The sequence below is a fragment of the Streptomyces griseus genome (assembly GCF_900460065.1).
In the GTDB taxonomy this organism is placed as follows: Bacteria; Actinomycetota; Actinomycetes; order Streptomycetales; family Streptomycetaceae; genus Streptomyces; species Streptomyces griseus.
The window spans coordinates 1-55,621 of record NZ_UAVD01000033.1 but is presented as its reverse complement, the minus strand read 5'-3'; the positions used below and the strand labels follow the sequence as shown (position 1 = coordinate 55,621).

The 55,621-nt window shown below is 72.5% G+C and carries 51 protein-coding genes, 3 pseudogenes and 1 riboswitch (1 of these 55 cut by a window edge); of the genes and pseudogenes, 19 read left to right on the top strand and 35 right to left on the bottom strand.

From position 1 onward, the window contains the following. The 6 genes and pseudogenes from DTB53_RS24665 to DTB53_RS24645 form a co-directional block, all read right to left on the bottom strand. On the bottom strand, positions 1-529 hold the 5' portion of the coding sequence (locus DTB53_RS24665; RefSeq protein WP_012382114.1) for a TIGR03557 family F420-dependent LLM class oxidoreductase. The gene continues 452 nt to the left of window position 1, outside the view; 529 of the gene's 981 nt are visible here — the first part of the coding sequence; its start codon is at positions 527-529; its stop codon lies off the left edge, out of view. A 359-nt stretch (positions 530-888) separates the two neighbouring features. Further along, positions 889-1,560, bottom strand: a complete 672-nt coding sequence (locus tag DTB53_RS24660; protein WP_012382113.1) for an HAD family hydrolase — start codon at positions 1,558-1,560, stop codon at positions 889-891. 48 nt (positions 1,561-1,608) lie between these two features. Further along, positions 1,609-1,734: pseudogene (locus DTB53_RS37545) on the bottom strand (DUF5709 domain-containing protein); the annotation flags it as partial. A gap of 414 nt (positions 1,735-2,148) precedes the next feature. Beyond that, positions 2,149-2,339: pseudogene (locus tag DTB53_RS38025) on the bottom strand (NAD(P)-dependent dehydrogenase); the annotation flags it as partial. Positions 2,340-2,394: 55 nt separating this feature from the next. After that, positions 2,395-3,441 (bottom strand): SDR family oxidoreductase, encoded by a 1,047-nt coding sequence (locus DTB53_RS24650; RefSeq protein WP_012382111.1) that lies wholly within the window; start codon positions 3,439-3,441, stop codon positions 2,395-2,397. A 50-nt stretch (positions 3,442-3,491) separates the two neighbouring features. Beyond that, a complete protein-coding gene (locus DTB53_RS24645) occupies positions 3,492-4,676 on the bottom strand; it encodes an alcohol dehydrogenase catalytic domain-containing protein (RefSeq protein WP_003970989.1) in 1,185 nt (394 codons plus the stop codon). Between the two features lie 113 nt (positions 4,677-4,789). On the opposite strand from DTB53_RS24645, the gene DTB53_RS24640 reads away from it, so the two are divergent. Both DTB53_RS24640 and DTB53_RS24635 read left to right on the top strand, forming a co-directional pair. After that, complete coding sequence (locus tag DTB53_RS24640) at positions 4,790-5,107, top strand: cysteine hydrolase family protein (protein ID WP_012382110.1); 318 nt, start codon at positions 4,790-4,792, stop codon at positions 5,105-5,107. 99 nt (positions 5,108-5,206) lie between these two features. Continuing rightward, positions 5,207-5,362, top strand: coding sequence for an IS5 family transposase (locus DTB53_RS24635; protein WP_012382109.1), 156 nt, complete (start codon positions 5,207-5,209; stop codon positions 5,360-5,362). Between the two features lie 283 nt (positions 5,363-5,645). On the opposite strand, the gene DTB53_RS24630 is transcribed toward DTB53_RS24635, so the two are convergent. Both DTB53_RS24630 and DTB53_RS24615 read right to left on the bottom strand, forming a co-directional pair. Then, positions 5,646-6,032 carry a hypothetical protein gene (locus DTB53_RS24630; protein ID WP_236586347.1) on the bottom strand — a complete coding sequence of 129 codons (387 nt, stop codon included), beginning with the start codon at positions 6,030-6,032 and terminating at the stop codon, positions 5,646-5,648. A 1,861-nt stretch (positions 6,033-7,893) separates the two neighbouring features. Then, on the bottom strand, positions 7,894-8,694 hold the full coding sequence (locus DTB53_RS24615; RefSeq protein WP_012382107.1) for an NADPH-dependent F420 reductase: 801 nt from the start codon (positions 8,692-8,694) through the stop codon (positions 7,894-7,896). A 178-nt stretch (positions 8,695-8,872) separates the two neighbouring features. Between DTB53_RS24615 and DTB53_RS24610 the strand changes: the two genes are divergently transcribed. After that, positions 8,873-9,724, top strand: coding sequence for a helix-turn-helix transcriptional regulator (locus DTB53_RS24610; RefSeq protein ID WP_003970982.1), 852 nt, complete (start codon positions 8,873-8,875; stop codon positions 9,722-9,724). Between the two features lie 473 nt (positions 9,725-10,197). Here the strand turns inward: DTB53_RS24610 and DTB53_RS24605 are convergent, their stop codons facing one another. Next, a complete protein-coding gene (locus DTB53_RS24605) occupies positions 10,198-10,641 on the bottom strand; it encodes a DUF2267 domain-containing protein (protein WP_012382106.1) in 444 nt (147 codons plus the stop codon). Between the two features lie 80 nt (positions 10,642-10,721). Further along, a pseudogene (locus tag DTB53_RS37540) lies at positions 10,722-10,871 on the bottom strand (RNA polymerase sigma factor SigF); the annotation flags it as partial. Between the two features lie 1,274 nt (positions 10,872-12,145). On the opposite strand from DTB53_RS37540, the gene dhaK reads away from it, so the two are divergent. The 4 genes from dhaK to DTB53_RS24585 all read left to right on the top strand — a co-directional run bounded on the left by dhaK (position 12,146) and on the right by DTB53_RS24585 (position 14,835). After that, positions 12,146-13,138 carry a dihydroxyacetone kinase subunit DhaK gene (dhaK, locus tag DTB53_RS24600; RefSeq protein ID WP_003970979.1) on the top strand — a complete coding sequence of 331 codons (993 nt, stop codon included), beginning with the start codon at positions 12,146-12,148 and terminating at the stop codon, positions 13,136-13,138. A gap of 111 nt (positions 13,139-13,249) precedes the next feature. After that, positions 13,250-13,858: a dihydroxyacetone kinase subunit DhaL gene (gene dhaL / locus DTB53_RS24595; protein WP_003970978.1), complete on the top strand. Its 609-nt coding sequence runs from the start codon at positions 13,250-13,252 to the stop codon at positions 13,856-13,858. Next, a complete protein-coding gene (locus tag DTB53_RS24590; RefSeq protein WP_003970977.1) occupies positions 13,855-14,265 on the top strand; it encodes a PTS-dependent dihydroxyacetone kinase phosphotransferase subunit DhaM in 411 nt (136 codons plus the stop codon). Before dhaL ends, DTB53_RS24590 begins: the two co-directional genes overlap by 4 nt. Positions 14,266-14,331: 66 nt before the next feature. After that, complete coding sequence (locus tag DTB53_RS24585; RefSeq protein ID WP_003970976.1) at positions 14,332-14,835, top strand: NUDIX hydrolase; 504 nt, start codon at positions 14,332-14,334, stop codon at positions 14,833-14,835. On the opposite strand, the gene DTB53_RS24580 is transcribed toward DTB53_RS24585, so the two are convergent. The 6 genes from DTB53_RS24580 to DTB53_RS24555 all read right to left on the bottom strand — a co-directional run bounded on the left by DTB53_RS24580 (position 14,799) and on the right by DTB53_RS24555 (position 22,151). Next, positions 14,799-16,601: an ABC-F family ATP-binding cassette domain-containing protein gene (locus DTB53_RS24580; RefSeq protein WP_012382104.1), complete on the bottom strand. Its 1,803-nt coding sequence runs from the start codon at positions 16,599-16,601 to the stop codon at positions 14,799-14,801. The two genes, DTB53_RS24585 and DTB53_RS24580, sit on opposite strands and share 37 nt — an antisense overlap. A gap of 434 nt (positions 16,602-17,035) precedes the next feature. Then, on the bottom strand, positions 17,036-18,076 hold the full coding sequence (locus tag DTB53_RS24575; protein WP_003970974.1) for an NAD(P)-dependent alcohol dehydrogenase: 1,041 nt from the start codon (positions 18,074-18,076) through the stop codon (positions 17,036-17,038). Positions 18,077-18,164: 88 nt separating this feature from the next. Continuing rightward, a complete protein-coding gene (locus DTB53_RS24570; RefSeq protein WP_012382103.1) occupies positions 18,165-18,965 on the bottom strand; it encodes an SDR family NAD(P)-dependent oxidoreductase in 801 nt (266 codons plus the stop codon). Then, complete coding sequence (locus DTB53_RS24565; protein ID WP_012382102.1) at positions 18,962-19,705, bottom strand: TetR family transcriptional regulator; 744 nt, start codon at positions 19,703-19,705, stop codon at positions 18,962-18,964. The genes DTB53_RS24570 and DTB53_RS24565 overlap by 4 nt, the downstream gene beginning before the upstream one ends. Before the next feature lie 122 nt (positions 19,706-19,827). After that, entirely contained in the window at positions 19,828-21,087 is a 1,260-nt protein-coding gene (locus tag DTB53_RS24560) for a PP2C family protein-serine/threonine phosphatase (RefSeq protein WP_012382101.1), read from the bottom strand. A 302-nt stretch (positions 21,088-21,389) separates the two neighbouring features. Next, the gene (locus tag DTB53_RS24555; RefSeq protein ID WP_042497767.1) at positions 21,390-22,151 is read right to left on the bottom strand and encodes a GNAT family N-acetyltransferase; all 762 of its coding nucleotides are present in this window, start codon (positions 22,149-22,151) and stop codon (positions 21,390-21,392) included. A 658-nt stretch (positions 22,152-22,809) separates the two neighbouring features. Here DTB53_RS24555 and DTB53_RS24550 point away from each other — a divergent pair. The 8 genes from DTB53_RS24550 to DTB53_RS24515 all read left to right on the top strand — a co-directional run bounded on the left by DTB53_RS24550 (position 22,810) and on the right by DTB53_RS24515 (position 31,532). Further along, a complete protein-coding gene (locus DTB53_RS24550) occupies positions 22,810-23,691 on the top strand; it encodes an RNA polymerase sigma factor SigF (protein ID WP_003970969.1) in 882 nt (293 codons plus the stop codon). Between the two features lie 142 nt (positions 23,692-23,833). Beyond that, positions 23,834-24,706: a TetR/AcrR family transcriptional regulator gene (locus DTB53_RS24545; RefSeq protein ID WP_012382099.1), complete on the top strand. Its 873-nt coding sequence runs from the start codon at positions 23,834-23,836 to the stop codon at positions 24,704-24,706. Positions 24,707-24,904: 198 nt separating this feature from the next. Beyond that, complete coding sequence (locus DTB53_RS24540; RefSeq protein WP_003970967.1) at positions 24,905-25,798, top strand: beta-keto acid cleavage family enzyme; 894 nt, start codon at positions 24,905-24,907, stop codon at positions 25,796-25,798. A 90-nt stretch (positions 25,799-25,888) separates the two neighbouring features. Then, a complete protein-coding gene (locus DTB53_RS24535) occupies positions 25,889-26,896 on the top strand; it encodes a 3-hydroxyacyl-CoA dehydrogenase NAD-binding domain-containing protein (protein ID WP_012382098.1) in 1,008 nt (335 codons plus the stop codon). Next, positions 26,893-27,426 (top strand): thioesterase family protein, encoded by a 534-nt coding sequence (locus DTB53_RS24530; protein ID WP_003970965.1) that lies wholly within the window; start codon positions 26,893-26,895, stop codon positions 27,424-27,426. The genes DTB53_RS24535 and DTB53_RS24530 overlap by 4 nt, the downstream gene beginning before the upstream one ends. Before the next feature lie 239 nt (positions 27,427-27,665). After that, positions 27,666-29,027 (top strand): bifunctional o-acetylhomoserine/o-acetylserine sulfhydrylase, encoded by a 1,362-nt coding sequence (locus DTB53_RS24525; RefSeq protein ID WP_003970964.1) that lies wholly within the window; start codon positions 27,666-27,668, stop codon positions 29,025-29,027. Continuing rightward, positions 29,024-30,262 (top strand): homoserine O-acetyltransferase MetX, encoded by a 1,239-nt coding sequence (gene metX, locus DTB53_RS24520; protein WP_012382097.1) that lies wholly within the window; start codon positions 29,024-29,026, stop codon positions 30,260-30,262. Before DTB53_RS24525 ends, metX begins: the two co-directional genes overlap by 4 nt. Before the next feature lie 16 nt (positions 30,263-30,278). Then, entirely contained in the window at positions 30,279-31,532 is a 1,254-nt protein-coding gene (locus DTB53_RS24515; protein ID WP_042497763.1) for a sulfite oxidase, read from the top strand. A 15-nt stretch (positions 31,533-31,547) separates the two neighbouring features. On the opposite strand, the gene DTB53_RS24510 is transcribed toward DTB53_RS24515, so the two are convergent. Further along, on the bottom strand, positions 31,548-32,318 hold the full coding sequence (locus DTB53_RS24510) for an adenosylcobinamide amidohydrolase (protein ID WP_012382095.1): 771 nt from the start codon (positions 32,316-32,318) through the stop codon (positions 31,548-31,550). Positions 32,319-32,531: 213 nt separating this feature from the next. Between DTB53_RS24510 and DTB53_RS24505 the strand changes: the two genes are divergently transcribed. Then, a complete protein-coding gene (locus tag DTB53_RS24505) occupies positions 32,532-33,587 on the top strand; it encodes a PRC and DUF2382 domain-containing protein (protein ID WP_012382094.1) in 1,056 nt (351 codons plus the stop codon). A gap of 103 nt (positions 33,588-33,690) precedes the next feature. Here the strand turns inward: DTB53_RS24505 and DTB53_RS24500 are convergent, their stop codons facing one another. The 12 genes from DTB53_RS24500 to DTB53_RS24445 all read right to left on the bottom strand — a co-directional run bounded on the left by DTB53_RS24500 (position 33,691) and on the right by DTB53_RS24445 (position 46,930). Next, positions 33,691-34,482 carry an ABC transporter ATP-binding protein gene (locus tag DTB53_RS24500; RefSeq protein ID WP_012382093.1) on the bottom strand — a complete coding sequence of 264 codons (792 nt, stop codon included), beginning with the start codon at positions 34,480-34,482 and terminating at the stop codon, positions 33,691-33,693. After that, positions 34,479-35,588, bottom strand: a complete 1,110-nt coding sequence (locus DTB53_RS24495) for a FecCD family ABC transporter permease (protein WP_012382092.1) — start codon at positions 35,586-35,588, stop codon at positions 34,479-34,481. Before DTB53_RS24495 ends, DTB53_RS24500 begins: the two co-directional genes overlap by 4 nt. Continuing rightward, positions 35,585-36,634, bottom strand: coding sequence for an ABC transporter substrate-binding protein (locus DTB53_RS24490; protein ID WP_012382091.1), 1,050 nt, complete (start codon positions 36,632-36,634; stop codon positions 35,585-35,587). The genes DTB53_RS24495 and DTB53_RS24490 overlap by 4 nt, the downstream gene beginning before the upstream one ends. Positions 36,635-36,694: 60 nt before the next feature. Beyond that, positions 36,695-36,880: riboswitch (cobalamin riboswitch) on the bottom strand. 175 nt (positions 36,881-37,055) lie between these two features. After that, on the bottom strand, positions 37,056-38,279 hold the full coding sequence (locus tag DTB53_RS24485) for a beta-ketoacyl-[acyl-carrier-protein] synthase family protein (RefSeq protein ID WP_012382090.1): 1,224 nt from the start codon (positions 38,277-38,279) through the stop codon (positions 37,056-37,058). Then, positions 38,276-38,551 carry an acyl carrier protein gene (locus DTB53_RS24480; RefSeq protein WP_003970955.1) on the bottom strand — a complete coding sequence of 92 codons (276 nt, stop codon included), beginning with the start codon at positions 38,549-38,551 and terminating at the stop codon, positions 38,276-38,278. The genes DTB53_RS24485 and DTB53_RS24480 overlap by 4 nt, the downstream gene beginning before the upstream one ends. Before the next feature lie 106 nt (positions 38,552-38,657). Then, entirely contained in the window at positions 38,658-40,670 is a 2,013-nt protein-coding gene (locus DTB53_RS24475) for an acyl-CoA dehydrogenase family protein (protein ID WP_012382089.1), read from the bottom strand. Positions 40,671-40,743: 73 nt separating this feature from the next. Beyond that, complete coding sequence (locus DTB53_RS24470) at positions 40,744-42,000, bottom strand: beta-ketoacyl-[acyl-carrier-protein] synthase family protein (RefSeq protein WP_003970953.1); 1,257 nt, start codon at positions 41,998-42,000, stop codon at positions 40,744-40,746. After that, complete coding sequence (locus DTB53_RS24465) at positions 41,984-43,084, bottom strand: beta-ketoacyl-ACP synthase 3 (RefSeq protein ID WP_032773912.1); 1,101 nt, start codon at positions 43,082-43,084, stop codon at positions 41,984-41,986. The genes DTB53_RS24470 and DTB53_RS24465 overlap by 17 nt, the downstream gene beginning before the upstream one ends. Positions 43,085-43,199: 115 nt before the next feature. Next, positions 43,200-44,132 (bottom strand): carbohydrate kinase family protein, encoded by a 933-nt coding sequence (locus tag DTB53_RS24460; RefSeq protein WP_012382087.1) that lies wholly within the window; start codon positions 44,130-44,132, stop codon positions 43,200-43,202. Continuing rightward, positions 44,116-45,600, bottom strand: a complete 1,485-nt coding sequence (locus DTB53_RS24455) for an MFS transporter (RefSeq protein WP_012382086.1) — start codon at positions 45,598-45,600, stop codon at positions 44,116-44,118. Before DTB53_RS24455 ends, DTB53_RS24460 begins: the two co-directional genes overlap by 17 nt. Next, positions 45,597-46,268, bottom strand: a complete 672-nt coding sequence (locus tag DTB53_RS24450; RefSeq protein ID WP_012382085.1) for a winged helix-turn-helix domain-containing protein — start codon at positions 46,266-46,268, stop codon at positions 45,597-45,599. The genes DTB53_RS24455 and DTB53_RS24450 overlap by 4 nt, the downstream gene beginning before the upstream one ends. A gap of 92 nt (positions 46,269-46,360) precedes the next feature. Next, positions 46,361-46,930 carry a PadR family transcriptional regulator gene (locus DTB53_RS24445; protein WP_012382084.1) on the bottom strand — a complete coding sequence of 190 codons (570 nt, stop codon included), beginning with the start codon at positions 46,928-46,930 and terminating at the stop codon, positions 46,361-46,363. A gap of 148 nt (positions 46,931-47,078) precedes the next feature. Here DTB53_RS24445 and DTB53_RS24440 point away from each other — a divergent pair, with 148 nt between their 5' ends. Then, complete coding sequence (locus tag DTB53_RS24440) at positions 47,079-47,504, top strand: nuclear transport factor 2 family protein (RefSeq protein WP_012382083.1); 426 nt, start codon at positions 47,079-47,081, stop codon at positions 47,502-47,504. A 45-nt stretch (positions 47,505-47,549) separates the two neighbouring features. On the opposite strand, the gene DTB53_RS24435 is transcribed toward DTB53_RS24440, so the two are convergent. Beyond that, on the bottom strand, positions 47,550-48,422 hold the full coding sequence (locus DTB53_RS24435; RefSeq protein WP_030703126.1) for an ABC transporter substrate-binding protein: 873 nt from the start codon (positions 48,420-48,422) through the stop codon (positions 47,550-47,552). Between the two features lie 227 nt (positions 48,423-48,649). On the opposite strand from DTB53_RS24435, the gene DTB53_RS24430 reads away from it, so the two are divergent. Continuing rightward, a complete protein-coding gene (locus DTB53_RS24430; RefSeq protein WP_003970945.1) occupies positions 48,650-49,501 on the top strand; it encodes a M12 family metallo-peptidase in 852 nt (283 codons plus the stop codon). Positions 49,502-49,571: 70 nt separating this feature from the next. Here the strand turns inward: DTB53_RS24430 and DTB53_RS24425 are convergent, their stop codons facing one another. Further along, positions 49,572-50,177, bottom strand: a complete 606-nt coding sequence (locus DTB53_RS24425) for a TetR-like C-terminal domain-containing protein (RefSeq protein ID WP_012382081.1) — start codon at positions 50,175-50,177, stop codon at positions 49,572-49,574. Between the two features lie 106 nt (positions 50,178-50,283). Between DTB53_RS24425 and DTB53_RS24420 the strand changes: the two genes are divergently transcribed. Beyond that, complete coding sequence (locus DTB53_RS24420; protein ID WP_012382080.1) at positions 50,284-51,294, top strand: zinc-binding dehydrogenase; 1,011 nt, start codon at positions 50,284-50,286, stop codon at positions 51,292-51,294. Here DTB53_RS24420 and DTB53_RS24415 read toward each other — a convergent pair. The 4 genes from DTB53_RS24415 to DTB53_RS24400 all read right to left on the bottom strand — a co-directional run. Further along, positions 51,272-52,201, bottom strand: a complete 930-nt coding sequence (locus tag DTB53_RS24415) for a YihY/virulence factor BrkB family protein (protein ID WP_003970942.1) — start codon at positions 52,199-52,201, stop codon at positions 51,272-51,274. The two genes, DTB53_RS24420 and DTB53_RS24415, sit on opposite strands and share 23 nt — an antisense overlap. 146 nt (positions 52,202-52,347) lie before the next feature. Further along, entirely contained in the window at positions 52,348-52,665 is a 318-nt protein-coding gene (locus DTB53_RS24410; RefSeq protein ID WP_003970941.1) for a cupin domain-containing protein, read from the bottom strand. Positions 52,666-52,709: 44 nt separating this feature from the next. After that, on the bottom strand, positions 52,710-53,717 hold the full coding sequence (locus DTB53_RS24405; RefSeq protein ID WP_003970940.1) for a LacI family DNA-binding transcriptional regulator: 1,008 nt from the start codon (positions 53,715-53,717) through the stop codon (positions 52,710-52,712). Between the two features lie 125 nt (positions 53,718-53,842). Next, positions 53,843-55,621, bottom strand: a 1,779-nt coding sequence (locus DTB53_RS24400) for a right-handed parallel beta-helix repeat-containing protein (RefSeq protein WP_370454221.1), incomplete at its 5' end; no start/stop codon positions are given.

Here is a 55,621-nt window from a genome sequence, read left to right as displayed (position 1 = left end):
ACTCCCGGCCACTGGCCGCCACGGCGATCAGGGGCAGCTCGTCGGGAAGGTCGAAGACCCGTGCGTCCCGCAGCCGCAGGTGCTTCCCCTCATAGGACCGGTAGCCCCCGCTCCACAGCAGCCGGATGATCTCCAGGGCTTCCGTGAGCATTTCGTGCCGGGTGCTGACGGCGTCGGGAAATCCGGGACCGACGACGTGCTCGTTGAGCCGCTCCCCGGAACCGACGCCCAGGACGAAACGGCCCTCCGAGAGCAGGGCGAGCGTCGCCGCCGCCTGAGCGATGACGGCGGGGTGGTAGCGCACGGTCGGGCACGTCACCCCGGTCGCCAGACCGATCCGCGACGTCTTCGCCGCGATGCTGCCCAGGACCGTCCAGGCGAACGGCGAATGGCCCTGATTGTCGAGCCAGGGGTGGTAATGGTCGCTGATCTCCACGAAATCGAAGCCCGCCTCCTCAGCGAGCACGGCCTGCCTCACCAGCTCCGCCGGACCGAATGCCTCCGCCGCCAGCTTGTATCCCACCTGCATGTCGTCTCCTCGTTCCGCACATGACGTAGGCCGCTTCTTCCGCACAGAGGTACCCCCCGATCTATGGACATAACAGTCATGGGCGTCGGGATGCGGTCCACCCCCGCTTCTGGGTGATGGTCGATGGCAGTGACGGCTCGTTGCGGCGACAGGAACTGCTGATGCCTCGCAGGAGATGGGCCTGCGGCACCACCGCCGGAGCAGCGGGGTGGACAGAGCGCCGCAGGAGACCACTGGTTCGGTGATCAGTCGCGGCTGGTCGCTGAAGTCGAGCGCGACAGGGGGGATCTTCCTGCGGCCGATCATCCACGTGTCCGACCGGTGTCGTGCTGGGATCAGCGAAGGCCGAGGGCCGCGTGTCAGTCGAGGGGAGGCGACCCGAACGGGCCTGCGTCGAGCTGGTCGAGCAGGTCGGCGACGTCCCGGTAGACCGCGACCGCCCCCGCCCGCTCCAGGTCGGCGCGCGGGATGCCGCCTGACAGGAGCGCCACGGCACGCACCCCGGCCCGGGCCGCCGCCTCCATGTCCCACACGGTGTCGCCGACGAACACCGCCTGCTCCGGAGCGACGCCGGCCAGTCGGCAGGCCAGCTCCACCGGCTCCGCGGCAGGCTTGCCCCGGTCGACGTCGTCCGAACTCGCCGTGTCCTGGATCGCCTCGTCCGCGTCCACCGCCCGCCGCAGCGCCGCCAGCTCCGCCCCGCTCGCCGAGGTGGCCAGCACGACCCGCCAGCCCCGTCCGGCCAGCGTGCGCAGCAGATCGCCCGCACACCGGAAGGCGGGGAGCCGGTCGAAGTACGTTCCGTAGAGCACCGTGTGCGCGGAGCTGATGGCGTCGTCCTGCTCACGGTCCCGGTCGGCCCCGAGCAGCCGCTCGATCAGGTCATCGGACCCGAGGCCGACCGCCCGGTGGATGTCCGGCATCGGCACCGTGTGCCCGGCCTGCCGGAACGCCTCCCACCACGCCACCACGTGCAGATGGTTGGTGTCCGTGAGTGTGCCGTCCACATCAAAGATCGCCGCGCCCGCCATGCTCTCCCGTTCCTCTCGCTGCTCACCCGCCGACCTGCGCCGTCAGGCTTCGCGCTGGTCGTCCAGATCCCGTCCGCCGAGCGTGTTCTCCAGGTCGAGCTCATCGTTCGGGGGCATCGGGCCGTCGTCGTCCTGCGACCGGTACACGTCGTCGTCGCGTGCGTCTGCGGGCATGTCCTGCTCCTCCGCTTCACCCTGGACGCGCCGGGCCCGTCAACTGTCACCTCCGCGGGGACGCACATCGCGTTTCCCGTGTGGATTCCACTAAACAACGCACCACGCGACGGCGCCCCCGGAGGCAGATTCAGGAGTGCCACCCGGACAGGCCGGGTGGCCTACGTGCAGCGGAATCGTCTCCTCGTAGCGGCGCCGGTGCTGGCCTTCAGACTCGGTCTTCACGATCCGCACGTACTCTGCGAACGCGGTGACTGGGCGGAGTCGGGCGTCGGTCGCGGTGGAGCAGGCGCAGAAGGCCGCAGGCGCAGGTTCACACGGTTGCCGGCCAGGACCCTGACGGCCGGCCGTACGGGCCGGTCTCGACGCCGAGCATGGTGCCCGTCAGACCCGCTGATCGTCCAGACGCTGGGGTCAGGGCAGGGGCGTGCCGCCGGTGGCGTTCATGATCTCGCCGGTGAATGAAGGAGGCGTTCTGGAGGCGAGGAACACGTAGGCGGGCGCCATTTCCGCGGGCTGGGCGGGTCGGCCGAGCGGTGTCTGCTTACCGAATTCGGTGGTGTCGGGCAGGGTCGCCGGGATGAGGGGGTCCAGACGGGGCCTCCGCAGGCGGGGTCACCCGATTCGCCGGAGCTCCGCCGGCGGCGCGGCCGGGGTGGCTCAGCCGACCTTCCGGCCTGCCAGCGGTGCAGTGTCCTCGCCCCGCCCTGTGCGAACACCGCGCAGAAAGGCGTTCAGTGCGTCTTCCGCCGTACGCGTGGGCTGCCAGCCGAGCACCTCGCGGGCCCGGCCGGAATCCAGTACGGGCAGTCGGAGCACCGCGTCGAACAGGTGCGGGGAAGCCGGCACGGCGTGGGCCCGCCAGGCGGCCGAGAGTGCGGTGCGAACCAGGACCCTGGGGATCCGCACGATCCTGGCGTCGAGGAGGCCCGCCAGCCTGCGGGCGTCGATGACCGGGTCTGCCACCAGGTTGAAGGGGCCCCGTACATCGCGGAGCACGGCCAGTCGGTAGGCGTCAGCGGCATCAGCGGTGTGGAGCACCTGGAAACGCAGCCCGCTCAGGTCGGGCACGAAGGGCAGCAGGTCGGGCCGCAGCAGGGGGCCGGGGGCGTAGCGGCCGGCGAAGATCCGCCGCTGCTCGGGTGCGGCCGTCTCCTTGAAGAGGAATCCGGGCCGCATCCGGACCACCCGGATCTGCGGGTGGCGCAGTTCGAACGTGTCCAGGACCCGTTCCAGGTAGGCCTTCTCCCGGCAGTAGGCCGCGTCCGGCCAGCCGTCGGTGGGCCATTCCTCATCGACGCCGGGTTCGTCCTTCGGGCCTGAGGAGTATGCGCCGACGGACGAGGCGTGGACCAGAGCGGGAACCCCGCTGCGCGCCACGGCCTCGAAGACGCGCCGGGAGCCCAGCACGTTGCTCTGCCAGGTCACGACCGGGTCGTGGGTGGGCTGGAAGCGCCAGGCCAGGTGGATTACGGCGTCGGCGCCCCGCACGAGGCGAGTGAGCCGGTCCTCGCTGTCGGTCCGGGACAGGTCGACGGTGTCCCATTCCACCTTCGGGATCTGAAGCCCTGGCCGCCTGCGGGCCAGCCCCAGGACCGAGCCGATGTCCGGGTCGGCGGAGAGCGCGCGCACCACGCTCGTTCCCACGTTGCCGGTGGCTCCCGTGACGACGACTCGCTTGCCGGGATGAGGGCCGTTGTTCTTCATGCCGAGGATTCCTTCCTCCGTGCGGGGGGGGACCGTTCCCCGTCCTCCGGTCAGGGGACGAGCAGGGTCTTGATCATCCCGTCGGCCTTCTTCTGGAACGTCTCGTAGGCCTTCGGGCCCTCCTCCAGGGGCAGGTGGTGGGTGGCGAAGGAGTCCACGCCCAGCGGGTCGTCGTCGGTGAGCAGGGGCAACAGGTCATCCACCCACCGCTTGACGTTGGCCTGCCCCATGCGCAGCTGGATCTGCTTGTCGAACATGGTGAGCAGGGGCATGGGGTCAGCACTGCCGCCGTACACGCCGGAGAGGGAGACCGTGCCGCCGCGGCGGACCAGGTCGATCGCCGCGTGCAGCGCGGCGAGGCGGTCGATGCCCGCTGTTTCCATCATGCGCTGGGCGAGGGCGTCGGGCAGGTGTCCGACCGCCGTGTGGGCCGCCTTGGCCACGGGTGAGCCGTGGGCCTCCATACCGACCGCGTCGATCACCGCGTCCGTGCCACGCCCGTCGGTGAGGTCGCGGACGGCGTCCCCGAGGTTCTTGCCGTAGCGGCGCAGGTCAAGGCAGGTGGCGCCATGGGTGCTTGCTCGTTCGAGACGTTCGGGGACCAGGTCGACGCCGATGACGAGGCCGGCACCCCGGTGGCGGGCGATCCGGGCGGCCATGGCGCCGATCGGGCCGAGGCCCAGGACGGTGACGCTGCCGCCGGGTGGGATGTCGGCGTACTGCACGGCCTGCCAGGCGGTGGGCAGGACGTCGGAGAGATACACGAACCGGTCGTCCGAAGGGCCGTGGGGGACCTTGATGGGAAGGTCGTTGCCGAAGGGGACTCGCAGGTACTCGGCCTGGCCTCCGGGCACTTGCCCGTAGAGCTTGGTGTATCCGAACAGGGAGGCGCCGGTTCCTCGTTCGCGCACCTGGGTCGTCTCGCACTGCGAATGCAGTCCCTGTCCGCACATGTAGCAGTGTCCGCAGGAGACGTTGAAGGGGATCACGACCCGGTCGCCCGGAGCGACGGCAGTCACCTCGCGGCCGACTTCCTCGACGATTCCCATGGGTTCGTGGCCCAGAATGTCGCCCGGGTCGAGGTAGGGGCCGAGGACCTCGTAGAGATGGAGGTCGGAGCCGCAGATGCCGGTGGACGTGATTTTCACGATGATGTCTGTCGGATCCTGGATCCGTGGGTCCGGGACCGTCTCCACTCGGACGTCCCGCCTTCCCTGATAGGTCAGTGCGCGCATGGCCTCGCTCCCTCCATTGCCGATATTCGCGGACGAGTGTGCCGGGTTCCCATCGGCCGGCTCATGAAACACGCAGGCAGGTCGGAGGGCGAAGCACGAGCGGCCCATTCGCGATGCTCGTTCCGTCCGTCCGGACAGCGCTGCCGCACATCGCCCGGCTTATCGCCCGCGCCCGCTCGGAGAATATTCTGGTCGTCTACGCGGACGAAAACTTAGGGGAGTGGCGATCCCGCCGCAAAGAGATCATGGAAAAAACACTCACAGGGAAGAACGCAGAGCTGGTGGAGCCCGTTCTGCCGCACGGCGATTCCCTTTTCGTGGCCAGAGCGCGGCACTCCATTTTCTACAGAACGCCGATGAGCTACCTGCTGTCCCAGTCGGGTGCTGAACATGTAGTGCTGCGCGGGCAGGTCACCGAACAGGCGGGCTGAATTCAGCACTCGATTCAGCAGACGATGTCACCTTCTGAGACCGCGTTTGAGATCTGCCGTGTCCGGGACTGCAGCGGTCGTTGAGGCCTGTGTGAGTGGTTGCTACCGCCCGCGCGGGTTTGTCCGAAGGGCGGACGGCGGGTGAGGCACCCGTGCCGGCGGATCGTGGACGAGGTCTTCTACGTAGTGCGGACCGGGTGCGCCTGGCGCCAACTACCGAAGGACTTCGCACCGTGGCCCACCGTGTACTGGTAGTTCACGTGGTGGCACGACGACGGCACGGTCGAGCGGATCCACGACGCACTCAGGAACCAGGTCCGTCAAGCCGATGGCCGCAACGCCGAGCCCAGCTCTGGCGACAGACTACGAGGCCGGCCCGGCTCACTCGGAGACCATGATCCGTTGGGTGATGAGCGGCATCATGCTTCGGCGGCTCACACGCGAAGGACCGGCGTCACGGCCTGGTCCCCGGCCGCTTACCCGTACCTCTGCGAGCTGAACAGACGCGCGGCTCGCGGCGGACGTTTCAGTCCGCGGCTTACCCGAAAAGCTTGACCTCCATCGCGAGAAGGTCAGCGTTGCTCACAAGCGGAGCAGTCCAGTGGTTACCGCGGGCGTGCGCGACAAACCGCGGGTCGAGCGCCACATGATGGCGCTCGACATAGTGGGCCAGGTCCGAGTACCAGAGCCAGTGCCCGTCGGTCAGCAGGTGCAACCCGCCGATCACTGCGCTGCGTGGGCTCAGCACGTCATGCACGAGCGTGGTCGTGGCGGCCAGGATCGTACCGGCACGCAGGTACTCGACCAACTCGCGAGCGTTCGCCGGCTCCTGGGCGCGAACGGCGGACCGGAGCGACGGGCCGTCCGGCCTACCGTGCCCGAGCTCCTTGAACTCTCCGACGAAAGGAAACGTCTCATCGATCACCCACAGAAGGTAGAGCACGTGGGCGCCACGATCGACTGAGATCTCAAACGCGGTCCGAGACCAGTACAGGTGCCATCAGGTTCCCCACCGTGTCGGCGATCCCCCTGAGGGTCGTGGTCTGGTATCAGGCTGATGCCGCAACCCCAGCGGGAACACTCTCCCTCGGAGCCCGGCGCCTGGGGGCCGGGCGTGGTCCGGGTGTGTCCAGGAGATCCGCGGTTTCTTCCCGGCGGTTCTGGATCTCAGCAGGAGTCTTCCGAACCCCGCTGTGCCCACGGGGCGCCACACGGCATCAGGTAGGGGGCCCGCACAGACTCTGGCCACCTACCGGATGCCCGTACATTCCGACCCGCCGGCCGCCCACTGCCTGCCGTACTCCATCGCGCGTGGTGGGCTCACTTCTGACGCGCGGACGGGAGAAGCTGCAAAATTTGAGGCACCGAGCACAACGCACACAGCGAATGCCGCCGTCCCGGGCCGATTTACCTCTCCACGTACGGGTACCCGACGAAGCCAGTCACCACTGGAGAGGGACGACCATGACAGAGATATCAGAAGCAGACGGAAAGCAGCGGTACTGCAAAGCATGTGGTACCCCCGCCGGTGCAGCGAAGCTGTGCGAGCGCTGCGGTGCCGTGTTCCCCGGGGACAACGACGGACTTACCGACGACGAAGGTGCTTCCGCACGCCGTGTCTTCGAAGGCCGGGAAGAGACCTTCCCGGACAGCTAGGTCCTGTCGTCGAACTGCCGTCGTCGCCCGGAGGGCGGCCTTGCGGGGTCGGGTGCGTGCTCTCGGTGTGCCGGGTGCGGGTCCTCGTACCGGACGTACTCGGGCCGGTGCCCGGTGCGGCGAGAGCGCGTGCACGGCCCCGCGGGGCAGGCGGCAGTTCGACGACAGGGCCTAAGCCACCCAATCCGCGGCTGGGCTGAAGCGGGGCCTGCCTGCTCACCGGCGGCTGCGCAGGATTTTCCGCCAGGCACAGCGGGAACCCGACCCGGAACACGTTGGCCATGCCGGCCACGCCGAAAGGGAATAGGTAATCGCCATGACAACACCGCTCCAACCGGCCGCCGATCAGGGGCAGCATCTCGCTGCCCCGGTGTGGGCCGACGGAACCGTTCCGTTCATCGTGGGCATCTTCGTAGTGGCACTGCTGATCGGCACCGTTGCCTGGCGGACCCGCAAAGGGTAGGAGTCGGCCGCCGCACCCGGACGAACAACGGCACCGCCCAGCAGCCCCCTCCCACGCACCGGGCGAGCCCCGCACCGCCGACGACTTCGGAGGACAGGGCGAGCGGCTATCACCCCACCAGATGAAGGGGTACGGCAACTTGAGTGGCCCCACTCGCTCCGAGGTCGACGATCAAAGCGGCGGACGCGGCAGTGGCCGGCACGGAGCATGACTCCCCTACCGGACGGCTTCGATGGCGGCCCGCCCGGTCGGCAACGAGACTGAAGATGTACGCGACGACGATCTGCGCTTCACCGGCGGGCAGACGAGCTGCTGCGAACGCGTGGTGGGCGGGGGCGGTGCAGGTCGTAGAAGGTTGGTGAGCGCGGCGGGCGGGATAGCCAGGGCCATTCCACGTGGTGGCCATGCGCAAGCCTCCGCACGGCCGAGTGGGCACCGCGCCTGTGCAGGCGCGACTCCACATGGGGCAGATAGGTCGGCATCCGGCTCAAGCCGCAACCCGGTAAACAGAGGTGTGAAGTCGTTCAATCGACGACCCACGTATCCCTTGAGGGTGAGGGCCTACTTGTCGGGCAGGCCCTCACCGTATGCCGACCCGCGGTCGCGCGATGGGCTGAGGGGTTGGCGCGGGAGTACCGCAGGGCGGCGCGTGGCGTGCCCGGCTTTGTTACTGGTTCACCGTGCTGGCGCTCGCCTGGTCCATGAAGATGGCGACGTGAGCGGGAGGCATCCCGGCCAGCGTGCCACCGACGGGTGACGGTCGCTCCGCACTGTCGATCATCGCGCGGGCGGCCTTTGGCGAGATGGGCGGAACCGGGTGTTCGAGGTAGAAGCGCTTTTCCTCATCACCGGTGATCCCGTCAGGGAGGGCAGGGGCGTACGGCCAGAAGTAGACGGGCGTTTCGGGCTCGATCCGCCAGCTCTCCGCGAGCGAGCCGGCGTCGACCACGTCGTAGCCGACCGCCTCCAAGAACTGCCTCACCGCCTTCTTGGCAGCGGGATCGTCGCCCGCGATCGGCAGGGTCGTCCGTTCGGCGTCGCCCTTCGGCCGGGCGTTGGAGTACATGTGGTTCCAGTCCAGATTGTGCAGCCCCTTCACGACAAGGGAGTCCTTGAGGTGCCGCTGCACGAGCTCACTTGAGGTGATCTCCCCCGCATCGAGCTCGGCGTTGCGCCAGAACTCCGGGTAGTAGTTCGTCTGGTCCAGGACGACCTTCCCTGCCAGCTTGTCAGCCGGCAGGGCCTCGAAACTCGCGAGCGGCACGGGGAGGGCGATGATGTCGCCGGCTTCGACGGCCTCATCGACCGTCGCGGCGCGCGCCGGCGGGCCGAGCTCCGATACAAGTTCCGCGATCGATTCCGGACCCCGCGAATTGCTGAGCACAACACTGTATCCGGCATCGACAGCCAGCCGGGCAACGGAGCCGCCGACCAGACCGGAGCCGATGATTCCAATGGTGGGTGCCATCCTGGGTATCTCCTCGCACAAAAGGCGCCGCGAGCGGGCGGCAGACTTCGCCGCGCCCCTGACGCACTGGGGACTGACACGTCGATACTCGGCTTGGCCAGAGGGGTACACCAGGCGCTGTCGTCCCTGGTAGCGCCAGTACCACCCCATCTCTCGCCAACAGACCCATACTGGATTCATGACCACCCACACCGCACTCGGCCCGGCACTGCGGGCGTGGAGAGAGCGCATCGGCCCGGCCGCGGTCGGTCTGCCGACTGCGGGAAACCGACGGGTTCCGGGCCTGCGCCGTGAGGAACTCGCAGTCTTGGCCGGCATATCCGTCGACTACCTCGTACAGCTCGAACAGGGCCGCGCGAAGAACCCCTCCCCCCAGGTACTCGCAGCCTTCGCACAGACTCTCCGGCTCAACGCCGTGGACCGCGAACTGCTCTACCGGCTGGCAGGCGCGGTCGTTCCGCCGTCCGGGACGGTGCCGCGCGATGTGCCGCCCGGCGTGCAGCGCATGATCGACCGGATGAGCGACACCCCGCTGGCTGTCTTCACCGCCTCCTGGGACCTCGTGCAGAGCAACCGTCTCTGGGCCGAGCTGTTCGGCAGCCCCGTAGATGCCGGTACCCGGTCAAGCAACCTGATCTGGGGGCACTTCGCCGCGCCGCCCGCACCAGGCGCTTCCCGCATCGAGCGCGGCGCCGCACACGCCGACGCCTTCGAGCGCATGATGGTGTCCGACCTGCGCCGGGCCGCCGACCGGTACCCCGACGACCGAGCCGTCACCGAGTTGATCAACGGGCTGCGGGAGTCCGACCGACGTTTCGCCGAGCTCTGGACCCGGTACGAAACCCTGCCGATCGGGCGTTCGAACAAAACAGTCGTCCACCCCGATCTCGGCGAGATCGTCCTCGACTGCGACATCATGACCATCGAACGCGCCGACCTGCACATCGTGCTGAACTGGGCTGCGCCGAGCACCGGCGCAGCCGAGAAGCTGGCCCTGCTCCGCGGCCGCGTTGCCACAGCAGCACACTGAGCGTCTGCACCACGTCGGGTACGGCCATGGAACTCAACACGCAAGACCTGACAGAGAACGGTGCCGCCGATCTGCCGGGACCCGTGAGGCCCTCACCCGGGCAGCGAGCACGGCGCGCCGGCCTCGCCGTCGCACTCAACTCAACTCCGCGCCGCCGGAAAGCCGAGCGAAGCGGAGCTGAGGCAACAGCCGGACGAGCTGCTGGCTCGCCGCACATGACACCCGCCCTGAGCGGTCGGCGACAGCGTTGTTCCTACCGGCATCCCTACTGCTGACGACCTCGTGCACGACTGAAGCCGTTGCTGTGTCCGTACAGCTCAGCGGCTCATGCGCCATGACAACGCACGTCGTTGACCTGCGACGGTCTCTATCGTCCACGAGGTCGTCAAGGTGGTGGTCGCGAAGATCGGCGTGGGCAGGCCGGGGTTGGTGTTCGAGTATCTCCGGCTGCTCTCCGGGGGTGTTCTTGGTGTCTATGCGGCCGGGGTGAGACCGGCTCGGCCGAACAGCAGGGCCCAGCCTGTGGGGAGCCGGTGGAGGATCCGGGTGATCAACAAGGGGCCGGCCTGAGCGGAAACTGCGGTGAAGACGGCGCCGATGTCCCAGCGGGTGGTGGCCAGGGAGGCGCCGGAGCGGGTGGCGATGTCCTTGGCGAAGTCCCATCCGGTGAGCGGCTGGGAGCCGGGAATCTGAACGGTCAGTACGCGTGCCGCCTCCAGGGGCAGGCATCGTGCCAGGTCGACGCGTTCGTCGCCGGTCAGTTGGCGCCCGAGTCCGGCGAGCACCAGGCGAACGGCTTCGTCGGCCCGCTCACGGGTGGGGTAGGCGCCTTCGTAGCGAACCATTTCCAGCAGCTGCTCGTACCCGGTCGAGTACGGCTGCTGGGAGCCTCGTGGTCCGCGCGCTTCGGTGATCATCGCGGTATGCGCCTTTCGGTGTCATGGGAGTGCGGGGCACCCGATTGCGGCGGGCACCAGGCGGGGGAATGCGTCGGCCTGCCGCGGTTGCGGAAGCGCTTGGCTGCGAAGTGCTCTAGCGGCGGGTTCATCTCGATCAAAGCGTTCCGGGCGTACCGGTGATCGGGTGTGCCCTCTTCGGGCGTCTTCAGTCGCTCAAGGAAGAGGGAGCCCAGCTCCCGCGCGTCCAGTTGCGCGTATTGCCGGAGCGGGCAGGGCCCACCACTTTTGTTCCGCTGCGGGTTCGGAAAACCGAGGGTATTGCGATACGCCACGCATGCGGGTCTCCCAACAACTGCTAGTTGTTCACAGCACGGGAGGGCAATGAACAGACGCGCCTCAGACGGCTGTATACGCCGCTCCCGTGAGTGTGCCTGTTTCTGCCTAAGCACGCTGCGTCGCCTGCCCCTGATCGGCATACTCAAACCTGCTCGCGCTCACATCGGGCGTCGGGCCTGGACCACACATCCTGAACACGGGCTGTGCGAATGAAGCCAGCGCAGTCGGCGTGGCATGGAAGTCACAGCGATCCGGTCCGACGCCTCTCCCTGATCGGGGTGCGGTGGCGGTGGCGGTGGCACAGAGGCCCTGACGAAGACATGGGAAGTGGCGGAGCGCGGTGAGGCCGACGAGGGCTTCAAGATGGCGCACCGCTTCGTTCGCAACCAGAGTCCCGAGGCGGGGCGACCTCGGTCACCACCCACAGAGAAAGGTCTAGACCTGAGGTTGGAGGGTAAGCGGAGGGATGAGCCCCGGGGCGCCCCCCAGAGTTCCGCCGGACTGCCCCCGGCAGGACACCGCCCCGGGGCTCACTCTCCGGTCACCGGAGCGGCAGCAGCAAAGTCGGTGGATCGTACGTGGCCGAGAGCGTCACCTTCTGCTGTTCAGTGACCGGGGCGGAGGAAGCGAAGTCGACGTACAGGCAACTCCCCCTGTTGCGGGGCGCCGGTCGCCCGACTGGAACCTGCTCGGCAGACGTGAGCACCCAGGCGCCACCGACTCCTGTGTCCCGTCGTGGTGCTGTTGCCGCCGGCGCAGCTTCCTCATCGCCCGTAGGGCGGGTCGGAATTCTTTCACGCGGAGAGGTCACGTCCAGGTGGCCCCGCCACTCGGCGGCCTCGGGCTCGGACGCCCACGTTCGCTCACCTCCTCCTGGGTCCAAGCCGACGGTTTCACGCTCCGAGGTCTTCGGTCGGGGACTTCGCAGGCCGTCTTTGCGGTGGCATCGGACACGCCGCGTTGGCATCATCACGTTGGACTCCCAGAAGCCCGCCCCGCAAGATCAAGAAGCGCCGCGCCAGCCGGTGACGAACAGCCAGGAGACCCAGCAAGCAGTCAGCGTCAGTACCGCCACAAGGCGCGGCAAGCCGCTACGGACCGCCAAGATCCGCAACGGGCCGCACCCCCACTGAACTGGAAGAACGCAGGTCCCGAAGTCCTCCACTACGCTCACCAGGAGACCGGCATGAAAATGCTCATCAACGTTCCCGAGACCGTGGTCGCCGATGCCCTGCGGGGCATCGCCGCCGCACATCCCGAGCTGACCGTCGACGTGGAGAACCGGGTCGTCGTGCGACGGGACGCGCCCGTGGCGGGAAAGGTCGGTCTCGTCTCCGGGGGCGGTTCGGGGCACGAGCCGCTGCACGCCGGGTTCGTCGGGCCCGGGATGCTGTCGGCCGCCTGTCCCGGAGAGGTGTTCACCTCCCCCGTGCCCGACCAGATGCTGCGGGCGGCCGCGGCCGTCGACAGCGGGGCGGGGGTCCTGTTCGTCGTCAAGAACTACACCGGTGACGTGCTGAACTTCGAGATGGCCGCCGAGCTCGCCGACGACGAGGGGATCCAGATCGCCCAGGTGGTGGTGGACGACGACGTGGCCGTGAGCGACAGTACGTTCACCGCCGGGCGGCGCGGTACGGGAGCGACGCTGTTCGTCGAGAAGATCGCCGGAGCCCTGGCGGACGAGGGCGCGCCGCTGGAGCGGGTGGCCGCCGTCGCACGGCGGGTGAACGGGGCCTCGCGCAGCTTCGGGGTGGCGCTGAGCGCCGTCACCACCCCGGCCAAGGGCAGCCCCACCTTCGACCTGCCCACCGGGGAACTGGAGTTGGGCATCGGCATCCATGGCGAGCCGGGGCGTGAGCGGCGGCCGATGATGACCTCCGGGGAGATCGCCGACTTCGCCGTGAACGCGGTGCTGGAGGACCTGCGCCCCACCGGGCCGGTGCTCGCGCTGGTGAACGGCATGGGGGCGACTCCGCTGCTGGAACTGTACGGGTTCAATGCCGAGGTCCATCGGGTCCTGTCCGAGCGGGGTGTCCCGGTGGCTCGTACGCTCGTGGGGAACTACGTGACCTCGCTCGACATGGCAGGCTGTTCGGTGACGCTGTGCCAGGTCGACGAGGAGCTGCTGCGGCTGTGGGACGCGCCCGTGCGGACGGCCGCGCTCCGCTGGGGCGGTTGAGCGCCGACGGGACCCCGTGACCGTGCGCGACCCCGGCAGGGGGTCGGCCGTACGGCCCGTGCCGCCGCCGGGACGATCCGGTCCGGGCGGGACCGAGGAACAGGAGATCATGTGCTCGACACCGACTTCTTCCGCCGCTGGATGACCGCTGTCGCGGCGTCCGTGGAGCGTGAGGCGAGCCATCTGACCGAGCTGGACTCGGCGATCGGGGACGCCGATCACGGCAGCAATCTCCAGCGCGGCTTCACGGCGGTGACGGCGGTGCTGGAGAAGGATGCCCCGGCCACTCCCGGCGCTGTGCTCACCCTGGCCGGACGGCAGCTCATCTCCACCGTCGGCGGAGCGTCCGGACCGCTGTACGGGACGCTGCTGCGCCGTACGGGCAAGGCGCTCGGGGACGCCGAGGAGGTGACGCGGGACCAGCTGGCGCAGGCTTTCGCGGCCGGTGTCGCCGCGGTGGGACAGCTGGGTGGCTCCCAGGCCGGGGACAAGACCATGCTCGACGCGCTGCTGCCCGCGGCGGAGGCTCTCGCCGGCTCGTTCGAGGGTGCCGCGCGCGCGGCGCGTGCGGGCGCCGAGGCGACGGTGCCGTTGCAGGCGCGCAAGGGCCGGGCGAGCTATCTCGGCGAGCGCAGCATCGGGCATCAGGACCCGGGGGCGACCTCGTCGGCGCTGTTGGTCGAGGCCCTGGCGGCGACGGCGGACGGAGCGGGCGCGTGAGCGGCGAGCGGCAGGTGGGCATCGTTCTGGTCTCCCACAGCGGCGCCGTCGCCGAGTCGGTCGCCGAACTGGCCCGGGGTCTCGCGGCCGGCGGGGGAACCGCGCCGGTCGCCGCGGCGGGCGGGCTGCCGGACGGCGGGCTCGGGACGAGCGCGGAGCTGATCGGCCGGGCCGCCGCCTCGGTGGACCGGGGTGCGGGCGTCGCGGTCCTGGTGGACCTGGGGAGCGCTGTCCTCACGGTGAAGGCCATGCTCGCCGAGGGCGACGAGCTGCCCGAGGGCGCCCGGCTGGTGGACGCGCCGTTCGTGGAGGGCGCGGTGGCCGCCGTGGTGACCGCGTCGGCGGGCGGCGACCTGGCGGCGGTGGAGGCCGCGGCATCGGAGGCGTACGGCTACCGCAAGACGTAGCGCCTTCCTCCGGTTCGTGCCGGGCCCGCGTGGCGCCCCGCGCCGCGCCGCCGCAGACTTGACGACATGTCGACCGGCAGACGCAGTGCGGGGCTCCTTCTCTTCCGGGTCACGGAGGGTGTGGGCGGGCGGGATGTCGAGGTGCTGATCGGGCACATGGGCGGGCCCTTCTGGGCGGGGCGGGAGGCAGCCGCCTGGTCGGTGCCGAAGGGTGAGTACGGACCGGAGGAGGGCGCGGAGGCCGCCGCCCGCCGGGAGTTCGTGGAGGAGCTGGGCGTGCCGGTCCCGGCGGGCGAGTGGATCGCGCTGGGCGATGCGCGCCAGCGCAGCGGCAAGACGGTGACCGTCTGGGGCCTGGAGGCGGAGCTGGACGTGGCGTCCGTCGTGCCCGGCACGTTCACGATGGAGTGGCCGCGCGGGTCCGGCGTGCGGCAGGAGTTCCCGGAGATGGACCGGTTCGCCTGGTGCACGCCGGAGCAGGCCGCCGAGCGGCTGGTCGTCGGCCAGCGGGTGTTCGTCGACCGGCTGCGCGCTCAGGTGCGCGGGACGGCCGCCTCCCCCGACGCGTAGGCCGGCGCCGCGCCCGCCGGGCGTCCTGCCCGCAGTTCCAGTACGTCGCCGGTGAACCGGGCCCGGAAGCTGCGGTCGTGCGAGACGACGACGACCGCGCCCCGGTACTGGTCGAGGGCCTGTTCCAGCTCCTCCACCAGGCTCAGCGCGATGTGGTTCGTCGGTTCGTCCAGGACCAGCAGATCGGCCGGCCGGGTCACCAGACGGGCCAGGGCCAGCCTGCGTTGCTGCCCGACGGAGAGGGACGCGACGGGCACATCGAGGTCCTCGGGACGGAACAGGCCGAGGGCCAGGAGTTCGTCGGCGTACTCGTCGGGGAAGCCGGGGCGGCCCGCCGCGAAGGTGGCGAGCAGAGTGCGCCGGGTCGGGCGCGCGGGCAGTTCCTGCGGGAGGTAGCCGATGCGGGCCCGGCGGGTGACCGTGCCCGTGTCGGGGGTCAGGTCACCCGCGAGGACCCGCAGCAGGGTGGTCTTCCCGGCCCCGTTCTCACCGGTCACCAGGAGGCGGGCCCCCGGGTCCACGCGCAGGGCGGGAAGGCGGAGGCGGTCCCCGACGGAGACCGCGTCCAGCTCCACGAGGGGCCCCGTCCGGGCCGCGGTGCCGGTCCCGTCGGGGATCGCGCCGCGGTGCGCGGTGCCGGGAGCGGTCCGCACACTGTCCGTGGTTTCCGCCCCGGGTGCGGTCATCGCGCTGTCCTCGGCGGCGGTCCCGTCGGAGACGGCCGGCCGGCCGGTGAAGGCGAGCGGGCGGGGCGGGGGTGGCACGGGCGACCTGCGCAGCGCGTCCAGCCGGGTCCGGGCGGCCCTGACCTGTCCGGACAGCTTCGCCTCGTGCGAGCGGCGGTGCTTGCCGAAGCCTTGTTTCGGGTCTCCTCCGGCGGCCGCGAGCCGCGCTCCGGCCGCTGCGACGAGTTCCTCGGTGCGGGCCAGGTCCGTGAGGTACTCCTCGTGCTCCTGGGCCCAGCGGCGGCGGGCTGCGGCCTTGGCGGTGCGGTAGCCGTCCCAGCCGTCCCCGTACCGGGTGACGGTGCGCAGGTCCCGGTCCACCTCCAGGATCACCGAGGTGACGCGCTCCAGGAACGCCCGGTCGTGGGTGATCGCCACGACGGTGCCCCGGTGGGCGCGCAGGTGGTCCTCCAGCCAGCCGACGGCGCGGGCGTCGAGGTGGTTGGTCGGCTCGTCGAGCAGCAGCAGTTCGGGGGCGGCTGCCAGGACGCAGGCGAGGGCGAGCCGGGACTGCTCGCCGCCGGAGAGCGTGGCGAGGACGCGGTCGCGGGAGAGGTGGCCGAGGCCGAGGCCGTGCAGAGCCGTTTCGGTGCGGGCGTCCGCCCGGTAGCCGTCGCGGTCCTCGTAGGCGGTGAGGAGGTCTCCGTACGCGGCGAGCTCCGCGTCGCTCGGCCCGGGATCTCCGGGCTTCCGCTCCGAGAGGCCGGCCTCCGCCTCGCGGATACGGTGTTCGAGGTCGCGCAGTTCGGCGAGGGCCGCGTCGACGGCGTCCTGCACGGTGTGGGCCGGGTCGAGGCCGAGGGTCTGGGCGAGATAGCCCGTGCCGCCGGGGAAGCGGACGGTGATCTCACCGGTGTCCGGTTGTTCCACTCCGGCCAGCAACCGGAGCAGGGTGGACTTTCCGGAGCCGTTCTCGCCGATGACGGCGGTCTTCTCACCGGGCCGTACGGTGAGGGTCACCTGGTCGAGTACGGAGCGGTCCCCGTATGCCTTGGAGACGTCCTTGATAGCCAGTTGAGCGCGGTCGCGCTGGGGGTGCATGGGTGCCTTTTCCCTGGGTGACGGCCCGCGAAGGCGCGCGGAGGCGCGGCGGCGGGGCGTGGATGCCGGACGGCGGAGGGGACGGCGGCGGGCGCGCGGCTACGTCGAAGTCACCGGGGCGTCCGGAAGGGACGCGCGGTGTGGCGCGCTGCGGCCGTCCGGCCGGGAATCAGCGGAAGAAGTAGAAGCGGTACGAACCCATGTCGGAGAGTCTAACGGGGGTCCTTCTCCCGGCGCCGGGATTTTCCCGCCCCCACCGGTGGCGACCGACGGGCGGGAGAAGGAGGCCGATGCCGGTGGGGGCGGGCGGACGCCGGACGACGAGAGAACCGAGGCCGGGAGGCCGGAGGGGCTCCGGCAGTTGCCCGGGTCCGGGAGCGGAGGCCGTCCTCCCGGACCCGGAGGGGCACGCAGCCGCCCGGTCCCGGAGGGGCTCAGCCGCCCGGGAGGATGACGGCCCGGCCGTTGATCCTGCCGTCGTGGAGGCGCTCGTAGGCGAGCGGGGCCTCGTCGAGGGTGTACGTCTCCACGTGGACGTCCACCGCTCCGGCGTGGGCCAGGTCGAGGACCTCGGCGAGTTCCTTGCGCGAGCCCCAGTAGGGCGCGCAGACGTTGGCGCCGTACGGGAGCGTTCCGAAGCCGACCGGGAGCGCGCCGCCGCCGATGCCGACGATGGTGACGTCGCCGTCGACGCGGGCGACGGCGCCCGCGGTCGCCACGGTGGGCGGCGCTCCGACGAAGTCGAGGACCACGTGGGCGCCGAGTCCGCCGGTCAGCTCCATGACGCGGGCGGCCGCCTTTTCGTCGGAGAGGACGGCTTCGTGCGCGCCGACGGTCCTGGCCAGGGCGAGCTTGTCCTCGGTGACGTCGAGGGCGATCACCCGGGCGGCCGTCATGGCGCGCAGCAGCTGGATCGCGACGTGGCCGAGGCCGCCGGTGCCGATGACGACGGCGGTGGAGCCGGGCACCAGCTTCGCCCGGGAGCGCACGATCGCGTGGTACGGGGTCAGTCCGGCGTCCGTGAGGGGCACGGTCTTGACCGGGTCGAGGTCGCCGATCGGGATCAGGTGGCGGGGGTCGTCGACGATCATGTACTCGGCCATCGCGCCGGGTGCGCCGAGTCCGGGCGGCATGATGCCGAGCTCCTTGGCGCGCAGGCAGTAGTTCTCCTTGCCTTCGGCGCAGTTCACACAGGTGCCGCAGCCCCAGGGCCCGTAGACGGCGACGGAGTCGCCGAGGTCGAAGCCGTCGACGCCGTCACCGAGGGCGGCGACCGTGCCGACGCCCTCGTGCCCCAGGGTCAGGGGCAGCGGGAAGGGGATCTGGTCGGCGGGCCAGCTCATCACGGCGATGTCGGAGTGGCAGACACCGGCGGCGGTCACCTTCAGCAGGACCTGGCCGGGGCCGGGCTCGGGGTCGGGGACGGTGACCACCTCGGGGGCGGCGCCGACGGCCCGGTACTGAACGGCTTTCATGAGGTCTCCTCGTTTCGCTCTCGGTTCTCTTCAACGCCCCCGTGTCCCTTTGTCGCCCCCGTGTCCCCCGCGCGCCACTCGGGCTCCGTCACGGGGCGGAGTAGCCGCCGTCGACCAGGTGGTAGCTGCCGTGGATGAAGGAGGCCTTCTCGGAGAGCAGGAAGGCCGCGAGTTCGGCGACCTCCTCGGCGGTGCCGAGCCGCCCCGCCGGGTGCAGGGAGATCAGGTGCTCACGGGCTCCCGGGTCGGTGTTCCGCAGGAGCGGGGTGTCGATGAAGCCGGGGCCGACGGCGTTGATCCGGACGTTCTGACCGGCGTATTCGAGCGCGGCGGTCTTGGTGAGGCCGACGACTCCGTGCTTGGCCGCGACGTAGGCGGGCGACCCGGCGAAGCCGTTGGTGCCGAGGATGGAGGACATGTTGACGATCGCGCCGCCGCCCGCCGCGACGATGGCGGGCAGTTCGTAGCGCATCGAGTGGAAGACGCCGCTGAGGTTGGTGGCGACGACACGGTTCCAGTCCTCGACCGGGTACGCGCCGGTGGGGGTGCTGGGGCCCGCGATGCCGGCGTTGTTGACGGCGAGGTGGAGGGCGCCGAAGGTGTCCACCGCGAACCGCACGCCCGCTTCGACGGAGGCCGGGTCGGTGACGTCCATCGCGACGGCGGCGGCCCTGGCTCCGGCGCTCTCCAGTTCGGCCGCGGCCTTGCGCGCGCTCTCCTCGTCGTAGTCGGCGACGACGACCGCCGCGCCGCCGGCGGCGAGCCGGCGGGCCAGGGCGAGGCCGATGCCGGAGGCGCCGCCGGTGATGAGGGCGGTGCGGCCCGCGAACTCGGCCGGGGCTTCGGCCTTCGACTCGGCCGCGGGGGTGGCGCTGTGCTCGGTGCTCATGGTGTTGCCTCGGTTCCTTCTGCTTCTTCGGTGGGGCTGGTGGGACTGGTGGTGTCGGCGGTCCCGGCGGTGTCGCGGAGCTGTCCCGGTGGGGGCAGGCGCTGTTCCGGGGCGGGTGGCGGATCTCCGAGCAGGTCGGCGGAGAGCGCGTCGAACGCCTCGGCGACCAGGTCGGGCAGCGCGGCCGGCCGGCCTCCGCGCACCCAGGCGGCCTGGGCGGCGAGCAGCGCGCCCGCTCCTGCGGCGACGGTCACGGCGGGGCGGATGTCCTGTCGGGGATCGACGCCGAGCCGGTCGGCGACGATGGCGATCGAGTCCTCCTGGGCATCCACCCGGATGTGGTGGAAGACGGCGTAGAGCGTCGGCTCCCTCTCGGCGACGACCAGCAGGTCGAAGATCCGGGGGCGTCGGTGCCAGGGTTCCGCCCCGGGATCGGCGAGCCAGTCGAGGACGGCACGGCGGTAGGCGAGGAGCGGCGGTTCGGGAGCCGGGCGGGCCTTCAGGGCCGCGTTGATGCGGTCGCCGTCGCCCCGCAGGGAGTCGAGGGCCGCGGCCTCCTTGCTCGGGAAGTACCTGCTGAACGTGCGGCGGTCGACGTCCGCGGCTTCCGCGATCTCCTCGACCGTCACGTTCCGCAGCCCCCGGTCGAGCACCAGCTCGAACGCGGCCTGCGCCAGAGTGTCACGGGTGCGGCGCGCCTTGCGGCCGCGCCGATCCGGGATCTTCCGTTCCGGAGTCATACATGCACCGTACACCTGAAAATGTCCCCACGCGACATTCGTCTCGTGGGGACATCATGGTGACGTCACGGAAACGTCGTGGGGGGCCTCAGGGGTGCGTGCCGCGGGCTCACGAAGCGCGTTCAGACCGCGGCGGGCCGCCGCCGGGCCCCGGCCTCGCCCGCTGCGGCGGCCCCACCGGGAGACGCGGCGGCGTCGGGCGCGGCATCGGCGGAGACCGCCGCGGCCACCACCGTGGGCCGCCCTCCGTCGGCGGGGGTGCGCAGCAGGGCGAGTGCGGCGATGTCGTCGCGTCGGACGCCTCCGGAGAACTCCTCCAGATCGACGTGGAGCGCGTCGAGCAGCTCGCGCGGCCCGTGCCCGGCCCAGGCCCCGATCCGCTCGTCCAGCGGGTAGAAGGCGCCGGTGGCGTCGCGGGCCTCGGTCACCCCGTCGGTGACGACGAGGAGCGTCGCGCCCGGCGGGAAGTCGAAGGACTCGGTTCTGCGGGTCTCCCGGCTGAGTCCGGCGAGGCCGAGGGGGACGTACGTCCGGTGGAGCGTGACGGCCGAGGACCGGCCCCCGTGCAGCAGGCGCGGCGGCAGGTGCCCGCAGTTCACGACCTCCACCCGGCCGCCCTCGTCGAACCCGAGGACGAGTGCGGTCACGAAGCGTTCGGCCTCGCCCGTCTGGGCGGAGAACACGTTGTGCCGGACGACGGCGTCCTCCAGCGCCTCCACCACTCCGGTGAGGGTGGGTTCGCGGATGGCCGCCTCACGGAACGCGGCGATGGCGGCGAACCCGGCGCCGATGGCCGCGAGCCCCTTGCCCTGGACGTCCCCGATGATCACCCGGGTCCCGTAGGGCGACTCGACGACCTCGTAGATGTCCCCGCCGACGAAGCGGTCCTCCTCGATCGGCTCGTAGAGCCCGTGTGCGACGACGTGGTCGGTACCGACCGGCAGCGGCCGCAGGATCTGGCGCTGGAGAGTGACGGCGGCGGACCGGAGGCGCGCCATCTCGGTGGCGTGCCGGATGCGCGCCGCGCAGGCGGCGACCCCGAGCGCGCAGGCCAGTACGGCGAATCCGATGCCGAAGACGAAGTCCCAGAAGGTCCCGTCCGCCCCGGCCCGGAACCCGACGACGACCGTGGTGATCCACACCGCGATCCAGATGGTCTGGCGGAGGCTGCAGTAGACGGAGGCCAGCGCGGGGACGACGACGAGCAGCGGCACGACCCGCAGGTCGTTGCCCGTGCTGATGTCGAGGAACACGACGAATACGGTCAGCAGCGAGAGACCGCCGACCAGCGCCCAGTTGCCGATCCGGCTCCGGGACGCCGCCCCGACCCCGTCCGCCCCGGGCGCGGCACCGCTCCGGGGCCCGCTCCACTTCTGTGCCATGTCCAGGAACCTCATGGGCACGGCATGTCCTCCCGCTGATCTCTCGGCGCCGCCCGCGGTTCGGCCGGTCCCTTCCAGTTGACCGGGTTACGGGCGTCCGCGCAGGAGGGCTTAGGGCCCCGAGCGGCTGCCGAAGGTCCCGCCAGGGATTTCCGCCCCGGGACCCGGGGCCCGTACCGGAGGCGCCTCAGGCCCCGGCCCCGTCGCACGGATACCGGGCACCCCGGTACCCGGGTCCGCGCCGGCGCTCGGTCCTCCGTTCTCCTGTGCCCGCGTGTTCGATGCTCGTGGTCCTGTATCGGTCAGCGCAGTGAGGCTCTGCGGCCGGCGTCGGCGGACGGGAGCGTGGCGGGGACGAGCGCGGAGAGGAATTCCGTACGCCGGCGAAGCCCGAAGCCGAGGGACTCGTAGAGCCGGATGGCCCCGGTGTTGGAGGCGGAGGCATGCAGGAACGGCGTCTCGCCGCGCTCCCGGATCCCGTGCGCGACCGCCAGGACCAGCCGGCTCGCCAGCCCCTGCCCCCGTACGGACTCGTCCGTGCAGACACCGCTGATCTCCGTGAAGCCGGGCGGATGCAGCCGCTCCCCCGCCATCGCCACCAGCGCGCCACCTCGACGGATGCCCAGATAGGTGCCCAGCTCGACCGTGCGCGTCAGGAAGGGTCCGGGGCGGGTGCGCGCCACCAGGTCCAGCATCTCCGGCACGTCATCGGGTCCCAGCGGGACCGCCTCCGGATCGGGCGCGGCGTCCACGGACGCGTCGACCAGCTGGACGCCCTCGGCCCGGAAGACGATCTCCCAGTCCCGCGGCGGCGGCTCCTGGAACGCGGCCAGGGCGACGGAGCCGCCCGGCCCCGCGAGTGCCGCGACGTCGGCCCAGTCCCGGGCCTCCGGGGCGTCGGGGAGCGCGAGCCAGGGAGTGACGTCGGCGGGATAGCGCAGGACGCGCCCGCGGCTCTCGGCGAAGTGGGCGTGCGGGCCGGTGAGCGAGGACCGGGCAGGGTTGTCCAGGGGATGGAGCCTGGAAGGATCGTCGGTCCGGGGCCTGGTGCGGTTCTGGGTCATGGTCTTCCTCGTTCTCGTTCCGTCCATCGCACGGTTCTCGGCAGCGGGGCTCCGGGGTCGGGAACGGCGCACCCACCAGGCGGGAAATGCCGGTGGCCACGGCTGGTATTCCGTGCGGCCCATCTGTTCACGGGCTCGCAATCATCGGGGCGCGGGCCCTCCGTCCCCGTGCCGGGCCCGCACCGCCGGGAGCCGACAGCCCCTGCGCCCTCCCCGAGCCCCCGGCGTACACCCGGACGGGTGAGCGGCGAAATCGACTCATCCGTAGGCTGATACGCGCCGGTCCGGTCCCAACAACCCCCCGTCTGTGGCACTCTGGTGGCGACCGCCCCACCGGGCTCCCCCGTACCGGTGGGGCGGTTGTTTGCGCATTCATTGCGCGCCATCCCTCACGTGGGCCCCTCGCATACGCCCTCCACCTGCACTTTTCCGCTCGCGTCCTGCGGCCCGCACCCCTCGGCCCGGGCCGCTCGGCACGCGACGCGCACCTCACGGTTCGCACCTCGCGGGTGACCGCCCATCAGATCCGAACTGCTCCCCTTTCAAGCCAACTCATTCCTGATGGCCGGATCAACTCTCTCTTCGACGCATGAGAGCCGAGCCTCTGGGAAGGCGAACAGACCTCAGGGCCTACGAACCAGGGGAGCGTGAAGCCGACATGAGCGCGCAGACCGCACGGACCGCGCAGACGGCCGACAGGGAGCAGGCGGGCACCACCGGGGAACTTCCGTGGATCGAGGACGCCGGAAAGGTCGCCCCGATGGACGCGCGCCGGCTCTCGCGCCTCTTCTTCGACCGCCTCCAGACTCTGGAGGAGGGCACCCACGCGTACCAGTACGCGCGCAACACCCTGATCGAGATGAACCTGTCCCTCGTCCGTTTCGCCGCCAACCGCTTCCGCAACCGGGGCAGCGGCGACATGGAGGACATCGTCCAGGTCGGCACCATCGGGCTGATCAAGGCGATCGACCGCTTCGACCTCTCACGGGAGGTCGAGTTCACCTCGTTCGCGGTGCCGTACATCGTCGGGGAGATCAAGCGGTTCTTCCGTGACACGAGTTGGGCCGTGCACGTGCCGCGACGCCTCCAGGAACTGCGCGTCGACCTCGCCAAGGCGAAGGAGGCGCTGGCCGGCGTCCTCGACCGGGACCCCACGGCGAAGGAGCTGGCGGAGTACCTGGGGATCGAGGAGTCCGAGGTCACGGAGGGGATCGTCGCCTCCAACGGCTACACGGCGGGCTCCCTGGACATGCCGACCGACACCGCGGAGGCCGGGCCCGGCCAGACCGCGGGGCGGACCTTCGCCGATGTGCTGGGCGACCCGGACCCCGCCATGGAGGCCGTGGAGAACCTCCACGCCCTCGCACCCCTGCTGGACGAACTGGACGAGCGGGAGCGCCGGATCATCGACATGCGCTTCGGCCAGGAGATGACCCAGGCACAGATCGGCGCGGAGCTGGGGATCTCGCAGATGCACGTGTCCCGGCTGCTGAGCCGGATGCTGGGCAAGCTGCGGAGCGGGATGCTCGTCCAGGAGTGACCGCCGCCGGGGCGGACAGCACGGAGGAGGGGTGTTGCGGTTCTGACTGATGCATCAGTCAGAACCGCAACACCCCTTCTCATTTATGTTTCCCCCTTACTCGTGTTGAGGTTTTCTCAACACGTCGTTACGGTGGCTGACCATGCAGCAACAGCACGAGGTGGCCGCACGGGTCCGGCGGGTGATCGACGCGGCGGGTGTGAGCGCGCGGGAATTCGCGCGGCGGATCGTCATCGATCCGTCGAAGCTCTCCCGGTCCCTCAACGGCACCCGGCGCTTCACCGCCGCCGAACTGGCCCGGATCGCGGACACCGGCGGCGTGGACGTGGGATGGCTGCTCGGGTCTGCGGCCGGTGCGGCGGCGACGCCGTCGACCGTACGTTCGCCGTCGGCCCCTCGCCTGCCCCCGGCCTCGACGGAGGGCGGCAGGCCTCTCCAGATCGTGCGCGAAACCGTCCGGCTCATCGCCGAACGCGGCTTCCACGCCGTCCGGGTCGCGGACATCGCCGCGGCCTGCCACACCAGCACGGCGGCGATCCACTACCACTTCCCCGGGCGTGACGAACTGCTGGAGGCGGCGGTCCGCTGGTGCATGGACGAGGACACCCGGCGCCGCGCCGACGCCACGGCCGGCGCCCGTCACGCCGGGGACGAACTGCGGCTGCTGATCGAACTCCAGACGCCCCGCACCGAACAGCAGCGGCGACAGTGGTGTGTCTGGCTCGACCTGTGGGCCGAGGCCGCCCGGTCCACCACGGTCGGACAGCTCCACGTGGAGTACTACCGGCAGTGGCGGGGAACGGTCGCCGACGTGATCCGTCGCGGCGTCGGACAGGGCGTGTTCCGCCCGGTCGACGCGGACGGCGCGGCCCTCACCCTCACCGCGCTCATCGACGGCCTGGCCTCCCAGGTCCTGGCCACCGCGCCCGGCCACCCGGGCACCGGCGCACAGACCATGCACGACGCGCTCATCGCCCACGTGAGCGCCTGTCTGGCGGCACCCGCTGCCGACTGACACCCGGCAGCCGCCCCGTACACGCTTCCCCCCTCCCCTTCCCCCTCCTCCCCCGGCCTCCCGGCACGCCCGGCACGCCCGGCGCCCGACTCCCGAGCCCGAGACTCCCGACCCCCAGCCCCCCCTGAACCCCCCGAACTCCCCGAACTCCCCGAACTCCCCGAACTCCCCGAACTCCCCGAGAGGAGACGTTCCCGCATGCCCGTGAACCAGGACGTCATCATCACCTGCGCCCTCACCGGAGCCGGCGACACCGTCGGCCGCAGCCCCCATGTCCCGGTGACGCCCGAGCAGATCGCCGCCTCCGCCGTCGAGGCCGCCGGGGCCGGGGCCGCCGTGGTGCACATCCATGTCCGCGAGCCGGAGACCGGCGCGCCCTCCCGCGATCCGCGGCTCTACCGGGAGGTCGTCGAGCGGATCCGGGAGACCGGCACCGACGTGGTCATCAACCTGACCGCCGGCATGGGCGGCGACCTCGTCATCGACCCGGAGGCCCCGCTCCGCCGGCTGCCGGGGACCGATCTGGTCGGCGGTCTCGAACGGCTGCCGCACGTCGAGGAGCTGCTGCCGGACATCTGCACCCTGGACTGCGGCTCGCTCAACTTCGGCGACGGCAGCAACCTCTACGTCTCGACCCCCGACATGCTGCGCACCGGCGCGAAGCGCATCCAGGAGCTCGGGGTCCGGCCCGAGCTGGAGATCTTCGACACCGGGCAGCTGTGGTTCGCCAAGCAGCTCCTCGCCGAGGGACTGCTCGACGATCCCACCGTCTTCCAGCTCTGCATGGGCATTCCGTGGGGCGCGCCCGCCGACCCGGGCGTCCTCCAGTCGATGGTCAACCTGCTTCCGCCGGGCGCCCAGTGGGCGAGCTTCGCACTCGGCCGGATGCAGATGCCCTGGGTCGCCCAGTCGATCCTGCTCGGCGGACACGTCCGGGTCGGACTGGAGGACAACCTCTATCTGGGCAAGGGGGTCAAGGCCACCAACGGGCAGCTGGTGGAACGCGCCGTCCGGATCACCGAGTCCCTGGGCTCCCGGGTCGCCACGCCCGACGAGGCACGCGCGAAGCTCGGCCTGCGCCCGCGCCCCTGACCACCCTCCCTCTCCCCCTGACTCCCCTGCCCCTCCCCCCCTGTCTCTCCCACTGATTCCTCCCTCCCCCACCTTTCTGGAGTGTCGCCCGTGACTGTCACCCCCTCTGCCGCCACGACCGACGGCCCCGCCGCCCCCTGCGCCCCGGAGGACGTACGACGTGTCGCCTGCGTCGGGACCGGGGTCATCGGCGGCGGCTGGGCCGCCCACTTCCTCGCCCGCGGATACGACGTCACCGCCTGGGACCCGGCCCCCGACGCGGCCGTCCGGCTGCGCCGGCTCATCGCCGCGGCCTGGCCCGCGCTCGAACAGCTCGGACTGGCCGAAGGCGCGTCGCAGGACCGGCTGACCGTCACCTCCACCCTCGAAGAGGCCGTGGCCGACGCCCAGTTCGTCCAGGAGAGCGCACCCGAGAAGCTGGACCTCAAGCGCGATCTGCTGGCCCGGCTGGACGCCGCGACCCCCGCCGGCACGGTGATCGCCTCGTCGACCTCCGGCTACCCGATGACGGACATGCAGACGGAGGCCGCCGACCCGGGGCGGCTCGTCGTCGGGCACCCCTTCAACCCGCCCTACCTCATCCCCCTCGTCGAGGTCGTCGGCGGGGTACGGACCGCGCCCGCCGCGGTCGACTGGGCCGCGCGCTTCTACGCCGTCGCGGGCAAGTCCGTGATCACCATGGAACGCGAGGTGCCCGGCTTCATAGCCAACCGGCTCCAGGAGGCCCTCTGGCGCGAAGCCCTGCACATGGTCGCCAACGGCGAGGCGACGGTGGCGGAGATCGACGCGTCGATCACCGAGGGCCCGGGGCTCCGCTGGGCCGTCATGGGACCGATGCTGACCTTCGCGCTCGCGGGCGGCGAAGGCGGGATGGCCCATATGCTCGACCACTTCGGCCCGTCGCTCACGTCACCCTGGACCCGGCTGGAGGCGCCGGAACTGGACCGGGCGCTGTACGACGCGGTGGTGGCGGGCTGCGAGGAGGCGGCCGACGGCCGGAGCATCGCCGATCTGGTCGCCGAACGGGACCGGGGCGTCATCGACGTCCTGCGGGCCACGGGCCGGCTCCCCCGGTCCGCCGAGGAGGCGGCCCGATGAGCGAGCACGCCACCACGCAGGAGACGGCCGCGACCGACGAGGCCACACAACTCCCCCTGCTCCACCGGACCGTGCGACCGGAGTGGATCGACTACAACGGCCACATGAGCGAGGCGTTCTACGTCCTGGTCTTCGGGTACGCCACCGACGCGATGATGATCGAGACCGGCCTGCACGCCGGGTACCGGGAGAGCACCGGCTGCTCGCTCTACACCGTCGAGTCCCATCTGCGCTATCTCCGCGATGTGGCCGAGGGCGCCCATCTCGCCGTCCGCACACGCCTGTTGGGGGTGGACGCGAAGAAGGCGCGCTTCAGCCACGAGCTGTACGCGGTGGACGCGCCGGACGGCGTACCGGAGCCGGATGCCGCCCCGGTGGCGACGAGCGAGCTGCTGGCCCTCCACGTGGACCAGCGGGCGGGGCGCACCGTCCCCTTCCCGGACGCCGTACGGGAGCGGCTGGCCGCGCTCGTCGAACCGGCACCCGCGTGGGCGGGCCGCTCGATCGCCGAGGTCCCGGCGGCCCGCTGAGCCGTCTCCGCCCTCTCCCACCATCCCCGCTCCCCTCCTCCCGGCCGCGTCGACCCGGGTCGGCGGCCGAGGGCGGGCGGGGGCCCGGAGCGGCCGGGTGTGGCTTCCGCGTTGCCACCGTGTTGCGGGAGGTGACGCGCCATTGCGGGTTCGTGGCCGGGCGGGCGTCACGCTTCCGGGGGCGCCCGGTGCGGCTTACGGTCCGTATTCAGCCGTCACCGCTCCGTGCGAGGAACCACATGAGCCAGCCCCTCGACTCCGTCACCGCAGGCCACACCCCCGAGGACCAGCACCGTCAGGAGCCCGGCGCAGCCTGGTCGTTCGAGACCAAGCAGATCCACTCCGGCGCCGCCCCGGACCCGACGACCGGCGCCCGGGCGGTGCCGATCTACCAGTCGACGTCCTTCGTCTTCCGCGACACGCAGCACGCGGCCGACGTGTTCTCGCTGGCCGAGCCGGGCAACATCTACACCCGCATCCACAACCCCACCCAGGACGTCCTGGAGCAGCGCATCGCCGCGCTGGAGGGCGGGGTCGCCGCCGTCGCGCTGGCTTCGGGGCAGGCCGCCGAGACGCTGGCGATCCTGACGCTGGCCGGGGCCGGGGGCCACATCGTCTCCTCCCCCTCGCTGTACGGCGGCACCTACAACCTCTTCCGTCACACGCTGCCCCGGTTCGGCATCGAGGTGACGTTCGTCGAGGACCCGGAGGACCTGGCGGCGTGGCGGGCCGCGGTCCGGCCCAACACGAGGGCGTTCTTCGCCGAGACGCTCGGCAATCCGCGCGGCGACGTGCTGGACGTCCGGGGCGTCGCGGACACCGCGCACGCGGCCGGGGTTCCGCTCATCGTCGACAACACCGTGCCCACCCCCTACCTGCTGCGGCCGATCGAGCACGGCGCGGACATCGTGGTCCACTCGGCGACCAAGTTCCTCGGCGGGCACGGCACGACGATCGGCGGCGTGGTCGTGGACTCCGGCGCCTTCGACTTCGGAGCGCATCCCGAACGCTTCCCCGAGTTCCACGATCCCGACCCGAGCTACCACGGGCTGCGCTACTGGCCGGACCTCGGCCCCGGCGCGTTCGCGGTGAAGCTCCGGGTGCAGTTGCTGCGCGACTTCGGGCCCGCCCTCTCGCCGCACTCGGCGTTCCTGCTGCTCCAGGGCGTCGAGACGCTGAGCCTGCGGCTGGAGCGGCACACCTCCAACGCCCTGGAGCTGGCCCGCTGGCTGGAGGGGCGCGACGAGGTGGAGACCGTGCACTACGCGGGCCTGGAGTCGAACCGCTGGTACGAGGCCGGGCAGCGCTACCTGCCGCGCGGGGCCGGGGCCGTGCTGGCGTTCGAGCTGAAGGGCGGGGTCGAGGCGGGCCGGAGGTTCGTGGACGCCGTCGAGCTGTTCAGCCACCTCGCCAACATCGGTGACGTACGGAGTCTGATCATCCACCCGGCCTCCACCACGCACAGCCAGCTCACCGAGGAGCAACTGCTCGCCACCGGCGCCACGGCCGGTCTGGTGCGGCTGTCGGTGGGACTGGAGAACGTGGACGACCTCAAGGCCGACCTGGAGGCGGGTTTCCGGGCGGCGAAGGCGGCGTCCTGAACCGGCGGGACCCGCACCGCGCCTTCCCCCTCCCGCCGGCCTCCGGAGGCCGGCGGGAGGGGGATCCGCCCGGTCGCCGCCGCTGGGCGGCGATCGAGGACCCGCTGCCCCTGGAGTCCGGCGTCCGGCTGCCGGGGGTGCGCCTGGCGTACGAGACCTGGGGGCAGCGGGCGGCGGACGGGTCCAACGCGGTGCTGGTGCTGCACGCGCTGACGGGCGACAGCCATGTGGCCGGACCGGCCGGACCGGGGCATCCGACGCCCGGCTGGTGGGACGCGCTGGTCGGTCCCGGCCGGGCGCTCGACACCGACCGCTGGTTCGTCGTCGCGCCCAACGTCCTGGGCGGCTGCCAGGGCAGCACCGGACCGTCCTCCCCCGGCCCCGACGGCACGCCGTGGGGGCCGCTGTTCCCCTATCTGAGCGTCCGGGACCAGGTGGCGGCCGAGGCGGCGCTCGCCGACGCGTTGGGCATCGACCGGTGGGCGGCCGTCGTCGGCGGGTCGATGGGCGGCATGCGGGCCCTGGAGTGGGCGGTGAGCAGGCCCGGGCGCACCGGTTCGCTGCTCGTGCTCGCCGCCCCGGCGGCGGCCTCGGCCGAGCAGATCGCCTGGGGCTCGGTACAGGTCGGCGCGATCCGCTCCGACCCGGGGTGGCGGGGCGGCGACTACCACGCGGCGCCCCCGGGCGGCGGCCCGCATCTGGGGCTCGGACAGGCGCGCCGCATCGCCCACATCACCTATCGCGCCGAACCCGAGCTGGACTCCCGCTTCGGAAGGAAGGCACAGCCCGGGGAACGGCCGGGGGCCGGCGGCCGCTACCGGGTGGAGTCCTATCTCGACCACCACGCGGACAAGCTGGTGCACCGCTTCGACGCGGGCAGCTATGTGACGCTCACCGAGGCGATGAACGGCCACGATGTCGGCCGGGGCCGGGGCGGGACCGCCCGGGCGCTGCGCCGTGCGGACATGCCCGCCCTGGTCGCGGGGGTCGACTCGGACCGGCTGTATCCGCCGGCGCAGCAGGAGCGCCTGGCCGCACTGCTGCCGGGGGCGGACGCCGCGCGCACCATCGCCTCGCCCTGCGGGCACGACGGGTTCCTCATCGAGACGGAGCAGGTGGGCCTGCTCGTGCGGGAGTTGCTCGCGAGCCTGCCGCAACCGCGCCCGCATCCCGTCCCCACGCCCTCCCTCTCCGCTTCCACGTCGACGTCCGCCTCCCCTCCCCTTCCCCCCTGAACCGCGAGGAGCCTCCATGAGCCCCGTTCCGACCGAGGACGTCTACGACCGGATACGGATGCGGCAGTGGACCGGCGGCCGGGCACGCTCCGCCGGGATCGACCGCCGCGATCTGCTGAAGCTGGTCGCGGCGGCCTCGGCCGCCGTGCCGCTGGCCTCGGTCGCCGCACCGGCGCGGGCCGCCGACGGGCTGCCCGGCGTGGTCAAGCCGCTGCCCCCGGAGCTGTTCACGCTGCGCGGCACCAACGCGGAGACGAAGTTCGAGGCCCTGCGGGACACCGGGCTGCTGACACCCGCCGACCGGTTCTTCGTCCGCAATCACACCGCCACCCCGCGCATCGACCGGGCCGACTGGAAGCTGACGGTCTGGGGCGACGGGCTGAGCGGCGGCCCGGTGGACTTCACCTTCGCCGATCTGCTGGCCCTTCCCCCGGTGACGCGCACCGCGTTCGTGGAGTGCGCGGGCAACGGCCGCAGCTACTTCGCCTCGCAGCAGGGCCAGGCGGTCAGCGGGACCGCCTGGACGCTCGGGGCGATCGGGACGGCACGCTGGCACGGGGTGCGGCTGGCGGACGTGCTGCGCCGGGCGGGGATCGGGCGGCACGCGGTGGACGTCCTGCCGCGTGGCCTGGACGCGGAGGTCGTCACCGACGGGGTGAACCTGGGGCGGGTGCGCCGTCCGCTGCCCGTGGCGAAGGCCCTGGACGACGTGCTGCTCGCGTACGGGATGAACGGCGAGCCGCTGCCGCCCGACCACGGCTGTCCGGTGCGGCTGATCGTGCCGTCGTGGGTGGGTATCGCGAACATCAAGTGGGTCGGGGACATCGAGGTGAGCTCCGGGCCGCTGCTCACCCCGTGGAACACCGGCCTCTACCGGCTGTTCGGTCCCGGCCATCCGCCCGAGGGGAGCGCGCCGCTGACCCGGCAGACGCTCAAGAGCGCCTTCGAGCTGGCCCCGGGCGCCGCGTTCCGCACCCATCGGCGCACACTGCTGACCGGACGTTCCTGGTCCGGCGGGGCGCCCGTGCGGGCCGTGGAGGTCAGCACCGACGGCGGAGCGCGCTGGCGGGCGGCCCGGCTGCGGGACGAGCCGCGGGCCGGGAGCTGGGTGCGCTGGACGGCCGACTGGGTGCCGAGGGAACGGGGCCCGGTCGTGCTGCTGGCACGGGCGACGGACCGCTCGGGGCGTACCCAGCCGGTGGCCACCGCCCACAACACGCAGGGCTACCTGTTCGACGCGGTGGTGCGGCATCCGGTGACCGTGGACTGACCCGGCCCGAGCCCGTCACAGTGCCGTGCGGGCCCCCGCGAGTACGGCGGTGTGCACGGCGCGGGCGATCCGCGCGCCCCAGGCGGACCGGGGTCCGGCGAAGGGTTCGCCGCCGTCGGGCCCCGGTTCGGGAGCGGCGACGCACACGGCGTCCGTGGGGGTGCCCGAGCAGTCGAGTCCGGCGTCCAGGAGGGCCTGCACCTTGGCCTCGGTGGCGGTGGCGACCGCGTTGACGAGGGCCGCGTCGGAGAGCGCGACGGGCAGGGTGACGACGATGTTGACCGTGCCCGGCCGGAACGGGGATGCCGGGGCCCGTTCCGGCCCCGGACACGTGTCCGGGGAGGCGGTCTCCGGGGCCGCCGCCCAGCCCCGTACGCCGAGGCCGGCGGTGACCGTCGCGGTGACCCCGCCGTCCTGGCCCGTCGTGTACGCGGCGACGTCGGCGGCGGTCATCAGCCCCGCGCCCGGCCCGGTGAGCCCCTCCGCGGCGGCGATCTCGGCGAGGTGCCGGTCCGGGTCGAGGCGTGGGTAGCCACCGGGGACCTGGGCGTTGAGGATCCAGGCCCGGGTGCCGATGCCGCCGCCGAGAACCGCGCTGCTGCACACCCGCAGGCCGGGCCCCAGCCGCCACACGAGGTGATGGAGGCGGTGCCCGTCCTCGTGGCGGTCGCGCAGTTCGCCGCGGTGCGCGGGTGCCCGGAGGTCTACGGGAGAGATGGCGCACCCCTGGTGGCTCGGCGGGTCGGCGGTGGTCCGTCGTTCCGCCGCCACGGTCCGCCCGATCATATGCGGGACCGGCGCCTCACCCGATTGGCCTAACGGGTGCGGGGGCGGCCCGGTGCCGCCGCACGGGCCCGGGGCTCCGCGCCGGGCATCCGGGAGCCCTGATCCGGGCAAGCGGGCGGTTGCAGCGTCCATGTGGGTGAGGCGCGATGGAATCCGGACGCGCCACCTCTGGTGGAGCCACCCACAGGGCGTGCCCGAGAGGAGGAATCGGTTATGGGAGCCGCTGACGGTTTCACGGATTCCGGAGAACTCGACGGTCTGACCGTGTACGACAACGACGGCGAGAAGGTCGGCAGCGTCGGCCGGGTGTACGTCGACGACGACACCGGCAAGCCCGACTGGGTCACGGTCAAGACCGGCCTGTTCGGCATGAAGGAGAGCTTCGTCCCGCTCGCCGGAGCCCGTCGGGTGGGCTCCGACCTGCACGTCGCGCATCCGAAGGACAGCGTCAAGGATGCGCCGCGCGTGGACGCCGACGCGCACCTCTCCGTGGCCGAGGAGGAGGAGCTGTACCGGCACTACGGCCTGACCAGGAAGTCCGGCAACCTCGGCGAGAACCGGACGGCGGGCACGGACGCGCCGACCGCCGCCGGGACCGGGGCCATGGGGGCGGCGGGCGCCGCCGGTGCGGCGGGCGCGGCCCGTGGGACCAGGACGCCCCCCGGCGCCAGGGCGACCGGCAAGGACACCACGGTGGGGACGAGCGCCGGAGCGGCCGGCGTGGGAACGACAGGAGCCGCGGGCATGGCAGGAGCAGACAGCGGTACGGGCAAGCACCGCGACACGGACGCCTCCACCGCGGGGCGCCCGCTGGCGGGCGCCGGTGCGGGCACGTCCCGGTCGGCCGACATGGGCGGCCGCGAGGAGATGATCCGCTCCGAGGAGCAGCTGCACGTCGGCAAGGAGGAGTACGAGAGCGGCAGGGCACGGCTGCACAAGTACGTGGTGACCGAGGAGGTCACCCGGACCGTGCCGGTCTCCCACGAAGAGGTCCGCGTGGTCCGCGAACCGATGCAGCCCGGTGAGAAGACCGCCGGGACCACGGACTTCGGCGAGCAGGACGTCGAGGTGACGCTGCACGCGGAGCGCGCCACGGTGCGCAAGGAGGCCGTGCCGGTGGAGCGGGTCCGGCTGGAGACCAACCGGGTCACCGAGCAGAAGGAGGTCTCCGCCGAGGTCCGCAAGGAGAAGATCGACTACGCGGACGGTACGGAGATGGGCAAGGGCAAGGACGCCGGTGGCGAGTTCGGCCAGGGGCGTCGCCGCTGACCGGCACTTCCTCTGGTGGCCACACGGCCGCTCCCACGTCCTCGGCCGCCGGGCGGACCCGTCTCACGGGCCCGCCCGGCGGGCTGTCCGGCGCCGTACGCGCTCAGCGTCGCGGCAGGAACCGCACCGAGGGGCGCCCGTCGGGCCCGTCCGGGGTGACGACCGCTCCGACCCCGTAGACGTCCGCGATGAGCTCCTCGGTGATGACCTCGACGGGGGTGCCGCCGGCGACGACCCGGCCGGCCTTCATCACGGTGATCCGGTCGCAGAACATCGCGGCGAGGTTGAGGTCGTGCAGCGCGACGACGCTGGTGACGGGGAGGTCGGCGATCAGCGCGAGCAGGTCCAGCTGGTGCTGGATGTCGAGGTGGTTCGTCGGTTCGTCGAGCAGGAGTTCGCGGGGCTGCTGGGCCAGGGCGCGGGCGATCTGGACGCGTTGGCGTTCACCGCCGGACAGGGTGTGCCAGGACTGCCCGGCGTGGCCGGTCAGCCCGGTGCGCCGCAGCGCCTCGGCGACGGCGTCCTCGTCGGTGCGGCCGGGGGCGGACCAGGCGCGGCGGTGCGGGATACGGCCGAGGCGTACGACGTCCAGGACGCTGAGGTCGACCTGGGTGACCGCGTGCTGGTCGACGACGGCGATCCGGCGGGCGACGGTGCGACGGCCGAGGCCGGCGAGAGCGTTGCCGTCCAGGGTGACGACCCCGGCGTCCGGGGCGAGGAGGCCCGCGAGGATCCGCAGCAGGGTGGACTTGCCGGAGCCGTTGGGGCCGAGCAGTCCGACGGTGGCGCCGGGCGGCGGGGTGATGGCCACGCCGTCGAGGATGAGCCGGCCGCCCGCCTCCCGGCGGACCCGCTCGGCGCGCAGTCCTTCACCGGCGTCCGCGGGGTGGTTCATGACGTGCTCCGGGTGCGGTACAGGACGAGGACGAACGCGGGAACGCCGATCATCGCGGTGACGACGCCGACCGGGATCTCCTGCGGGTCCAGGACGGTCCGGGCGAGGGTGTCGACCCAGACCAGGAACACGGCCCCGGCGAGCGCGGTGACCGGGAGGAGCCGCCGGTGCCCGGAGCCGGTGAGGGCGCGGGCGGCGTGCGGCAGGACCAGCCCGACGAAACCGATCGCCCCGGCCGCGCTGACCAGGGCCGCGGTCAGCAGCGCGGTGGCGCACAGCAGCACGATCCGGGTGCGGGCGACGTTCACGCCGAGAGCGGCGGCGGCGTCCTGACCGAAGGCGAAGGCGTCGAGCGTACGGGCGTGGGCGAGGCAGATCACCAGGCAGACGGCGAGCACGGCGGAGCAGAGGACGACCTCGCTCCAGCCGACCCCGCTGAGCGAGCCGAGGAGCCAGAACAGCACCCCGCGGGTCTGCTCGGCGTCGGCGGACGTCATGACGACGAAGGAGGTGAGGGCGGAGAAAAGCTGCATCGCGGCGACGCCGGAGAGGACGACCCGGTCGGTGGAGCCGCCGAGGGTGTGGCTGAGCAGCAGCACCAGGGCGAACGAGAGCAGCGCCCCGACGAACGCCCCGGCCGACAGCGACACCGCTCCCCCGCCGACCCCGAGGACCACCACCACGACCGCCCCGGTCGAGGCGCCGGAGGAGACGCCGAGCACGAAGGGATCCGCGAGCGGGTTGCGCAGCAGGGACTGCATCACCGTGCCGCAGACCGCGAGGCCCGCGCCGCACACGGCGGCGAGGAGGGTGCGGGGCATGCGGAGGTTCCAGATGATGCCGTCACGGATCGGGCTGAGGCCGGAGTCGCCGAACCCGAGGTGCGCGGCGACGACGGACCGCACGTCGGGCACGGAGATCCGGGCGGGCCCGATCGTCACCGCGACGGCGACGGACGCCAGCAGGAGCAGGATCCCGCCCGTCCAGAGCGGTACGGCGAGGCGGGCCCCGTGCCGGGAGGGGCCGGGCCCGAAGACGGGTGGCGCCGTGCCCCGCTCCCGGGCCCCGGGCTCCGGTCGCGCCGCCGTTCGGTTCCCGGTGCTCATCCCGCGAGCCCGAAGCCGCGGAGACCGGCCGCGACGCGTTCCAGGCCCTCGACCGTCCGGATGGTCGGGTTCATGGCCTGGCCGCTCAGCAGCACGTAGCGGCGGTTCTTCACGGCGTCCATGGTCCTGGTGACCGGGTTGGACTCCAGGAACTCGATCTTCTTCGCGGCGCTCTCCGCCGTCTGCGTCGTACGGGTCAGGTCGCCGATGACCAGGACGTCGGGGTTGCGGTCGGCGACGGTCTCCCAGCTGACCTGGGGCCATTCGTCGTGGGTGTCGTCGAAGACGTTCTGCGCGCCGAGTTCCTCGGTGATGACGCCGGGCGCCCCGCAACAGCCCGCGAGATAGGGGGCCTTGGAGTCGGAGAACCAGTAGAGGAGGGAGGTGTCCGACGCGTCGACGTCTTCGGTGGCCCGCTCCACGCGTGCCCGGAGCTTCTCCACCAGGGCCTCGCCGCGTTCGGGTACGCCGAACACCCGGGCCAGTTCCCGGACTTCCGTGTAGACGCTGTCCATGGCCAGTGGCGCGGTGCGGGCTCCGTCGCCGCCGCCGCTGTTGTCCTTGCCCGCGCAGTCGGCGGGCGAGATGTAGGTGGGGACGCCGAGCCGTTCGAACTGTTCGCGGGGCGCGACGCCGCCCTTGGCGAGGGTGGAGGTGAAGGACGCGGAGAGGAAGTCGGGTTCCTTGTCGAGGACCTTCTCCGAGGAGGGCCGGTTCTCCGAGATCCGTTCGACGCCCGCGTTCGCCTTCTCCAGCCCCTTCATGACCGGGTCGGTCCAGGTGGCGGTGGCGGCGAGCCGGTCCGCCAGACCGAGCGAGAGCAGGATCTCGGTCGAGCCCTGGTCGACGGAGACCGCCCGCTCGGGCGGCGCCTTCACGGTGACGGTGCGCCCGCAGTTCTCGAGCGTGACCGGGAATCCGTCGGCCGTGCCGCCCCCGGCGGCCGTGGTGGTGCTCCCGTCGCCGCCGCAGGCGGTGAGCACGAGGAGTCCCGCGGCGAGCAGGGCGGCGGCGCGTATCGGGGCAGGGGTGGCCGTGGGCAGCACGAAGGACCTCGGTGTCTCTGGGCCCAGCCGCGGAGCCCGTCGTACGGTACCCGCGCCACGGTTCGGGCGCGGGCGCCAGCAGGTCTTCGGACTCGGGTTCGTCCGGGCGGGACGCCTTCCCGGAGCACCTGTGCGCTCCAGTGGCCGTGGCCCCGCCCGTCCCCCTCACCGCTGCGCGTCAGTTCCGGATTCGCACCGGATTCCCTGACCCCGTCGTGGGGTTCGACTGGCCCCGGCAAGCTATCACGCGTCTTCGGGCTGGTCGGGGGCGGTGCGGCGGGCGGCTGCGGGCGGGGCCGGTGCGGCGCGGGATCGACCCGCCGCACCGGCCCGGTGGATTCCGCCCGGACCGCGGAGCCCGGGGGCGACCGGTCCGGGTCGGCCGGTCGGGGCTCGCGGAGTCCGGGACGCGGGGCCTGGGTTACGGGGCCTGGAGGGCGATCACCGCGTTCTGGCCGCCGAAGCCGAAGGAGTGGCTGACCGCCCGACGTACGGGCACCCGGCGCGGGGCCTTGGTGACGCAGTCGATGTCGAACCCGGGCTCGGGGGCGTCCAGGTTCGCGATCGGGGGGACCACTCCGTGCTGGAGCGTGAGGACGGTCAGGCCCGCTTCGATGGCGCCGGCCGCCCCCATGCAGTGGCCCAGCACGCCCTTGGGGGCGGTGACGGGCGGCCGGTGCGGATAGGACCGGCGGATGAGGGCGGCTTCGGTGGCGTCGTTGAGGGGGGTCGACGTCCCGTGCGCGTTGACGTGGTCGACCTCCTCGGCGCGCCAGCCCGCATCGCGCAGCGCGGCCTCGACCGCCGCCCCCGCCACCTCCCCGGACGGGTGGGGGCTGGTGGGGTGATGGGCGTCGGTGGTGGCGCCCGCGCCCGCGATCAGCGCCCGGGGAACGGCGCCTCTCGCACGGGCGTCCGCCGCGCGCTCCAGGACCATGATGGCCGCGCCCTCGCCCATGACGAGGCCGGCCCGGTCCGCCGCGAAGGGCCGGCAGAGGCGGGCGGGGTCTCCGTCCCGCAGCGCCGCCGCGCCGGAGCGGGCGAAGCCGGTCATGGCGACCGGGAACACGATCGACTCGGTGGCCCCGGCGATGGCGATGTCGCACCGGCCCAGCGTCAGCATGTCCCGGGCCACCGACAGCGCGGTCACGCCGGACGAACAGGCCGTGCACGGGGCCAGGCTGGGCCCGGTGGCCCGCATCCCGATGGCGATCTCGGCCGCGGGCATGCTGGGGATGGTCAGCAGGATGCCCGAGGGTGAGGTGGCCGCGGGCCCCCGCCGCTCCAGAGCGACGGTCTGTTCGGTGAGTCCGGCGGATCCTCCGCTGCTCGTGCCGACGACGACGGCGACCCGGGCGCCGTCCCAGCGCGCCGGGTCCAGCCCGGCGTCGGCGACCGCCTCCCGGGCGGCCAGGAGGGCGAACTTGACGTACCGGCCCATCCGGAAGGCGGTCCGGCCGCCGACCGCGTCGTCGAGGTCGATGCCGGTGACCGTACAGGCGAAGTCGACTTCGCAGCCCAGCAGTTCGGGAACGGTACGGGCGGGCGACACGCCCGCGCAGACTCCGTCCCAGGTGGTGTCGGTGGTGTGGCCGACCGGGGTGATCATTCCGAGCCCGGTGACGGCGATGGCGGGTCGCTTCATCGGGTGTTGCTCACCGGCACCGTGGCCTCGGCGCCCGCGCCGCCGACGACCGCGTCGATGTACGCGGAGATGTCGGCCAGCGTGGAGCCCTTGTACAGCTTCTCCGAGTCCGCGTCGACGCCCAGGGTCTCCTTGATGACGACGGCGAACTCGGCGACCGCGAGGGAGTCCATCTCCAGGCTGTCCATGGTGGACTCCGGAAGGATCTCGGCGGCGGGCACCTTGAACGTCGCGGTCAGCACCTCGGTGATCTTGGGGTGGATGGTCTGCATGGTGGTTCCTCTCATCGGCGTCTCATCGGCTTGGCTTCGTTCTGCGCGGCGGGGACGTGAAACGCGACGGCCCACCGCCCGATGTAACTGGATGACGATCCTCCGGTTACGCCTTCGGGCGAACCGATTCGTCTACGCTCACCTGCGGCTTCTCGAACCACCTGGAGAGCATGGAAGTGGTTCCCCAGTACGCCAGCAGGACCCCGCGGGTACCGAGCGCCGCCACCTTCTCGCGCAGCGGGCGCCGCCTGCTGCCGCAGACGGGCCGCCGGAACTCGGCCGCGCGGCCCCGGATCCCCGCCCGGCGGCCCCGGTGCCAGGGCCCCTCGGGGTCGTCGTACACGTCCGCGTACCCGGGCCCGGCGATCGGCCAGTCCGACATCAGGCGCTCGGGGAGCGCGAAGGTCTCCACCAGGGCGGGGGTGTGCTCGGCCACGACGGCGACCGCGTCCTCCACCGCGTCCGGCAGAAAGGTGACCTGATCGGCGGTCAGCCGTCCGGACGCGAGCAGGGCCCCGCTGTTGTGGGCGATCCACCGGAGCGCGAAAAGCCTGCGCAGCTCGGACAGCCGTTGGCGCGCCGCACCTTCGGGCAGGGAGGCGACCGCCTCCGCGTACGCCTCGTCCGCCTGCCGGCAGGCGTGCGCCTCGACGCCGCGCAGCGCGGCCGACGAGGCGGCGTTCCAGCGGCCGAGCGGGTCGCCGGGCGGGGCGGCGGCCATCCGCTCGCGGGCGCGGGCGAACCAGAGGTCCTCGACCGCCGCGAACAGCCTCCCGAGGAAGACGGGGTCGTCCAGGCCGCCCGGGCCGTCGTCCTCGGCCGGTTCCGGGGCGGTGGCGCTGAACAGCATCTCGGCGGCCGCCTTGGCGTGCACGGCGAGGTTGTCGCCCTCGGCGGTGATCGCGCCCTCGATGCCGGTGAACAGCTCGGTCATGCCGTTGTTCTCCAGGAGCCCCTGGGCGCCGCACCGTTCACGGCACTCGACGATGACGGCGCGCGCCTGCCAGGTGATCCACCCCTTGGCGACGGCCACCAGGCGCTCCGCCTCCCCCCGGTCGGCCTCCGGGGCGGACTCCCAGCGGTCCAGGGCCCTGCGGTGCAGCAGGCTCATCGCGTAGACGGTCGCCATCGCCCCGGCCAGCGGCCCGTGATGGGTGCGGTGCGCGTAGACCGGGATCCGCCCCACCGCGCGTGATCCGGAGATCATCCGGTGGCCGGCGTACCGCACGGCGATGGCCAGGGTGACCCGGGCGGAACCGACCGCGCAGGCGCTCATGGAGAGCTTGCCGGGGGTGACCCGACCGATGGAGGCGAGGAACCGCCTTCTGCGGTTGGGGACTTCGCTGTGGAAGCGGCCGTCGTCGCCGACCCGCCCCTGTTGGCCGGCGAGCAGCGCGCCACGCGGCACGAAGCGCCGGTCGAAGGAGGTGAGGCAGTGGTCGACCGGGGAACCCATCCGCGGGGGCAGCCGTCGCACCCGGACGCCGGGCAGGGCGCGGTGGGCGTCGGTGAGCGGGACGAGGAAGAGGAAGACCCCGTGGTCGGCGCCGTCGACGAGCAGCCGGGCCGCGACCACACCGGACTTGGGGCCGCCGGCGGGGCTGGTGTTGGGCATGAACTTCTGCGCCCCGGCGTGCGGGGTGTGCAGCACGAACCCGTCGCGTTCGCGGTCGTACGTCGCGGTCGTCTCGATGGCCGCCGCGTCGTTGCCGTGCGCCACCTCCGTACAGAGGAAGGTGCCCACGCGCCGGAGGGCGAGGAAGTCCGACACGTCGCGCGGGGCGCCCGCGTCGTGGTCGAGGAGACTGCCGAGGAAGAGGTTGTAGTGGATGCCCGCCACGGTGGTCAGCGCCGGGTCGACGGGGCCGAGCCACTCGTGCAGGGCGGCCAGCGCCCGGGGGTCCGCGGCCAGCCTCGCGCCGCTGTCGAGCGCGTCGTTGAGGATCCGCAGCCGGTGGTAGGAGAGGGCGAGTCGTTCGTCGGGGGTGCCGCCACCGGGACGGCGAAACGGCTCCGTGGTGAGGAGTCGGCGCCAGAATCGGTGCTCCTGACGGAAGTTCGGTCCGAAAAGCACGGCGGTGAGCAGGTCGTTCGTCGACGGCGGGGCCGCGTCGTTCATGATTACGGTCACAACAAAGTAACGATCAAGGAACGGCGAGGACACCCCCGCCGTCCCGAAATGCCCCTGTGGATCAGGCGCGTTGGAAGGCGAGGGCGACATTGTGGCCGCCGAAGCCGAAGGAGTGGCTCAGAGCCGTCTCGACCCGTTGCCGACGGGGCTCCTTGGTCACGCAGTCGAGCGGGAAGGCGTCGGGGAGCGCGTCCAGGTTGGCGATCGGCGGGATGACGGAACGTTCCAGCGTCAGGACGGTGGCCACCGCCTCGATCGCGCCCGCCGCCGCCAGGGTGTGCCCGACGACGCCCTTGGGCGCGGTCACCGGTGGCCGGTGCGGGAAGAGGCGGGAGATGAGGGTGGTCTCCATGGCGTCGTTGAGGGGTGTGGAGGTGCCGTGGGCGTTGATGTGGCCGACGTCGGACGGGTCCCAGCCCGCCTGGTCCAGCGCCGCACGGACCGCCCGCTGGGCGCCGTACCCGTCGGGGGCCGGGGCGGTGGGGTGGTGGGCGTCCGTGCTGGACCCGGCCCCGGTGAGCAGGGCGCGCGGGCGACCGCCCCGGGCACGGGCCGCCGCCTCGCGCTCCAGGACGAGCATGGCCGCGCCCTCGCCGATGACGAAGCCGTCGCGGTCGGCGGCGAACGGGCGGGACGCGCCGGCCGGGTCGCCGGTGCGGGTGGAGAGCGCGCCCATCCGGGCGAAGGCGGTGACCACCAGGGGGGCCAGCACCGACTCGGCGCCGCCCGCCACCACCACGTCACAGCTGCCGCCGAGCAGCAGGTCGCGGGCGACGGCGACGGCGGTGGCCCCGGAGGCGCACGCGGTGGCGGGCGCGAGACTGGGGCCGCCCGCCTTCAGCGCGATGGCCACCTCGCCCGCCGCCGCGTTGGGGATCATCATCGGAACGAGCAGCGGGGAGACCGCGTCGGGGCCCGAGGCGGCCAGCCGGGCCGCGTTGTCCACCAGGACCGAGACGCCGCCGACCCCCACGCCGAGGACCACCCCGACCCGGCTGCCGTCCCACCGTGCCGGGTCGAGGCCGGCGTCGGCGACGGCCTGCCGGGCGGCCACCAGGGCCAGCTTCACGAACCGGGCCATCCGCCACACCGACCGGCCGCCCACCGCCTCGTCCAGGTCGATGCCGTCGACCGGGCAGGCGAAGTCGACCGGCAGGCCGGCCAGTTCCTCGCACCGCCGGGCGGTGGAGTGCCCGGAGCAGAGCCTCTCCCAGAAGCTGTGCTCGTCCGCCCCTGCGGGTGTCACCAGGCCGACCCCCGTCACCGCGATGGCGGTGCCGGTTCCGGCCTCGGTGCGCTGATCAGCGGGGAGCGACATGCTGTGTTCCTTCCGTAGAATCCGTGGAAATGGTCGCCGGGGCGCCCGGCCAGCGAAGCGCCGCCGAACCCCAGGTCAGTCCGCCCCCGAAGGCGGTGAGCAGCACCCGGTCGCCGGAGCTGAGGCGGCCTCGGCGCGCCTCGTCGGCCAGGGCCAGCGGAATGGAGGCGGCGCCGGTGTTGCCGACCCGCTCGATATGGGTGACGCAGCGCTGCGGCGCGATGCCGACCCGCTCCGCGACGGCGTGCAGGATCCGGGCGTTGGCCTGGTGCGGCACGAAGCGGTCGACCTCGGCGGGGTCCCAGCCGACCCGGTCCAGCAGTGTCCGGCAGGAGCCGGTCATCCGCTCGACGGCGTGCTGGTAGACGGTGCCGCCCCGCATGCGGAAGAACCCGTCGTCCGGGGCGGGCGGCTTTCCGCTCGCCCGTGCGCGGGCCCCGCCGCCGGGGACGGTGATCAGGTCGTAGCCCGTGCCGTCGCTGCCGAGGTCGAAGGCGAGCAGTTCCCCGGGGTCGCCCAGCCGCCCGGCCGCCACCAGCGCGGCGCCGGCCCCGTCGCCGAAGACGACGCCCGCCGAGCGGTCGGCCGGGTCGAGCCAGGTCGAGTAGGCGTCGGCGCCGACCAGCAGGACCCGGTCGTAGAGGCCCGAGGCGACCAGCCCGTGGCAGACGGCGAGTCCGTAGACGAAGCCGCTGCACACGGCGGCGATGTCCAGGGCCGGTACGGTGCCGAGCCCGAGCCGGACCGCCAGTGCGGGGGCGGTGCCCGGACAGAGGTGGTCGGGGGTGGCGGTGGCGAGGACCACCGCGTCCACCTCCCCCGCCGCCGGATCGCGGGCCAGCAGCCGGGAGGCGGCCTCGTAGGCGAGGTCCCCGGTGGCGACGTCCGGTCCGGCGCGGTGCCGGCTGCCGATGCCGGTGCGGCGGCGGACCCAGGCGTCGTCCACGCCCCAGTCGGCGGGGAGCCGCTCGTTGCCGACCGGCTCCCCCGGCACCCACCCCGCCACGCTCTCCAGCACGGCCGTGCGTGCTCCGGCCCCTAAGACGCCCGCCCGCGCCCCCGGCTCCGTACCGCTGTCGGCCACCTGTCTCCTCGCCACCCGTCGCCCCGATCCCGTTGTCGTACTGCATCCGGTTGACGAACGGCGGAACGTCTCACGAGGATGCGTTCGACTGCGCCGAACGGGTCATGACGTGGCGTCAGGTGTTTACGAGCGCCTCGCGGAGCTCGTCCGCGCCGGGTGGACTGGCCCCGGCCCGGGAGACGGTCACCGCGGCGGAGGCGACCGCGTGGCGCAGCACGTCGGTGACGGTTCCCCGGTCCACGGCGTGCAGCCGGCCACGGGCGCCGGGGCCGAGGAGCCCGTGCGCGGCGAGGGCGTGGAGGGTTCCGGACATGAACGCGTCGCCCGCGCCGACGGTGTCGACGACGTCGACCGGCGGGGCCGCGGCGACGGCGCGGCCGTCGGCGAACAGGGCGAACGCACCCGCCCCGCCCCGGGTGACGAGGACGAGCGCGGGGCCCGCGGCGAGCCACCGTTCGGCCACCCGCTCGGGCCGCTCGCCCGGATACAGCCACCGGAGGTCCTCGTCGCTGGCCTTCACCACGTCGCTCAGCGCGACGCAGCGCTCGACCCGGACCACGGCCCGGGCGCGCTCGCCCATCAACTCGGGCCGTACGTTGGGGTCGTAGCTGACGGTGGCGCCGGCCCGCAGGGACTCCACGGCGGCCAGGACCGTCGCGGCGCCGGGCTCGACGACGGCCGCGATCGAACCGGTGTGCACGTGCCCCGGTGTCCGGTCGAGCGCCACCGGGCACAGGGTCCAGCCCACCTCGAAGGCGTACGTGGCGTGCCCGTGGTCGTCGAGGGTGACGGCCGCCGACGGGGTGGGGCCGACGGCGTCGTCGGTACGGACCTCGACTCCGGCGGCGGTCAGGTGGTCCCGGATGAGCCGGCCGTGGGCGTCCGGGCCCAGCTGGGTGAGGAGCGTGGTGTCATGGCCGAGCCGCGCCAAGCCGTACGCGACGTTCGCGGGGCTGCCGCCCGGGTGGACCCGGTCGGGCTCCTCCGGCAGCCGGACGATGTCGGCGACGCATTCGCCGATGACCAGCGGATCACATCGGTCGGGCATGGGGGCGGGTCTCCTGGGTCGACGGGGCGGGGAGTCGTCCGGCGGTGGAGCCGTCCGCCGGGGCGGCGGCCGGCGGGGCGGCGGCCGGCGGGGCCAAGGTCGGGGGCGTCCGGGGGAGTTCGTCGGGACCGCACCGGTCCGGCCGGAGGAGCGGCTTCGCGGGGGCGGCCCGGCGGAGCCAGAGCAGGGCGCCGGCCAGGACGACCGCGGCGGCCAGCAGCCAGGGCAGCGGGCCCGGCGGCAGAGTGCCGGCGGCCAGTCCGGCGCCGGCGGCGACCAGTTGCAGGGAGAGCGACTGGACGGAGAGCGCGGTGGCGCGGCCCGAGGCGTCGACCCGGCGGTGCAGCAGGTCGTTCTCGTTCGGGCCCGCGGCTCCGAGGCCCAGGTGCACCAGCCCGTAACCGGTGACGGCCACCGTCGTGGCGAGGGCGCTCATCGCATGCGCGGTGAGGCCGAGGAGCGTCAGCCCCAGCGTCACCACCCCGAGGCTCACGAGCACCGCGCGCTCACTGCCGCCGCCGAGCCGGGCGGCGAACGGGGCGAGTTGGCTGCCCAGGGCGTGGCAGAGGAATCCGGCGCAGGCGAGCCCCGCGAAGACCAGGGCCCCGGATTCGGCCGTTCCCATGAGGGCGGCGGCCCGGCCCGGGGTGAGCAGTTCCATGGCGGCGAGCGCGGCGCCCGCGGCGCTCGCGGTCAGCAGGATGCGCCGGATCAGGGCGTCCCGGGCGCCGAGCCGGAGCCCGGCGGCGATCGCGGCGGGCACCCCGCCCACGACCCCTCGCACGCCCGTCCGGGGCCGGGTCGGCTCGGTGAGGGCGCTCAGCACGTAGAGCACGAAGACGACCTCGACCAGCGCGCCGAGCAGAGCGGGCACGGAGAGCAGGATCACGAGCCCGCCGGTCGCGTCGGCCAGCCACGGGGCCAGGCCGGGGACGCGGCCGAGCAGCCAGGGCAGCCCGCCGCCGAGCAGGGTGCCGAGCGCGAGGGCGGCCGAGGTGGCGGAGCTGCCGCGCGCCAGCCCCGTACGCAGATCGGCGCCGGGGCCCGCGTGGGCGTGGACGGTGTCGACGTACCAGGCCTCGGCGGGCCCGCTGGACAGGGCGCGGGCCAGCCCCATCAGACCCATGCCCAGGGCGATGGCCCAGCCCGCCGCGCCGAGGCCGATGAGGGTGAAGGCGGTCAGGTTGAGCAGCCCGGCGATGGCCAGGACGGGCCGCCGCCCGATGACGTCGGAGAGCCCGCCGGTGGGCAGCTCCATCGCGGCGGCCGTGAGGGAGTGCACGGCGTAGAAGCCGGCGACGGCGGCGAGGCCCATGCCGCGTTCGGTGAACAGGAGCACTCCCGTGGCGATGGACATGCCGATGGGGAGCCAGAAGAGGAAGGAGACCGTGGCGAACCGACGGCGCGCGGTCGCCTCGTCCGGGCCGCCCCGAGGTGCGGGAACGGCGGTGTCGGGCGCGCCGGTCATGGGGCGTCTCCGACGGCGGGGGCGTCCGGGGCTCCGGAGTCGGCGTCCGCGCGGTCCGGATCCGAGGCGTCCGGACCGGCGACCGGGTCCGGGGCCAGTGGCAGTCCGGCGGTGAACAGGACGACCTGCTCGGCACGGGGGTCCTCGGCGTCGCGGGCGGTCAGCTCGTCCGTCTTCTCCTGGAACACCCGCCACAGCTCGGCGAGGGACTCGGGGGTCAGCCGGGGCATCGCGTCGCTGACGCCCGACGGCTCCTGCCACTCGGGGCCCAGCCGACCGCTCTCCAGGTCGGCCTCATGGCGGTCCAGCGACAGTTGGAGGTGCTCGATCTGGCGGCGGTGCAGGACACCGAGGATCGTGCTGCCGCCCGGGCTGCGGCGCATCGCCTCGTTGCTCCAGGAGGTCGTGCCGTGCACGGACTTCCAGCGCCTCTCCCGGCTGTCGCGGTGTTCGGCCTCGGTGACGAACGCGTATTTGGCGAGCACCCGCAGGTGGTAGCTGGTGGAGGCCGAGGACTCCCCCGTCCGGGCCGCGAGCTCGCTGGCGGTGGCCGGGCCGTGCTGGCGCAGCAGTCCGAGCAGGGTGAGGCGCAGGGGGTGGGTGAGCGCCTTGAGGGCGGCCCCGTCCCGCGCCGGATCGAGTACGCGACGACCCGCTTCACTGTCCATGACCGCAGCGTAGAACGGATCGAACACTTTCCCAAAGTATTTTTGCAGAATATTTTTTGGGAATCCGCCGGGGCTCGGCGGGCCGGCCGCCCTCAGGAGTCGGCCCGGGCCTCGCGCCGCGCCCGGAGAACCTCGACCGCGTCCCGGCACCAGTCGCGGTTGGCCCGTTCGAAGTCCCGTCCGCGCCGGCAGGTGAGGTACGGGCCGACCCGTGCGCCGTGGAGCAGGAACTCCGCCTCGCCGCGCTCCCCGCGCATCGCACGCAGCTGCTCCTCGAACAGCGCGGCCTTGGCCTCGGCGAACGCGTACCGCTCGGTGAGCCGATCGATCAGCACATCGGTGTCGAGGTGGTCGGCGGCCTGGACCTGGACCAGGAGGTCCTCCCGCAGGAACGAGGGTTTGGCGGCGGCGGACGCGAAGCTCTCCAACTCGGCCAGCCCCTCGCCCGTCACCCGGAACAGCCGCTTGTTGGGGCGCGCCACCTGTACGACCTCGCGCCCCGCGACCAGGCCCTCCTTCTCCAGCCTGGCCAGCTCCGCGTAGACCTGCTGCGGCAGGGCGTGCCAGAAGTTCGCGACGCCGGCGGCGAACGCCTTCGTCACCTGGTAGCCGCTCAGCTCCTCGTCGAGCAGTGCCGCCAGTACCGCGTGACGCAACGCCATCGGACCGCCTCCCTCTCCGCCGCGGCCGGGCCCGTCCCCGCCCACCCCTGTTCGGAACACCGACCCTCATGATACTCATGAAAGTGACTAGTCACTTTCATGAGTATGCGTGCTTCTCGGCGAGGACACGCCTCATCAAGGAGGACCCATGACCACCGCAGTGGACCGTTTCCGCGCCGCCGTCGACCGTCGCGACCTCGACGCCCTGGACGATCTGTTCACCGAGGACATCCGGCTCTACAGCCCGGTGAAGTTCACCCCGTTCGAGGGCAGGCCGATGGTGCTGGGCCTTTTCGGGGTCCTGCTGCGCACCTTCGAGGACTTCCGTTACGTCGGGGAGTTCGCGGGCGCCTCGCAGACGACCGCCGACGGGACCGAGGCCCCGTCGGCGGTCCTGCTCTTCCGGGCGACGGTCGGCGGCCGGGAGATCCACGGCATCGACCTCCTGCACCTCGACGACGACGGCCGGATCAAGGAGTTCACCGTGATGGTCCGCCCGGCCTCCGCCGTCCAGGCGCTGGGCGAGGCGGTGCTCGCCGGCCTGGTCGCCGACGGCCTCGCCCCCGCGCCCTGACCACGCCCCGCGGTCGCGCCCGCGCCCGGCGCCGGCGCTCCGGGCTCAGCTCGCCCGCGCCGCCTCCAGGGCGTCCGCGACCAGGCCCAGGAACCGGGCGTGGTCGCGGGGCCCGTAGAGGGGCTCGGGGTTCCACGGGACGACCGGGACCGGAGCCGTCCCGCTCCCCCGCAGCTCCTCCAGCGGGGCCGCGTGGGCGCGGATGTCGGTCAGGATCACCTCGGGGCGCAGCGCGAAGGTGTCGGAGCGGTTCTGCGTCGACCAGTTCGCCCCCGGGCCCTCGGCCGGTGCCACGACCCGGACGCCCAGTTCGGTGAGCACGCGCAGTTCCGGCCACATCCCGGGGCGCGCGACATGCGCCTGGTCCGGGCCCGCCGGGGAGAGGGCGAGCACCCGGGGCGCGTCGGCGGAGGTGGCGGCCACCACGGAGCGCAGCCGCTCCCGGGCGGCGTCCAGCTCCTGGCCGGCCCCCGGCCGGGCCGTGGCGCCGAGCGAGCGGGCCAGCTCGGCGAACCGGTCGCCGATCTCACCGAACGTACGGGCCTGGCTGACGTCGAGGACGACGACCGGGACCCTCTCCTCCAGCGGCTTGGCGGTCTCCGGGGTCAGCCCGTAGACATGGCCGCCGCCGTAGCTGACCGCCACCACGAGATCCGGTTCGGCGCTCAGCAGCCGTTCGACGTCCAGGGCCGATCCCGCACCGACGTACGCGACCTCGCCCAGCGGCAGGGTCCCGGTCTTCGCCGTGTCGGGGTCCGGTCCGTCGTGGTCGGAACCGAAGATCCCCACCGGCCGGATCCCGAGGTCCCACAGGGTGGCGCCGGCCTGGACATAGGCCAGCACCCGCCCGGGCGGCCGGGGCGCCGTCGACTGCTGACCCCGGTCGTCGGAGAACCGCCATTCGCTCTGTTCCGTCACGTCACACACGCCCCTCTGCCGCCGACTGCCGTTCCATTCGTGCGAGTTCGTACACGTGTACCTGCCCACCTCCTCACCGCCACACCCCTCCGGCCAGGGAACAAACGGCCGTCAACCGGTTCCGGCCACGACGGGCGCCCGCCGTCACGGAGTGTTAGAAATGAGGGACCCTCAGTCATCGGGCGGCGCCCCCGGCCGGCCCCCCTTCCGGACGGAGTCGACTCCGCATGCGCGCGACCCTTGTGAAGGCAGCCCTGGCCGTCGGTCTCGGCGCGTCGCTCTGCGCGGCCTCGGCGGACGCCCCGGCCTCGGCCGGGGCCGCGGCCCGTCCGGTGGCGGAATCGGCCAGGGCGGTGACCTGTCCCGTGGTCGACGTGCTGGCCGTCTTCACGCCCAAGGCCGCGAAGCGGGTCGGCGGCGAGCACCGGGTGCCCTCGTCGGCCCAGCGCATCGCCACCCGGATGAACCGCTCGCTGGCCGGGGGCGGTCTCTGCGGCGTCATCCGCGTCGTCCACCCGTACACGGCCACCGGTTACGAGGGCTCCGAGGAGTTCCGCGCCGCGCACAGCGCCCTCAAGGACCACGCCTCGGCGGGGCTCGGGCGCCAGGTGCACGAGCAGCGGGCGCGGTACGGCGCCGATCTGGTGACGCTCGTCGTGGACCGGGAGGAGCGGGGCGGCGGCACCGCGGACTACACGCCCGAACTCGACGCGTCCACGGACGAGTACGCCTACGCGGTCGTCGAGGTCGACGGCATCGACCTGGACTCGGCGAGCCACGAGATCGGCCACAATCTGGGCCTCGCCCACGACCGCACGACGCTGGCGGGCAACACGGACGGATCGATGAGCGTGAGCCGCAACCGTCCGTACAACACCGGCTGGATCACCGAGGACGGCAATCACTACACGATCATGGCGTACCGCTCCGCGTGCGGGAACCACTGCCGGCGGATCAGCCGGTTCTCCGGCGCGACGGAGACCTGGAAGGGGCACCGGCTGGGTGACGCGGACAACGACGGCGTACGGGTGCTGCGCGAGACCATGCCGATCGTCGCCGGATACCGCGACAAGCGCTGACCGCGCAGTCGCTCGGCGCGCCCCGGCGCCCCGGAGGCTCCCGGGCGGCCGTGACGCCCCGCGGGGTGCGTCAGCCGGTGGCGGCGCGTCCGTCGCGGGGGCGCGCGCCGTCGAGCGTCAGGTCCACGATCCGGCGCGCGAGCCCCCTGTCGAGCGATGCGCCGGTGAGCAGGACCCGGGCGAACAACGGTCCCGCCAGGGTCTCCGCCACCAGCCGGGCGTCGGTGTCCGGCGCCAGTTCACCGCGCTCGACACCGCGTCGCACGATGTCCTCGCCCCGCTCCAGCCGGGCGTCCCAGTACGGCAGGCGGGCCGCCTCGACGGACCCCGCGTCGGGGGAGGCGCCGAGGTGGAGCAGGGCCGCGCCCTGCGGAGAGGCGAGATAGTCCGCGACCGCCGACATCAACTGGGTCAGGTCCTGGCGCACGTCACCCGTGTCGGGCTCGGGCAGCGCCTCGTCGGCGTGCGAGCCGAGGGCGTCCAGCAGCAGGTTCTCTCGGGTCTTCCACCGCCGGTACACCGAGGTCTCGTGCACCCCCGCCGCCCTGGCGACCGCGGCGACCGTGGTGCCGGTGAGCCCTTCGGACGTGAGCAGGTCGACGGTGGCGGCCAGCACGGCCTGCCGCATGCGTTCGCCCCGGCGGCGCAGTGGCGCGGGGCTCTGGTCGGTGGTCACCCCCGAACCGTATCGCAAGGCAACTTGCTTTACCGGCAGGCGGGGCTTACGTTTCAAAGCAAGGCGACTTGCGATAGGCCGCCGATCCGAACCGTAAGGACCCGTCATGGAACGCATGCGCGCAGCGCGTCTGCACCTGCCCAGCCGCACCCTCGCCGTGGAGGAGGTGGTCAGGCCCGTCCCGGGTCCCGGCGAGGTACTGGTGAAGGTCGAGGCGGCGGGGGTCTGCCTCTCCGACGTGCACCTCCTCGACGGCACCCTGAGCCCGCTCCACCTGGAGGGGGACACGGTCACCCTGGGCCACGAGGTGGCCGGGACCGTGGCGGAGCCGGGTCCGGACGTCACCGGCTGGTCGCCCGGCGCCAGGGTGGTGCTCCAGGCGGGCGAGCAGCGCCGGGGCCGGACGCACACCCGCGGCGTCGACTACGACGGCGGCTGGGCCGAGTACGCCCTCGCCACCGCGTCGACCCTCGTGGCCCTGCCCGACACCCTCCCCTTCGAGCAGGCGGCGATCATCCCGGACGCGGTTTCGACCCCCTGGGCGGCGGTGACCGCCACCGGCGACGTCCGGGCGGCGGAGGCCGTGGGCGTCTGGGGCGCGGGCGGGCTCGGCGCGCACGCCGTGCAGTTGCTGCGGGCGGTGGGCGCGCACCCGGTCGTCGCGGTGGACCCCGCTCCGGCGGCCCGGCGGCGGGCCCTGGAGTTCGGGGCCGATCTGGCGCTGGACCCCGCCGATCCGCTGTTCCGCGAGAAGGTGCTCGGGGCCACGGGAGGCGTGGGCCTGCGGGCGGCGTTCGACTTCGCCGGAGTCCCCCCGGTCCACGAGCAGGCGCTGACGGCCCTGGCTCCGAAGGGACGGCTGGTGCTGGTGGGGCTCAGCGACCAGCCGCTGACCGTCGCCCGGGGCACGCTGTTCAGCTACCTCCAGCACCGGATCCTGGGCCACTACGGCTCGGAGGGCCACCATGTGCCGGAGCTCGTCCGGCTCGCCGAGGGCGGCCGGCTGGACTTCTCCCGGTCGATCAGCGACGTCCTGCCCCTGGAGGACGCGGCGGAGGCCGTGCGCCGGATGGAGACCAAGGAGGGCGACCCGGTCAGGATCGTTCTGCGTCCGTGACGGGCTCCTCGCGCTCGGCGCCGGCCGCCCGCTCCGGCTCGGGCCGCCGCAGCTCCACGTTGAACTGGGCGCCGGCGAGCAGCGAGAGATTGGCGAACCAGACCCAGATGAGGAAGACGACGAGCCCGGCGAGCGATCCGTACAGCCTGCTGTAGCTGCCGACCTGGGTCGCGTAGAGGGCGAACAGCGCCGACGCGGTGAGCCAGCAGAACGCGGCGAGGACCCCGCCGGGCAAGCCCCGGCGGACACCGCGCGCGGAGCGGGGGCCGGTGCTGAAGAGGACCATGATCAGGCAGGCCACGAGGAGGACCAGCAGCGGCCACTTCAGCGCCGCCCACAGGGTCTCCCCCTCGTGCGGCAGGCCGACGCGGCGGCCCAGCCAGCGGGCCAGCGGGCCGGTCATGACGATGGCGAAGGCGCTGGTCATCAGGAGGAGGAGCAGGCCGATCGCGGAGACGACGATGATGTGGGCCTGTCGCAGGGGCGGGCGGGTGTCCCGGACTCCGTGCATGGCGTGCATCGCCCGGCGGAAGACCGCGAGGTAGCTGCACGCGGACCACACGGCGCTCACGGACCCGGTGGCGACGAGCAGCCAGACGGCGGAGCGCTGTTCGGTGGCCGCCTCCAGCGGCCTGCGCAGCGCGTCACCGGACTCGGCCGGGGCGAACGCGGTGATGTCGGCGATGAGCGCGCCGGTCGCGTCGGGGTTGGCCAGTCCGATCACGGAGACGGTGACCAGGAGCGCCGGGAGCAGCGCGAGGATGGCGTAGTAGGTCAGGGCGGCGGCCCAGTCGGTGATGTCGTCGTTCCACAGCGAGACCGGAGTACGCCGCAGGGCGGCGCCCCAGCGGCGGGGCAGGGCGGCGGGGGCGGTGCTGTCCGCGGCGGACGCGGTCTGGGTGGGCAAGCTGGTACTCCGGGGACGTGGGCGGACGCGGTGGGCGGCGTGACCTGTCCGTCTCCGGACGCGCCGACTCCGCTCGATCCTCTCCTGCCACGTCGCGGCGGAAGCACACCCCTACCCGGCCGGCAAGTCCCGCACGCTCCGGCGGGTCAGTCGTTGACGGCGGTGAGCAGGACCACGGCGTCCTGGAGCGCCAGCAGTCCGTGCCGTTCCCGCGGGATCGGGTGCAGGGTCCCGGACGGCAGCTCGGCGTCCCCGGAGGCGGCGGTGAGGCGGACGCTGCCGCGCAGGACGAGGAGCGAGGCGGCGGGCGGCGCGTTGTGCTCGTCGAGCGCCGTGCCCTCGGTGAGGGCGATCACCGTCTGCCGCAAGGGGGGCTGCTGGAGCAGGAGGTGGGCGCTGCGGCCGTGCGCGGAGGCGCGGGCGGCGGTCAGGTGTTCCTCGGCGAGTGCGTTGAGGTCGTCCATGTGCCCACTGTGCCGCAGCCGCGACGGCGCCGCGATCCGCGGCGTCAGCGGGGCGCCTTCGCGGTGGAGCCGCGGACCACCAGCTCCGGCTCGAACAGCAGCTCGTCCGGAGGGACCGACCCGCCCTGGATGCCCGCGCAGAGCAGTTCGACGGCGGCCCGGCCCATGGCCTCGATGGGCTGGCGGATCGTGGTGAGCGGGGGTTCGGTGCAGTTCATGAACGCCGAGTCGTCGTAGCCGACGACCGAGATGTCCGACGGCACCCCGAGGCCGCGCCTGCGGGCCGCCCGCACCGCGCCGAGCGCCAGGGGGTCGCTGGCGCAGATGATGCCGGTGACGCCGCGCTCCAGCAGCCGGGAGGCCGCGGCCTGCCCGCCCTCCAGGGAGAACATCGAGCGCTCGACGTTCTCCTCGGTCAGCTCCCCGCCGGTGGCCGCCGCGACGGACCGGGCTGCCGCGAGCTTGCGGCGGGAGGGTACGTGGTCGGAGGGGCCCATCACCACGCCGATGCGCTCGTGGCCGAGGGAGGCCAGGTGGCGCCAGGCGCGCTCGATCGCGACGGCGTCGTCGCAGGAGACGCAGGGGAAGTCCAGCCCTTCTATGGGGGCGTTGATGAGCACGACGGGGATGCGGCGCTCGGCGAGCCGGTGGTAGTGCTCATGGGCCTCGTCGGCCTGGGCGAACAGCCCGCCGGCGAAGACCACCCCGGAGACCTGCTGCTGGAGCAGGAGGTCCACGTAGTCCGCTTCGGAGACTCCGCCCTTGGTCTGGGTGCACAGCACGGGGGTGAGCCCCTGCTGGGCGAGGGCGCCGCCGATCACCTCGGCGAACGCGGGGAAGATCGGGTTCTGCAGTTCGGGCAGGACGAGGCCGACGAGCCGGGCGCGCTCGCCCCGCAGTTGGGTGGGCCGCTCGTAGCCGAGGACGTCCAGGGCGGTCAGCACGGACTGCCGGGTGGTCCGGGACACCCCGGGCTTGCCGTTGAGCACCCGGCTCACCGTGGCCTCGCTGACCCCAACCTTCTTGGCAACCTGTGCAAGTCGTCGCGTCATGCCGCAAGACTAGCGTAAGCAGCGCAAACTATTGACTTATCAACGCAAGGATTGCATGCGCGCAGGGGCGCTTCCCTGTCATCGGGAAGCACCCCCGCGCCGGTGTCCGCGGCCCCTCCTGCGGGCTACGGGTTGTTGATGATCTTGAAGGTGGAGGTGGTGTTCCTGATGTCCTGGGCGTTGTCGCTGAGCTTCAGGCCGTTGAAGGTCACCTCGCCGACGGCCGGGCCCTGCCCGGCCTCCGGCATCTCGTTGGCCCACAGCCCGAACCCGGACTTGGCGTCGAAGGCGTCACCGCTCTTGCGCGCACCCGAGATGGAGACGTCGGTCAGCACGGTGTCCTTGATGGGGAACTGAGGCTGTCCGCCGACGTAGTTCGTCTGGAACATGATCCCGCTGTAGGTGGGGTCGACGATGTCCACGTTGTTGATCCGGATGCCCTGGAACACCTTGGACGCCGAGAACAGCCAGATGCCGGGGAAGGTCTGCGATCCCCAGAAATGACCGCCCGCGCGCACGATCGAGACGTTCTCGATCCTCGTCGGTCCGGTCCCGAAGCCGTTCATCGGATAGCCGAAGTCCAGCGAACTGACCGTGATCCCGGAGTACACCAGGGTGTCGGCGATGTGGATGTTGCGGAAGGTGTTGTCGTAACCGCCGTAGACGGCGACGCCCGCCGCGCGCCAGGTGAGGATCGAGGTCAGGTTCTCGTAGACGTTGTTCTTCATGTCCGCTCCCCCGGCGTCGATCGCCGAGAAGAGGGCGAAGCTGTCGTCGCCGGTGGCCCGAGCCTCGTTGTTGGTCACCAGGTTGTCGGTGGACCCGTTGGTCATGTTGACGCCGTCGGCGAACATGTTGCGGATCCGGGAGTTCTTGATGGTGACGCTGTCGGTGTTGGCGCCCCAGTAGAGGCAGACCATGTGCTCGTTCCAGATGTTGTCGATGACGATGTCCGACACATTGGAGAAGTCGAACACCTTGCCGGGGCCGTCGATCCGGGACGTGTAGTTGCCGAAGTACGCGAAGTTCGCGAACGAGGACCCCTTGGCACTGGCCTCGGCCCGGAAGCCGACGTCGGTGTTGTCCTGGGTGGAGGGGGCGTTGAAGCGGGTGTACCAGGGCCCCGCGCCGACCACCTTGACGGCCTTGCCGTAGACCTGGAACTTACTGGCCGTGGTGTACTGCCCCGCCGGGAGGTAGACGCCCACAAGGGTGCCCGTGGTGTCCATCCGGACCTTGTCCAGGGCGTTCTGGACGTCCTGGTGGGTGAACCCGGCCGGCACCGTGTACGTGGCGGGGTTCGGGTTGGCGACCGGTGCGACCTGCTCCAGGTTGATGAAGTCGATCGCGTACGTGGTGGTGTTGGCGCTGTCCTTCTGGAGCCGGATCTTCGATCCCGCCGGAACGGTCCTGCCCAGCATCGTGTTCGCCTCGTCGTAGATGTGACGGGGCGCCCCGGAGCCCGGGGAGTTGCCGGGAGCGGCCTCGTTCCCGTACAGCCAGGCGTACTTGGACGTGAGGTCGATCGCCTTGAGGAAGACTCCGTCCACGTAGACGTTCAGGGTGGAGTCGATGCCGCCGCCGCCCGGGGCGTCGGGGATGGAGAACCGGGTGACCAGAGTGTTGGTGGCCGCCCGGGTGGTGAACTCGACGTAGTCGCCGGTCCGGTCGAGGGTGACGGCCTTGCGGCCCGAGGCCTCGCCCGCGACGTCGCCGATCGTCCGGTTCGGGCCGACGGTCTTCGCGGCGCCGCCGGCCGTGCCGTCCTCCGCCTCGTACATGTCGTACGGCATGTTGGCGCCGCGGCCGACGAAGAGTGCCTGGGTGGAGGTGTTGTTCTCGCGTTTGACCGGGAGTTCGTTGGCGTCGGCCGCGATCACGGTCCGCACGGTGTACGAGCCGTT

Excerpts from the sequence above, each read along its gene's own strand:
- DTB53_RS24660 (WP_012382113.1), bottom strand. The coding sequence starts at position 1,560 with ATGGCGGGCGCGGCGATCTTTGATGTGGACGGCACACTCACGGACACC.
- DTB53_RS24650 (WP_012382111.1), bottom strand. The coding sequence starts at position 3,441 with ATGAAGAACAACGGCCCTCATCCCGGCAAGCGAGTCGTCGTCACGGGA.
- DTB53_RS24645 (WP_003970989.1), bottom strand. The coding sequence starts at position 4,676 with ATGCGCGCACTGACCTATCAGGGAAGGCGGGACGTCCGAGTGGAGACG.
- DTB53_RS24640 (WP_012382110.1), top strand. The coding sequence starts at position 4,790 with ATGCTCGTTCCGTCCGTCCGGACAGCGCTGCCGCACATCGCCCGGCTT.
- DTB53_RS24615 (WP_012382107.1), bottom strand. The coding sequence starts at position 8,694 with ATGGCACCCACCATTGGAATCATCGGCTCCGGTCTGGTCGGCGGCTCC.
- DTB53_RS24610 (WP_003970982.1), top strand. The coding sequence starts at position 8,873 with ATGACCACCCACACCGCACTCGGCCCGGCACTGCGGGCGTGGAGAGAG.
- DTB53_RS24605 (WP_012382106.1), bottom strand. The coding sequence starts at position 10,641 with ATGATCACCGAAGCGCGCGGACCACGAGGCTCCCAGCAGCCGTACTCG.
- dhaK (WP_003970979.1), top strand. The coding sequence starts at position 12,146 with ATGAAAATGCTCATCAACGTTCCCGAGACCGTGGTCGCCGATGCCCTG.
- DTB53_RS24585 (WP_003970976.1), top strand. The coding sequence starts at position 14,332 with ATGTCGACCGGCAGACGCAGTGCGGGGCTCCTTCTCTTCCGGGTCACG.
- DTB53_RS24580 (WP_012382104.1), bottom strand. The coding sequence starts at position 16,601 with ATGCACCCCCAGCGCGACCGCGCTCAACTGGCTATCAAGGACGTCTCC.
- DTB53_RS24575 (WP_003970974.1), bottom strand. The coding sequence starts at position 18,076 with ATGAAAGCCGTTCAGTACCGGGCCGTCGGCGCCGCCCCCGAGGTGGTC.
- DTB53_RS24570 (WP_012382103.1), bottom strand. The coding sequence starts at position 18,965 with ATGAGCACCGAGCACAGCGCCACCCCCGCGGCCGAGTCGAAGGCCGAA.
- DTB53_RS24565 (WP_012382102.1), bottom strand. The coding sequence starts at position 19,705 with ATGACTCCGGAACGGAAGATCCCGGATCGGCGCGGCCGCAAGGCGCGC.
- DTB53_RS24560 (WP_012382101.1), bottom strand. The coding sequence starts at position 21,087 with ATGGCACAGAAGTGGAGCGGGCCCCGGAGCGGTGCCGCGCCCGGGGCG.
- DTB53_RS24555 (WP_042497767.1), bottom strand. The coding sequence starts at position 22,151 with ATGACCCAGAACCGCACCAGGCCCCGGACCGACGATCCTTCCAGGCTC.
- DTB53_RS24550 (WP_003970969.1), top strand. The coding sequence starts at position 22,810 with ATGAGCGCGCAGACCGCACGGACCGCGCAGACGGCCGACAGGGAGCAG.
- DTB53_RS24545 (WP_012382099.1), top strand. The coding sequence starts at position 23,834 with ATGCAGCAACAGCACGAGGTGGCCGCACGGGTCCGGCGGGTGATCGAC.
- DTB53_RS24540 (WP_003970967.1), top strand. The coding sequence starts at position 24,905 with ATGCCCGTGAACCAGGACGTCATCATCACCTGCGCCCTCACCGGAGCC.
- DTB53_RS24530 (WP_003970965.1), top strand. The coding sequence starts at position 26,893 with ATGAGCGAGCACGCCACCACGCAGGAGACGGCCGCGACCGACGAGGCC.
- DTB53_RS24525 (WP_003970964.1), top strand. The coding sequence starts at position 27,666 with ATGAGCCAGCCCCTCGACTCCGTCACCGCAGGCCACACCCCCGAGGAC.
- DTB53_RS24515 (WP_042497763.1), top strand. The coding sequence starts at position 30,279 with ATGAGCCCCGTTCCGACCGAGGACGTCTACGACCGGATACGGATGCGG.
- DTB53_RS24510 (WP_012382095.1), bottom strand. The coding sequence starts at position 32,318 with ATGATCGGGCGGACCGTGGCGGCGGAACGACGGACCACCGCCGACCCG.
- DTB53_RS24505 (WP_012382094.1), top strand. The coding sequence starts at position 32,532 with ATGGGAGCCGCTGACGGTTTCACGGATTCCGGAGAACTCGACGGTCTG.
- DTB53_RS24500 (WP_012382093.1), bottom strand. The coding sequence starts at position 34,482 with ATGAACCACCCCGCGGACGCCGGTGAAGGACTGCGCGCCGAGCGGGTC.
- DTB53_RS24495 (WP_012382092.1), bottom strand. The coding sequence starts at position 35,588 with ATGAGCACCGGGAACCGAACGGCGGCGCGACCGGAGCCCGGGGCCCGG.
- DTB53_RS24485 (WP_012382090.1), bottom strand. The coding sequence starts at position 38,279 with ATGAAGCGACCCGCCATCGCCGTCACCGGGCTCGGAATGATCACCCCG.
- DTB53_RS24480 (WP_003970955.1), bottom strand. The coding sequence starts at position 38,551 with ATGCAGACCATCCACCCCAAGATCACCGAGGTGCTGACCGCGACGTTC.
- DTB53_RS24475 (WP_012382089.1), bottom strand. The coding sequence starts at position 40,670 with ATGAACGACGCGGCCCCGCCGTCGACGAACGACCTGCTCACCGCCGTG.
- DTB53_RS24470 (WP_003970953.1), bottom strand. The coding sequence starts at position 42,000 with ATGTCGCTCCCCGCTGATCAGCGCACCGAGGCCGGAACCGGCACCGCC.
- DTB53_RS24460 (WP_012382087.1), bottom strand. The coding sequence starts at position 44,132 with ATGCCCGACCGATGTGATCCGCTGGTCATCGGCGAATGCGTCGCCGAC.
- DTB53_RS24455 (WP_012382086.1), bottom strand. The coding sequence starts at position 45,600 with ATGACCGGCGCGCCCGACACCGCCGTTCCCGCACCTCGGGGCGGCCCG.
- DTB53_RS24450 (WP_012382085.1), bottom strand. The coding sequence starts at position 46,268 with ATGGACAGTGAAGCGGGTCGTCGCGTACTCGATCCGGCGCGGGACGGG.
- DTB53_RS24445 (WP_012382084.1), bottom strand. The coding sequence starts at position 46,930 with ATGGCGTTGCGTCACGCGGTACTGGCGGCACTGCTCGACGAGGAGCTG.
- DTB53_RS24440 (WP_012382083.1), top strand. The coding sequence starts at position 47,079 with ATGACCACCGCAGTGGACCGTTTCCGCGCCGCCGTCGACCGTCGCGAC.
- DTB53_RS24430 (WP_003970945.1), top strand. The coding sequence starts at position 48,650 with ATGCGCGCGACCCTTGTGAAGGCAGCCCTGGCCGTCGGTCTCGGCGCG.
- DTB53_RS24420 (WP_012382080.1), top strand. The coding sequence starts at position 50,284 with ATGGAACGCATGCGCGCAGCGCGTCTGCACCTGCCCAGCCGCACCCTC.
- DTB53_RS24410 (WP_003970941.1), bottom strand. The coding sequence starts at position 52,665 with ATGGACGACCTCAACGCACTCGCCGAGGAACACCTGACCGCCGCCCGC.
- DTB53_RS24405 (WP_003970940.1), bottom strand. The coding sequence starts at position 53,717 with ATGACGCGACGACTTGCACAGGTTGCCAAGAAGGTTGGGGTCAGCGAG.